This window comes from Pseudonocardia cypriaca (assembly GCF_006717045.1).
Lineage (GTDB): Bacteria > Actinomycetota > Actinomycetes > Mycobacteriales > Pseudonocardiaceae > Pseudonocardia > Pseudonocardia cypriaca.
Genome location: NZ_VFPH01000003.1, coordinates 851712 through 906774, shown reverse-complemented (window position 1 = coordinate 906774; position 55063 = coordinate 851712). Strand labels below are relative to the sequence as shown.

At 72.6% G+C, this 55063-nt stretch carries 61 protein-coding genes and 1 pseudogene (2 of these 62 only partly in view); 22 read left to right on the top strand and 40 right to left on the bottom strand.

What is annotated here, in order from left to right; genetic code table 11:
* Both FB388_RS36045 and FB388_RS36040 read right to left on the bottom strand, forming a co-directional pair.
* Positions 1-776: the 5' portion of a tetratricopeptide repeat protein gene (locus FB388_RS36045; protein ID WP_142107139.1), read on the bottom strand. 262 nt of this gene lie to the left of the window's left edge; only the first 776 of its 1038 coding nucleotides appear in the window; its start codon is at positions 774-776; its stop codon lies off the left edge, out of view.
* Positions 773-2002, bottom strand: coding sequence for an ATP-binding protein (locus tag FB388_RS36040; RefSeq protein WP_142107138.1), 1230 nt, complete (start codon positions 2000-2002; stop codon positions 773-775). Before FB388_RS36040 ends, FB388_RS36045 begins: the two co-directional genes overlap by 4 nt.
* A 248-nt stretch (positions 2003-2250) precedes the next feature.
* Here FB388_RS36040 and clpB point away from each other — a divergent pair, with 248 nt between their 5' ends.
* The 4 genes from clpB (at position 2251) to pyrE (ending at position 6977) form a co-directional block, all read left to right on the top strand.
* Positions 2251-4863 carry an ATP-dependent chaperone ClpB gene (clpB, locus tag FB388_RS36035; RefSeq protein WP_142107137.1) on the top strand — a complete coding sequence of 871 codons (2613 nt, stop codon included), beginning with the start codon at positions 2251-2253 and terminating at the stop codon, positions 4861-4863.
* A gap of 88 nt (positions 4864-4951) precedes the next feature.
* On the top strand, positions 4952-5608 hold the full coding sequence (locus FB388_RS36030) for a type III secretion system chaperone family protein (protein ID WP_142107136.1): 657 nt from the start codon (positions 4952-4954) through the stop codon (positions 5606-5608).
* 23 nt (positions 5609-5631) lie between these two features.
* Positions 5632-6408, top strand: a complete 777-nt coding sequence (locus FB388_RS36025; protein WP_142107135.1) for an SDR family NAD(P)-dependent oxidoreductase — start codon at positions 5632-5634, stop codon at positions 6406-6408.
* The gene (pyrE, locus tag FB388_RS36020) at positions 6405-6977 is read left to right on the top strand and encodes an orotate phosphoribosyltransferase (RefSeq protein ID WP_142107134.1); all 573 of its coding nucleotides are present in this window, start codon (positions 6405-6407) and stop codon (positions 6975-6977) included. Before FB388_RS36025 ends, pyrE begins: the two co-directional genes overlap by 4 nt.
* Before the next feature lie 10 nt (positions 6978-6987).
* On the opposite strand, the gene FB388_RS36015 is transcribed toward pyrE, so the two are convergent.
* The 4 genes from FB388_RS36015 to FB388_RS36000 form a co-directional block, all read right to left on the bottom strand.
* On the bottom strand, positions 6988-7983 hold the full coding sequence (locus FB388_RS36015; RefSeq protein ID WP_142107133.1) for an ICP22 family protein: 996 nt from the start codon (positions 7981-7983) through the stop codon (positions 6988-6990).
* 75 nt (positions 7984-8058) lie between these two features.
* A complete protein-coding gene (locus FB388_RS36010) occupies positions 8059-9009 on the bottom strand; it encodes a Pecanex-like protein 1 (RefSeq protein ID WP_142107132.1) in 951 nt (316 codons plus the stop codon).
* Between the two features lie 148 nt (positions 9010-9157).
* Positions 9158-10192, bottom strand: coding sequence for a DUF4142 domain-containing protein (locus FB388_RS36005; RefSeq protein WP_170225993.1), 1035 nt, complete (start codon positions 10190-10192; stop codon positions 9158-9160).
* A gap of 84 nt (positions 10193-10276) precedes the next feature.
* Complete coding sequence (locus FB388_RS36000; protein WP_142107130.1) at positions 10277-11602, bottom strand: ferredoxin reductase family protein; 1326 nt, start codon at positions 11600-11602, stop codon at positions 10277-10279.
* 472 nt (positions 11603-12074) lie between these two features.
* On the opposite strand from FB388_RS36000, the gene FB388_RS35995 reads away from it, so the two are divergent.
* On the top strand, positions 12075-12734 hold the full coding sequence (locus FB388_RS35995) for a TrmH family RNA methyltransferase (RefSeq protein WP_142107739.1): 660 nt from the start codon (positions 12075-12077) through the stop codon (positions 12732-12734).
* 94 nt (positions 12735-12828) lie between these two features.
* Here the strand turns inward: FB388_RS35995 and FB388_RS35990 are convergent, their stop codons facing one another.
* On the bottom strand, positions 12829-13236 hold the full coding sequence (locus FB388_RS35990; RefSeq protein WP_170225992.1) for a DUF4262 domain-containing protein: 408 nt from the start codon (positions 13234-13236) through the stop codon (positions 12829-12831).
* A gap of 70 nt (positions 13237-13306) precedes the next feature.
* On the opposite strand from FB388_RS35990, the gene FB388_RS35985 reads away from it, so the two are divergent.
* From FB388_RS35985 to FB388_RS35975, 3 genes are all read left to right on the top strand, one after another.
* Positions 13307-13999: an HAD family hydrolase gene (locus tag FB388_RS35985; RefSeq protein ID WP_142107128.1), complete on the top strand. Its 693-nt coding sequence runs from the start codon at positions 13307-13309 to the stop codon at positions 13997-13999.
* Positions 13999-14430: an NUDIX domain-containing protein gene (locus tag FB388_RS35980; RefSeq protein ID WP_142107127.1), complete on the top strand. Its 432-nt coding sequence runs from the start codon at positions 13999-14001 to the stop codon at positions 14428-14430. The genes FB388_RS35985 and FB388_RS35980 overlap by 1 nt, the downstream gene beginning before the upstream one ends.
* A gap of 74 nt (positions 14431-14504) precedes the next feature.
* Positions 14505-15569 carry a glycoside hydrolase family 76 protein gene (locus FB388_RS35975; RefSeq protein WP_142107126.1) on the top strand — a complete coding sequence of 355 codons (1065 nt, stop codon included), beginning with the start codon at positions 14505-14507 and terminating at the stop codon, positions 15567-15569.
* Between the two features lie 33 nt (positions 15570-15602).
* Here FB388_RS35975 and FB388_RS35970 read toward each other — a convergent pair whose 3' ends face one another.
* From FB388_RS35970 to FB388_RS35955, 4 genes are all read right to left on the bottom strand, one after another.
* A complete protein-coding gene (locus FB388_RS35970; RefSeq protein ID WP_246122707.1) occupies positions 15603-16292 on the bottom strand; it encodes a DedA family protein in 690 nt (229 codons plus the stop codon).
* Positions 16293-16344: 52 nt separating this feature from the next.
* Complete coding sequence (locus tag FB388_RS35965) at positions 16345-16986, bottom strand: DedA family protein (RefSeq protein WP_246122705.1); 642 nt, start codon at positions 16984-16986, stop codon at positions 16345-16347.
* Between the two features lie 17 nt (positions 16987-17003).
* Positions 17004-17231, bottom strand: a complete 228-nt coding sequence (locus FB388_RS35960; protein ID WP_142107124.1) for a hypothetical protein — start codon at positions 17229-17231, stop codon at positions 17004-17006.
* Positions 17232-17303: 72 nt separating this feature from the next.
* Positions 17304-17882 carry a SigE family RNA polymerase sigma factor gene (locus FB388_RS35955; RefSeq protein WP_142107123.1) on the bottom strand — a complete coding sequence of 193 codons (579 nt, stop codon included), beginning with the start codon at positions 17880-17882 and terminating at the stop codon, positions 17304-17306.
* 92 nt (positions 17883-17974) lie between these two features.
* Between FB388_RS35955 and fbaA the strand changes: the two genes are divergently transcribed.
* From fbaA to FB388_RS35935, 4 genes are all read left to right on the top strand, one after another.
* Entirely contained in the window at positions 17975-19006 is a 1032-nt protein-coding gene (fbaA, locus tag FB388_RS35950) for a class II fructose-bisphosphate aldolase (protein WP_142107122.1), read from the top strand.
* Entirely contained in the window at positions 19003-19416 is a 414-nt protein-coding gene (locus tag FB388_RS35945; protein WP_142107121.1) for a DUF3151 domain-containing protein, read from the top strand. Before fbaA ends, FB388_RS35945 begins: the two co-directional genes overlap by 4 nt.
* 4 nt (positions 19417-19420) lie before the next feature.
* Complete coding sequence (locus FB388_RS35940) at positions 19421-20512, top strand: FUSC family protein (protein WP_142107120.1); 1092 nt, start codon at positions 19421-19423, stop codon at positions 20510-20512.
* Positions 20513-20588: 76 nt separating this feature from the next.
* Positions 20589-21251 carry a lysophospholipid acyltransferase family protein gene (locus tag FB388_RS35935; RefSeq protein ID WP_142107119.1) on the top strand — a complete coding sequence of 221 codons (663 nt, stop codon included), beginning with the start codon at positions 20589-20591 and terminating at the stop codon, positions 21249-21251.
* Positions 21252-21302: 51 nt separating this feature from the next.
* On the opposite strand, the gene FB388_RS35930 is transcribed toward FB388_RS35935, so the two are convergent.
* The 9 genes from FB388_RS35930 to FB388_RS35890 form a co-directional block, all read right to left on the bottom strand.
* Complete coding sequence (locus tag FB388_RS35930; protein WP_142107118.1) at positions 21303-22742, bottom strand: NCS1 family nucleobase:cation symporter-1; 1440 nt, start codon at positions 22740-22742, stop codon at positions 21303-21305.
* 119 nt (positions 22743-22861) lie between these two features.
* Positions 22862-23608: an aspartate/glutamate racemase family protein gene (locus FB388_RS35925; protein ID WP_142107117.1), complete on the bottom strand. Its 747-nt coding sequence runs from the start codon at positions 23606-23608 to the stop codon at positions 22862-22864.
* A gap of 8 nt (positions 23609-23616) precedes the next feature.
* Positions 23617-24354 (bottom strand): GntR family transcriptional regulator, encoded by a 738-nt coding sequence (locus FB388_RS35920; RefSeq protein ID WP_142107116.1) that lies wholly within the window; start codon positions 24352-24354, stop codon positions 23617-23619.
* Positions 24355-24358: 4 nt separating this feature from the next.
* Positions 24359-25138: an urease accessory protein UreD gene (locus FB388_RS35915; RefSeq protein ID WP_142107115.1), complete on the bottom strand. Its 780-nt coding sequence runs from the start codon at positions 25136-25138 to the stop codon at positions 24359-24361.
* Positions 25138-25845: an urease accessory protein UreG gene (gene ureG, locus FB388_RS35910; protein ID WP_142107114.1), complete on the bottom strand. Its 708-nt coding sequence runs from the start codon at positions 25843-25845 to the stop codon at positions 25138-25140. The genes FB388_RS35915 and ureG overlap by 1 nt, the downstream gene beginning before the upstream one ends.
* Complete coding sequence (locus FB388_RS35905; protein ID WP_142107113.1) at positions 25835-26512, bottom strand: urease accessory protein UreF; 678 nt, start codon at positions 26510-26512, stop codon at positions 25835-25837. The genes ureG and FB388_RS35905 overlap by 11 nt, the downstream gene beginning before the upstream one ends.
* Positions 26512-28227, bottom strand: coding sequence for an urease subunit alpha (locus tag FB388_RS35900; RefSeq protein WP_142107112.1), 1716 nt, complete (start codon positions 28225-28227; stop codon positions 26512-26514). Before FB388_RS35900 ends, FB388_RS35905 begins: the two co-directional genes overlap by 1 nt.
* Positions 28228-28390: 163 nt before the next feature.
* Entirely contained in the window at positions 28391-28729 is a 339-nt protein-coding gene (locus FB388_RS35895) for an urease subunit beta (RefSeq protein ID WP_142107111.1), read from the bottom strand.
* On the bottom strand, positions 28729-29031 hold the full coding sequence (locus tag FB388_RS35890) for an urease subunit gamma (protein WP_142107110.1): 303 nt from the start codon (positions 29029-29031) through the stop codon (positions 28729-28731). The genes FB388_RS35895 and FB388_RS35890 overlap by 1 nt, the downstream gene beginning before the upstream one ends.
* A 239-nt stretch (positions 29032-29270) precedes the next feature.
* On the opposite strand from FB388_RS35890, the gene FB388_RS35885 reads away from it, so the two are divergent.
* Complete coding sequence (locus FB388_RS35885; RefSeq protein ID WP_142107109.1) at positions 29271-29864, top strand: hypothetical protein; 594 nt, start codon at positions 29271-29273, stop codon at positions 29862-29864.
* Here the strand turns inward: FB388_RS35885 and FB388_RS35880 are convergent.
* Complete coding sequence (locus FB388_RS35880; protein ID WP_142107108.1) at positions 29861-30484, bottom strand: TetR family transcriptional regulator; 624 nt, start codon at positions 30482-30484, stop codon at positions 29861-29863. The genes FB388_RS35885 and FB388_RS35880 overlap by 4 nt on opposite strands.
* An 87-nt stretch (positions 30485-30571) precedes the next feature.
* Between FB388_RS35880 and FB388_RS35875 the strand changes: the two genes are divergently transcribed.
* Positions 30572-31021 (top strand): nitroreductase/quinone reductase family protein, encoded by a 450-nt coding sequence (locus FB388_RS35875; protein ID WP_142107107.1) that lies wholly within the window; start codon positions 30572-30574, stop codon positions 31019-31021.
* Here the strand turns inward: FB388_RS35875 and urtE are convergent.
* The 6 genes from urtE to FB388_RS35845 form a co-directional block, all read right to left on the bottom strand.
* Entirely contained in the window at positions 31018-31701 is a 684-nt protein-coding gene (gene urtE / locus FB388_RS35870) for an urea ABC transporter ATP-binding subunit UrtE (RefSeq protein ID WP_246122700.1), read from the bottom strand. The two genes, FB388_RS35875 and urtE, sit on opposite strands and share 4 nt — an antisense overlap.
* Positions 31702-31874: 173 nt before the next feature.
* On the bottom strand, positions 31875-32648 hold the full coding sequence (gene urtD, locus FB388_RS35865; protein WP_142107105.1) for an urea ABC transporter ATP-binding protein UrtD: 774 nt from the start codon (positions 32646-32648) through the stop codon (positions 31875-31877).
* A complete protein-coding gene (gene urtC, locus FB388_RS35860) occupies positions 32648-33721 on the bottom strand; it encodes an urea ABC transporter permease subunit UrtC (RefSeq protein WP_142107104.1) in 1074 nt (357 codons plus the stop codon). The genes urtD and urtC overlap by 1 nt, the downstream gene beginning before the upstream one ends.
* The gene (gene urtB, locus FB388_RS35855) at positions 33718-34602 is read right to left on the bottom strand and encodes an urea ABC transporter permease subunit UrtB (protein WP_142107103.1); all 885 of its coding nucleotides are present in this window, start codon (positions 34600-34602) and stop codon (positions 33718-33720) included. The genes urtC and urtB overlap by 4 nt, the downstream gene beginning before the upstream one ends.
* A 1-nt stretch (position 34603) precedes the next feature.
* Positions 34604-35863, bottom strand: a complete 1260-nt coding sequence (gene urtA / locus FB388_RS35850) for an urea ABC transporter substrate-binding protein (protein ID WP_211362436.1) — start codon at positions 35861-35863, stop codon at positions 34604-34606.
* 138 nt (positions 35864-36001) lie between these two features.
* On the bottom strand, positions 36002-36613 hold the full coding sequence (locus tag FB388_RS35845) for a hypothetical protein (protein WP_170226031.1): 612 nt from the start codon (positions 36611-36613) through the stop codon (positions 36002-36004).
* A gap of 169 nt (positions 36614-36782) precedes the next feature.
* On the opposite strand from FB388_RS35845, the gene FB388_RS35840 reads away from it, so the two are divergent.
* Positions 36783-38063, top strand: a complete 1281-nt coding sequence (locus tag FB388_RS35840) for an adenylosuccinate synthase (protein WP_142107102.1) — start codon at positions 36783-36785, stop codon at positions 38061-38063.
* 404 nt (positions 38064-38467) lie between these two features.
* Here FB388_RS35840 and FB388_RS35835 read toward each other — a convergent pair whose 3' ends face one another.
* From FB388_RS35835 to nth, 8 genes are all read right to left on the bottom strand, one after another.
* Complete coding sequence (locus tag FB388_RS35835) at positions 38468-39685, bottom strand: epoxide hydrolase family protein (RefSeq protein WP_142107101.1); 1218 nt, start codon at positions 39683-39685, stop codon at positions 38468-38470.
* A gap of 141 nt (positions 39686-39826) precedes the next feature.
* Complete coding sequence (locus FB388_RS35830) at positions 39827-40111, bottom strand: DUF6510 family protein (RefSeq protein ID WP_142107100.1); 285 nt, start codon at positions 40109-40111, stop codon at positions 39827-39829.
* Positions 40062-40844 carry a ferredoxin reductase gene (locus FB388_RS35825; protein ID WP_142107099.1) on the bottom strand — a complete coding sequence of 261 codons (783 nt, stop codon included), beginning with the start codon at positions 40842-40844 and terminating at the stop codon, positions 40062-40064. The genes FB388_RS35830 and FB388_RS35825 overlap by 50 nt, the downstream gene beginning before the upstream one ends.
* Positions 40814-41422, bottom strand: a complete 609-nt coding sequence (locus FB388_RS35820) for a sulfite oxidase-like oxidoreductase (protein ID WP_142107098.1) — start codon at positions 41420-41422, stop codon at positions 40814-40816. The genes FB388_RS35825 and FB388_RS35820 overlap by 31 nt, the downstream gene beginning before the upstream one ends.
* A 453-nt stretch (positions 41423-41875) precedes the next feature.
* Complete coding sequence (locus FB388_RS35815) at positions 41876-43072, bottom strand: MarP family serine protease (protein ID WP_142107097.1); 1197 nt, start codon at positions 43070-43072, stop codon at positions 41876-41878.
* Between the two features lie 19 nt (positions 43073-43091).
* Entirely contained in the window at positions 43092-43787 is a 696-nt protein-coding gene (locus tag FB388_RS35810) for an NUDIX hydrolase (protein ID WP_142107096.1), read from the bottom strand.
* A complete protein-coding gene (locus FB388_RS35805; RefSeq protein ID WP_246122699.1) occupies positions 43784-44422 on the bottom strand; it encodes a TlpA family protein disulfide reductase in 639 nt (212 codons plus the stop codon). Before FB388_RS35805 ends, FB388_RS35810 begins: the two co-directional genes overlap by 4 nt.
* A complete protein-coding gene (nth, locus tag FB388_RS35800) occupies positions 44419-45264 on the bottom strand; it encodes an endonuclease III (RefSeq protein ID WP_425468618.1) in 846 nt (281 codons plus the stop codon). Before nth ends, FB388_RS35805 begins: the two co-directional genes overlap by 4 nt.
* A 171-nt stretch (positions 45265-45435) precedes the next feature.
* On the opposite strand from nth, the gene FB388_RS35795 reads away from it, so the two are divergent.
* From FB388_RS35795 to FB388_RS35775, 5 genes are all read left to right on the top strand, one after another.
* Positions 45436-45687, top strand: coding sequence for a hypothetical protein (locus tag FB388_RS35795; protein WP_142107095.1), 252 nt, complete (start codon positions 45436-45438; stop codon positions 45685-45687).
* Between the two features lie 147 nt (positions 45688-45834).
* The gene (locus FB388_RS35790) at positions 45835-46509 is read left to right on the top strand and encodes a Crp/Fnr family transcriptional regulator (protein ID WP_094922123.1); all 675 of its coding nucleotides are present in this window, start codon (positions 45835-45837) and stop codon (positions 46507-46509) included.
* A gap of 106 nt (positions 46510-46615) precedes the next feature.
* Positions 46616-47854, top strand: a complete 1239-nt coding sequence (locus FB388_RS35785; RefSeq protein ID WP_142107094.1) for an MFS transporter — start codon at positions 46616-46618, stop codon at positions 47852-47854.
* A gap of 220 nt (positions 47855-48074) precedes the next feature.
* Complete coding sequence (locus tag FB388_RS35780; protein WP_142107093.1) at positions 48075-48566, top strand: helix-turn-helix domain-containing protein; 492 nt, start codon at positions 48075-48077, stop codon at positions 48564-48566.
* A complete protein-coding gene (locus tag FB388_RS35775) occupies positions 48500-49225 on the top strand; it encodes an integrase core domain-containing protein (protein WP_170225991.1) in 726 nt (241 codons plus the stop codon). The genes FB388_RS35780 and FB388_RS35775 overlap by 67 nt, the downstream gene beginning before the upstream one ends.
* 585 nt (positions 49226-49810) lie before the next feature.
* Here FB388_RS35775 and FB388_RS35770 read toward each other — a convergent pair.
* The gene (locus FB388_RS35770) at positions 49811-50599 is read right to left on the bottom strand and encodes an MBL fold metallo-hydrolase (protein WP_142107091.1); all 789 of its coding nucleotides are present in this window, start codon (positions 50597-50599) and stop codon (positions 49811-49813) included.
* Positions 50596-51396 carry an NUDIX hydrolase gene (locus FB388_RS35765; protein WP_142107090.1) on the bottom strand — a complete coding sequence of 267 codons (801 nt, stop codon included), beginning with the start codon at positions 51394-51396 and terminating at the stop codon, positions 50596-50598. The genes FB388_RS35770 and FB388_RS35765 overlap by 4 nt, the downstream gene beginning before the upstream one ends.
* A 50-nt stretch (positions 51397-51446) precedes the next feature.
* Here FB388_RS35765 and FB388_RS35760 point away from each other — a divergent pair, with 50 nt between their 5' ends.
* A complete protein-coding gene (locus FB388_RS35760; RefSeq protein WP_142107089.1) occupies positions 51447-52337 on the top strand; it encodes a Gfo/Idh/MocA family protein in 891 nt (296 codons plus the stop codon).
* 15 nt (positions 52338-52352) lie between these two features.
* Here the strand turns inward: FB388_RS35760 and FB388_RS35755 are convergent, their stop codons facing one another.
* Together FB388_RS35755 and FB388_RS40705 are read right to left on the bottom strand one after the other, a co-directional pair.
* Positions 52353-52985: a LysR family substrate-binding domain-containing protein gene (locus tag FB388_RS35755; RefSeq protein ID WP_246122698.1), complete on the bottom strand. Its 633-nt coding sequence runs from the start codon at positions 52983-52985 to the stop codon at positions 52353-52355.
* Between the two features lie 158 nt (positions 52986-53143).
* Positions 53144-53248: pseudogene (locus FB388_RS40705) on the bottom strand (LysR family transcriptional regulator); the annotation flags it as partial.
* Between the two features lie 133 nt (positions 53249-53381).
* On the opposite strand from FB388_RS40705, the gene FB388_RS35750 reads away from it, so the two are divergent.
* Positions 53382-54281: an NAD(P)H-binding protein gene (locus tag FB388_RS35750; RefSeq protein WP_142107088.1), complete on the top strand. Its 900-nt coding sequence runs from the start codon at positions 53382-53384 to the stop codon at positions 54279-54281.
* 82 nt (positions 54282-54363) lie between these two features.
* Here the strand turns inward: FB388_RS35750 and FB388_RS35745 are convergent, their stop codons facing one another.
* Positions 54364-55063, bottom strand: the 3' portion of a protein-coding gene (locus FB388_RS35745) for a hypothetical protein (RefSeq protein ID WP_142107087.1). 1373 nt of this gene lie beyond the right edge of the window; 700 of the gene's 2073 nt are visible here — the last part of the coding sequence; the start codon falls outside the window, past its right edge — the gene reads right to left on this strand; its stop codon occupies positions 54364-54366.

Below are 55063 nucleotides of genomic sequence, written 5' to 3'. Positions count from 1 at the left end.
AACCCGGCGGCGGTGCGGGCCGACCAGGTCGGCTCGTCCGGCTGGGCACCCGAGGCCACCACGCACGCGATCGTCGCCGGGATGAAGAGCATCCTCAGCCGCCACGACAGCTTCCAGACCACGTGGGTGACCGTTCGCAGCACGATCGGCATCGTGGGGTCCAGCTCCCCGGCCTCGACGAGGCCGCGCAGCCCACGTGCCAGGTGACCGGTGTTGATGTCGAGCACGGCCAGGTCGTGGCGGGCCATGGCGTTCTGCGGGTCCAGCCGCAGCGCCTCCTCGTAGGCGCGGCGCGCGGTGACCCGGTCGCGGAGCTCGTCGGCGGCGTCGGCGACGAGGAGGTGCGAGAACGCGGACTCCGGCTCGAGCGCCACGGCCTGCCGCGCGGCCTCGTAGGCCTCGTGCTTCCGGCCGGCGCGGACGAGCACCCGCGCGCAGGTTCGGGCGATCTTGGGATCGTCCGGTCGCAGTGATCTCGCCGTGAACGCGGCCTGCACGGCATCGTGGTGCCGCTTCAGGTCGGAGAGCAGCGCGGCCCGGTACTGGTGGAAGTGGGCCTGCCCGGGCGCGAGGGCGATCGCCGCCTCCGCGGCGGGGAGTCCCTCCGCGGGCCGCTCGGCCAGGTACAGCACCCACGCCAGCTCGGCCAGCAGGTCGGGGTCCTCGGGTGAGGTCGCCAACGCCTCGCGCAGCGTCCGCTCCGCGTCGTCGAGCCGGTGGAGCAGGCGCAGGTGCACGGCGCGCTCCAGCGCCGATGCGCTCCCCGCTGCGCTCACAGCCTCTTGTTCTTCCGCAGGTACGCGGCCAGGTCGTCGTACTCGCCGTCGGTGTTGGCGAACGCCACCACGTTGCGGGCGGTGGCGAACCACGGCCCGGTGCTCGGCCGGATCTCCCTGATCGCCGACTCGAGGTCCTTCGTCGTGAGCGCGTGCAGCCGGCCGTCCCGCATCGAGAGCGCGAGCGCGCGCTCGGCCGCGGTGGTGCAGACGTGCGCGAGGTCGGCGCCCGAGAAGTGCTCCGTGAGCTTGACGACGCGGTCGAGGTTCACCTCCGCCACCGGGCGGTCCCGCAGGTGGTAGCGCAGGATCGCGGCACGCGCGGGCGCGTCGGGCGGGAGCACGAGCACCACGCGGTCGAACCGGCCGGGCCTGCGGAGCGCGCTGTCGATGTCCCACGGGTGGTTGGTGGCGCCGAGCACGAACACGCCGTCGTTGTCGGCGGCGACCGAGTCCATCTCGGCGAGCAGCTGGTTGACGGTGTTGCGCATGCTGCTGGAGTGCGCGAGGTGCGAGCGCTTCTGGCCGAGAGCGTCCAGCTCGTCGAAGAACAGCACGCAGGGGGCGCGACGGCGGGCCTCGGCGAAGATCCGGGCGAGGTTGCGCTCGCTCTGCCCGGTGTACATGTCGAGGACGTCGGAGATCCCGACGCTGAAGAAGCTCGCCCCGAGCTCACCCGCAACCGCCCGCGCGATGAACGTCTTGCCGCATCCCGGCGGGCCGTACAGCAGGAGGCCGCCGCTCAGGCTCTTGCCGAACGCCTTGGCGAGCTGCGGGTTGCGCATCGGGCCGAGGAAGGAGAGCTCGAGGCGCTCCTTGACCTGCTGCATGCCGCCGACGTCCGCCAGTCGGATGCCCGGCTGCTCGATGTCCTCGACCACCGGGCTCGGGGCGTCGTCCTCGGCGGGGACCGGCTCCGCGATGTCGGCGACCTCGTCCTCGGCCTGGGCCCAGTCGAACCCGTCCAGCCGTTGCGGCTCGGGCCGGGGAGTGGGCGGAGCGGTCGGGGTGGCCGGAGGGGCGATCGCGGTCGTGAGCCGTTGCAGCAGCGCGAGCGCATCGGCGTTGCCCGGGTCGCGGGCGATCGCCTGGCTGCAGTGCTGCAGTGCCTCGGCGGGCCGCCCGCGCTCGGCGAGGAGGCCGGCCACGTGCAGCCGCAGCGGGACGTCGTCGGGCGCGGCGTCGACCGCGGCGAGCAGGCTGGTGAGGAGTACGTCGTCAGGCATCGGGCCGAGTATCGCTCGCGGGCCGACGCCGTCTTGCGGGGGAGGCGCGCAGGGCGCGAGGGACGAGCGGCCGAGCACCGGAGGAGCAAGACGGGGTCACAGGGCCCGGGAGCCCGCCGGAGCGGAGCGGAGGCAATCAGGCACGGAAGAGTGGCCCTTGAGCGGAACACACTCAACTTTCCTCACGTTGTCACTTTCGACGGGCACGATGGTGCCCGGACGGACCACGTGCAGGAGGAACCGAGGGGATGGATTTCAACCCCACCACCAAGACGCAGCAGGCCATCTCGGCCGCGGCGCAGGCGGCGGCCCTCGCCGGCAACCCGGACGTGGGCCCGACGCACCTGCTCGGCGCGCTGCTGGCCCAGACCGACGGTATCGCCGCGCCGCTGCTCGCCGCGGTAGGCGCAGACGCGGCTGCCGTCCGCAGCGAGCTCACGCAGCTCGGCAACCGGCTGCCCTCGGCGTCGGGCTCCACGGTGAGGGCCCCCGAGCTCTCCCGCGAGGCGCTGGCCGCGATCAGGTCGGCCCAGCAGCTCGCCACCGAGATGGGCGACGAGTACGTCTCCACCGAGCACCTGCTGGTCGGACTGGCGTCGGCTCCCAGCCAGGTCGCCGACCTGCTGCGCCGCCACGGCGCCACTCCCGACGCCCTGCGGGAGGCCTTCTCCAAGGTCCGCGGGTCGAGCCGGGTCACCAGTCCCGACCCGGAGGGCACCTACCAGGCCCTGGAGAAGTACGGCGTCGACCTCACCGAGCGCGCGCGCAAGGGCGAGCTCGATCCGGTGATCGGGCGCGACACCGAGATCCGCCGCGTCGTGCAGGTGCTGTCGCGGCGCACCAAGAACAACCCCGTGCTGATCGGCGAGCCCGGCGTCGGCAAGACCGCCATCGTCGAGGGCCTCGCCCAGCGCATCGTGGCGGGCGACGTGCCCGAGTCGCTGCGCGGCAAGCGGGTCGTTGCGCTCGACCTGGGCGCGATGGTCGCGGGCGCGAAGTACCGCGGTGAGTTCGAGGAACGGCTGAAGGCCGTGCTCAAGGAGATCACCGACAGCGCCGGTGAGGTCGTCACGTTCATCGACGAGCTGCACACGATCGTCGGTGCCGGGGCCACCGGCGAGGGTGCGATGGACGCCGGCAACATGATCAAGCCGATGCTCGCCCGCGGCGAGCTGCGGATGGTCGGCGCCACCACGCTCGACGAGTACCGCCAGCGCATCGAGAAGGACCCGGCCCTCGAGCGGCGGTTCCAGCAGGTGCTGGTCGGCGAGCCCTCGGTGGAGGACACCGTCGGCATCCTGCGCGGCCTCAAGGAGCGCTACGAGGTGCACCACGGCGTCCGGATCACCGACGCCGCGCTCGTGGCGGCCGCCGCGCTGTCCGACCGCTACATAACGGCCCGGTTCCTGCCGGACAAGGCGATCGACCTCGTCGACGAGGCCGCGTCCCGGCTCCGGATGGAGATCGACTCCCGGCCCGTCGAGATCGACACGGTGGAGCGCGCCGTGCGCCGGCTGGAGATCGAGGAGATGGCGCTGGAGAAGGAATCGGATCCGGCGTCCGTCGACCGGCTGGCCTCACTGCGCGCGGAGCTGGCCGAGCAGCGCGAGGAGCTGTCCGCGCTCACCGCCCGGTGGCAGAACGAGAAGCACGCCATCGAGTCCGTGCGCGAGCTGAAGGAGCAGCTGGAAGGGCTGCGCGGCGAGTCGGAGCGCGCCGAACGCGACGGTGACCTGGGCAAGGCCGCCGAGCTGCGCTACGGCCGCATCCCGGCGCTGGAGAAGAAGCTGGCCGAGGCCACGGCCGTCACCGCCCCCGACGCCGACGTGATGCTCAAGGAGGAGGTCGGCCCGGACGACGTCGCCGACGTCGTGTCCGCATGGACCGGCATCCCGGCAGGTCGGCTGCTCGAGGGCGAGACCGCGAAGCTGCTGCGCATGGAGGACGAGCTCGGCAGGCGCGTGGTCGGCCAGGCGGAGGCCGTGCGTGCGGTGTCCGACGCGGTGCGGCGCGCCCGCGCCGGGATCTCCGACGAGAACCGGCCGACCGGGTCGTTCCTGTTCCTCGGTCCCACCGGTGTCGGCAAGACCGAGCTGGCCAAGGCCCTCGCCGAGTTCCTGTTCGACGACGAGCGGGCGATGATCCGCATCGACATGAGCGAGTACTCCGAGAAGCACTCGGTGGCCCGCCTCGTCGGTGCCCCGCCCGGCTACGTCGGCTACGACCAGGGCGGCCAGCTCACCGAGGCCGTGCGCAGGCGCCCGTACTCGGTGGTGCTGTTCGACGAGGTCGAGAAGGCGCACTCGGACGTGTTCGACACGCTGCTGCAGGTGCTCGACGACGGCAGGCTCACCGACGGGCAGGGGCGCACGGTCGACTTCCGCAACACGATCCTCGTGCTCACCTCGAACCTGGGCTCGCAGGCCATCGCCGACCCGGCGCTCGACGACCGGGGCCGCAACGACGCCGTGATGACGATCGTCCGGCAGCACTTCAAGCCCGAGTTCCTGAACCGGCTCGACGACGTCGTGGTGTTCCACGCGCTGTCCACCGAGGAGCTCACCGCGATCGTCGACATCCAGCTCGACCGGCTGCGCGAGCGGCTGGCGAAGCGCAGGCTCAGCCTGGAGGTCACCGACGCGGGGCGGGAGTGGCTCGCGCTCAACGGGTTCGACCCGGTCTACGGGGCGCGGCCGCTGCGCAGGCTGGTCCAGTCCGCGATCGGCGACCAGCTGGCCAGGGAGCTGCTGGCCGGGGAGGTCCGCGAGGGCGACACCGTGCGGGTCGACCTCGACCCCACCGCAGAGGGCGGCACCGGTGCGCTGATCGTCGGCAGGGGACTGCCCGTCACCATGGGCTGACCGTGATCGGGCCGGGCGTTCGAAGCCCGGCCCGATCATGCGTGGCGTTCCGGCTTGTCGGGCCCCTACCGGGCTACGCTGCTCGACCGTGGGTCTTTCGTCGACGGTGTGGTTCGTCATCGCCGTGATCGCGCTGTTGATCGGCGCCGCCTTGCTGCTGGCCGACAGCCGTCGCGGCTCGGGGGCGAAGGACCGGAAGCGGTGGGCCGCCCTGCGCGGCTGGGAGTTCCTCGACACCGATCCGGTGCTCCCCAGCCGCTGGCGCTACGGCACCATCCACCAGGGCGGACCCGGTGTGGCCCGCAACCTGATCAGCGGGGACGTGCCCACGCCGGACGGGCCCCGCATGGCGTACGTGTTCGACCACGAGCAGGCCGGGCGGCTCACGTCGATCCTGGTGGCGGTGCAGCTTCAGGAGCCGCTGCCGGCCGCGGTCGAGCTGCGCCTCCCGTCCGCCCCGCTGCCCGACGACGCCGGGCTCGACCTGCTCCAGCCGGTCGGCGAGCGGTACGCGTTCGTCTCGGACGCCGCCGCGGTGCGTCCGCTGCTGACGCCCCGGCTCGCCACCGCGGCCGACACGCTCGGCGACGACGTCGAGCTGCTCTGGGCCGAGGAGTCGTGGGTGCTCGCAACCGCGCCGCTGAGCTCGAGCGCCGAGCGGGTGCAGGACCTGCTCGCCGACCTCGCCGAGTTCGCCACCGCGCTCGAGCAGGGGCTGGGGGTCCGCCTCCGCAAGGAGTCGTGATCCCGGGTCAGTAGGGTCGGCACGTGCCCACCGCATTGATCACCGGCGCGACATCCGGGATCGGCGCCGCGTTCGCGGCGCGGCTCGCCCGGGACGGCCGCGACCTCGTTCTCGTCGCCCGCGACGGCGACCGGCTGGAAGCGGCCGCGGCCCGCCACCGCGAGCGCGGGGTGACCGCCGAGGTGCTGGTGGCCGACCTCAGCACCGTGGAGGGCCGGGAACGGGTCGCGGCGCGGCTGGCCGACCAGGACGCCCCGGTCGACCTGCTGGTCAACAACGCGGGCGCCGGGCAGCGGCAGCCCTTCCTGAAGGCCGACCCGGCCGCCATCCTCGGCCAGCACGACCTCAACGTCACCGCGGTGCTGCAGCTGACGAGGGCCGCCCTGCCCGGGATGGTCCAGCGGGGGCGCGGAGCCGTGGTGAACGTGGCGAGCATGCTCGGCCTGGTCACCGGCAGCGGCTCGACCTACACGGCGGAGAAGGCGTGGGTGACGGTCTTCACCGAGGGCCTCGCCGCCACGCTCGCCGGCACCGGCGTGCGGGCGATGGTGCTGTGCCCCGGGTTCGTGCGCACGGAGTTCCACGAGCGTGCCGGGATGGACATGGGCGCGCGCCGCGGCCTGCTGTGGCTGGAGGCGGAGCGCGTCGTGGAGGAGTGCCTCGCCGACCTGGCGAGGGGGAAGGTGGTGTCCGTGCCGAGCCCGCAGTACAAAGCGCTCGCCGTGCTCGTCGACCTGCTGCCGCGGCCGGTGCTGCGCCGCGTCATGGCGGCGGCCGAGCGGGGCAGGGGGCGGCGATGAGCACGGCGGACACGGAGCGCGAGCAGCTGGCCGCGCTCGTCCGCGAGCTGGGTGTCGTGCACGAGCGGGTCACGTTGTCCTCCGGCGCGGAGGCCGACTACTACGTGGACCTGCGCCGGGTCACGCTGGAACACCGGGCCGCCCCGCTCGTCGGGCGCCTCCTGCGGGTGCTCACCGCCGACTGGGAGTACTCCGCGGTCGGCGGCCTCACCCTCGGGGCCGACCCCGTGGCGGATGCCGTGCTGCACGCCGCGGCGGCCGAGCGGGCCGTCGCGCCCGAGACGCCGCCGGTGGACGCGTTCGTCGTCCGCAAGTCGACGAAGCAGCACGGGATGCAGCGGCTCATCGAGGGACCGGACGTCGCGGGCCGCCGGGTGCTCGTCGTTGAGGACACCTCTACGACCGGCGCCTCGGTGCTCACCGCCGTCCGCGCGGTGCGGGAGGCCGGGGCCGAGATCGCCGGCGTCGCGACCGTCGTGGATCGCGACACCGGAGCCCGTGAGGCGATCGAGGCCGAAGGTGTGCCCTACCGCGCACTGCTCGGCCTCGCCGACATCGGCCTGGCCTGACAGCAGGCTCCTACTCGACGGAGATGCGAACCACGTCGAAGGCCGGGGTCTGGTTCGCCCGCTGCATCATCGGGAGGCGGTGCGACCCGTCGCCGGCCCACACCGCGCACTGGGCGGTGCCGGCCGGTAGGCCGCTCACCGTGATGTTCACGGTGTCCGGGGCCTCGCCGCCGCCGTTGTCCTGGGTGGCCAGGAAGAACTCCGGGGCCGGTGCCGCGTCGGGCGCCTCATCGGTGCTCTCGAGCATGCGGCAGGCCGTGTGGAAGTGGCCGCGCTGGATGCCGTCGTCGTTGAGGAACGAGCTCTCCCGGTAGTAGCCGCCTGCGGCGGCGCCGAGGAAGCGGTCGCGGACGAGGTTGCGGGTGCTCACCGAGATCGTGAACTCCTGGTCGACGGCCACGGTCTGCGGGGCGTCCGTGATGAGCAGCGACGGGCTGTCATCCTCCGCCGGGACCTCGCCGAAGGAGGTCGAGACGCAGGCCGGTGCCACCTCGAACCCGGTGTGCGGTTCCAGCCTGCTGTTGGTGCAGTCCGTGCCGAGGACGTCGAGCTCGTCGTTGTCGTCGTCCCCGTTCTCCTCGTTCTCCTTGTTCTCCTCGTCGGCGGGAGGCGCCTTCCGCTCCTCGTCGCGGCCGTTCCCCGGGTCGTTCTCGTCGCGTGCGTCGTCCCCGTCGTTCTGCGCCGGGGACTCGTCCTCCGAGGCGTTTCCGTCCTCGGCGGGGTCATCGTCGCCATCGGAGCCGCCGGGCTGCTCCTCGTCGGCGCCGCCCCCCTCGTCGGCTCCGCCCTCCTCGTCGGCTCCGCCCTCCACGGCGGTGCCGTCCTCGTCGTCGACCGGCTCAGCAGCGTCGGCACCACCAACTTCCACCGTGGCCTGGGCGGAGTCGCCGCTGTCGGCGAGTGCGGTTCCGCACGCGGTGGGGAGGAGCGTCACCACGACGGCTGCAGCGCAGAGCGCGATCTTGCGAGCGCTCGAGGGACGCCGGGCGGTGCTGTACGGGGACATGGGTCCTCAGTTCGGGATACGGGGCGCGGCGGCCGGCGTGGAAGCACGGCCGCCGCGCTCCGATGCGTTCTTCTTCTACTGAACCGTGATGCGGACTGCGTCGAATGCCGGAGTCTGGTTCGCCCGCTGCATCATCGGGGTCCGGTGGGAACCGTCGCCGGCCCACGACGCGCACTGGACGGTGCCCGCGGTGTCTATGCCGGGCACGGTGATCTCCACCGTGTCCGGGGCCGCACCGCCGCCGTTGTCCTGCGTGGCGACGAAGAACTCCGGAGCCGGTTCCGCGTCGGGCGCCTCGGCAACGCTCTCGAGCACCCGGCACGCCGTGTGGAAGTGGCCGCGCTGGAGGCCGTCACCGTTCAGGAACGAGCTCTCCAGGTAGTAGCCACCCGCGGCAGCGCCGAGGAAGCGGTCGCGGACGAGGTTGCGGGTGCTCACCGCGATGGTGAAGTCCTCGCCGACGGCCACGGTCTGCGGGGCCTCCGTGATGAGCAGCGAGGGGCTGTTCTCCTCCGCCGCGACCTCACCGAAGGAGGTCGAGACGCAGGCCGGTGCAACCTCGAACCCGGTGTGCGGTTCCAGCTGGCTGTTGGTGCAGTCCGTGCCGAGGACGTCGAGCCCGTTGTTGCCCTCGTTGCCGCCTTCGTTGGGGGGCGGAGGCGGCTCCACGCCGCCGTCCGGCTTGCCGGGTCGACCGCCGGCCTGGCCGCCCTCCTGCCCGCGACCGTCGCCGATGTCTCGGCCGCCCCGGCCATCGCCCCGGCCGCCCCGGCCGTCGTTGTCCCGGCCGCGGTCTCGGCCGCGCAGCTGGGCCACCTCACCTTCCTCGGGCGGGGGTGCCTCGGCAACGGGGTCGGCCGGCTCGGCGCCTTCCTCAGCGGCGCCTTCCTCCGCGGCGGGGTCGTCCGCGGCGGCGTCGTCCTCGTCGGCCAGCGGCTCAGCTGCAGCCACGCCGCCGACCTCCACGACTTCGGGAGCCTCGTCGGCCGCGTAGGCGGAGCTGCACGCGGTGGGTAGCAGGGTCACAACGAGAGCGGCGGCGCAAAGACCGATCTTTCGCCGTGTCGAGAAATATCGAGCAGTACTGCTCGGGGACATGGGTCCTCCGTTCGGGGATCGGGGACAGGCACACCGGCGGACGAGCCGCCGGTGCTGCGGCGCGAAGAGCGGGGAGCTAGCGCCGCGTTGAGTGCCGTGCTCGACGGGAGCGCGGCATCCGGTGGGAACCGGACGTGGAGACGGATCGGTGCGAGTCCGAGTCGCTGACGGCGCGGTGGGAGCCGCTGTCGCTGACCGCGGTGGCGTTGCGGGTCTTCGTGAAGGTGGCGTGTGCGCCGGAGTCCGGGGACAGGCGGTAGGCGCCGCTGTCCGTGAGCGTGGCCACGGGGACGTCGCTGATCACGGAGATCGGGCCGGTGTCGTCGATGCTCATGCTCCGCGGTGCCGGGATCGCGGCCACCGCGGTGAGTTCGGGGAGACGCGCGGCGGGACGCGAGATCGAGGGCTCGGGGACGGTGACGCGCTGGCGGCGGCTGGGCGTCGACCGGCTGCGCAGGCCCCAGACCAGGGCGATGGCGGCGAGCAGCGCGGCGATGAACACGAGGAACGGCACGAGCAGGTCGCTCGTGTCCGTGCCCCCGCCGAGCAGGCCGGGGCCGTGGTGGGGCAGTGCGGAGTAGTCGACCAGCCCGGTGCTCTCCAGGTACTGGTGGTGGCGGGTGACGAACTCGTTGCCCGTCTCGGCGAACTGCCGGATGAGGTCGTTCTGCGTGCCGCTGCGCACCTCGGAGATGACCGGGAGGATCATCCCGTGCGCCTCGCGCACGATCTGGACGAACGTGCGGTCGTACTCCGAGCCGGTCTTCGACGTGATCTCGGACATCCAGCCCATCTGCTGGGCGTTCGGCCCGCTCGGCAGCGGAACACCGAGCTGGTCGGCGACCTTGCGCACCTCCTCGTCGAGCTGGGCGTGTTCCTCGGCGAGCTTGCGACCGACCTCACGCACCTCGGCGCTGGTGGCCATCTGCTCGGCCTGCTGCCCGGTCGGGCCTTCCCAGAGCCCGGCCAACCGGACCTTGATGAGCAGGTCGCGGTCGGCGGGCCCGAGTGGGCCCCACTGGGTCTGGGTCCAGCCACTCGTGCCGGGCGCCCCGGTTGCCCAGGACTGGTACACCGAGGCGGAGACGGCGAGCAGAACCGTGACGATCACGGCAGCACGGAGTATTCGGGGGATCCGGCGGAGCATGGGGGCCTTCCTCTTGGGGAGCGAGGGGGGAGCTGGGGGAGCGCTCGCTCAAGCCATGTCGAACTGTTCGGTGTGCACGTGGTCCGCAGGAGCGCCGAGGATGTCGAGGGCGCTGACGGCATCGCTGACGAGGGCGGGTGGGCCGCAGATGAAGTAGTCCACTTCAGTGGGGTGGTGGGCGCGGCCGACCACCATCGAGAGCAGCTCTGCGCTGACGTCGCCGGTGGGTCCCGACCAGCCCTCCACCGGCCGACGCAGCACCTCGGTGACCTCGAGGTCGAGTACGCCCCTCAGCTCGGCGAGCTCGGCCCGGAACAACAGGTCCTCCGGCTTGCTCGCGACGACGATGAGGCGGTAGGTCCGCGGATCGCGCCTGTGGGCGGCGGTGCGCAGCATGCTCATCATCGGGGTGATGCCGACACCGCCGGCGATCATGACGAAGCATGCTGACGTCTCGACGTCGTTGGTGAAGGCGCCGTGCGGACCGTCCACCCACACGGTGGCGCCGATGGGGAGGCGGCGCAGCGCGCGGGTGAAGTCACCGGTGTGGCGGATCGTGAACTCGGTGGCGTCCGAGTGGGCGCTCGACGCGATCGTGAACGGGTGCTCCTGGGCCATCACGGAGCGGTCCAGGCGGATCCAGGCGAACTGGCCGGGGGCGAACGCCCAGGACGTCGCCGGCCGGCCGTCACGGCTGCACGGGACGAGGACCAGCGTGCTCACCGTGTGGTTCTCGCGCCGGATGTCGCGGACGACGAACTCGGTGGACGGGTCGAACATCGGGCGCCACACCCAGCGGTGCCCGAACACGATCCCCAGCGCCAGTGCGATCAGCGTGAGCATCGGGCCGATCACGGCATCGCGCATGAGCTGGTCGAGCAGCCAGACGTGCAGGGCCGCGGCGACGAGCGCGGTGGCTGCGAGCGTGACGTGCGACCACTTCCACAGCTCGTACGACAACCGGGCCTGGTTCCGCAGCACGGTCAGCCCGGCCAGCGCGACGAGCGCGAGCGTCGAGATGGTGGCCGCCTTCGCCCGACCCGGAGCGGTGGTGAGGTCGAGCAGGGTGATGTTGGACGGGCTGGCGGCCACCACGCAGGCGAGGTGGGCGAACACCAGCGCCGCGGTGGTCACGCCGAAGAAGCGGTGCACGTCGATCACCGACTCGATGCCGAACGCGCGGTTCAGCGAGCGCAGTCGGGACGGCAGCACGGCCGCGCAGACGAGTGCCGAGAGCGCGAGCAGACCGGTGAGAACCGAGAGCCGGTGCCAGAACCCACCGGACGACGACAGCGCGAGGTAGGCGAGCGAGGGGGCGCTTATGATCACCCCGAGCCCGCCCAACCACGTTGCACGCAGTAGCCGCTGGTCCATGGCCGGTGACCGTAAGAGGGTGGTTGCGTTGTGGTTGCGAAGCTGAGAGTGCAGTGGGCCGGAAGCGGCTTCGGGCGCGACGAGCGGCGCCGGATTGCCCCGGATGCCCTAACGATTGGACCGAACGCGACGTAACGCCTTCAGGGAGTGACCGCTCCTCCTTGCAATGCGGAGGCATCGGGCCGCTCGTCGACGGCGCCGAACCGCAGGGGGCCGTCACCGCGCGCGAGCGGGCCCGATGACGCGCCGGGCGGTTCGCCGACCGGGCGAGCCGTGATCGCTTTGAGACGACACGCCGCCGCGACCGTTCGGCTCATTCCCAGGCCGGGAGCATGACGCACCCGCGGAGATCACGCTCGGGTCACGGCACTCGGGTCGAGCAGGGTCCGCACAGCGGCGGCCGCCACCCCCTCAGGTGCACCTCGGAGGCGCGGTGCGCGCGGGGCCGGGGCACGATCGTCGCGTGAGCGACGTGGAGGAGCTGGCCGGGCCGAGCGAGTGGGCCGCGCCGGGGCAGGTCGGGGTGGGGCCGTGGCCGGGTGGCCCGGCATCGTGGCCCCAGGACCCCCGGTACGACCCCGAGCTGCTCGAGCACGGCGACGCGCGCAACGTCGTGGACGCGTACCGGTACTGGCGCCGCGACGCGGTGGCCGCGGACCTGGTGCGTCGTGCACACCCCTTCCACGTCGCCATCGAGAACTTCGGCCACGACCACAACATCGGCACGGTGGTGCGCACGGCCAATGCGTTCGCCGCCGCGGGTGTCCACATCGTCGGACGCAGGCGGTGGAACCGGCGTGGCGCGATGGTGACCGACCGCTACCTGCGGGTTCATCATCACGAGGACGTGGAAGCCCTCGCGGATTTCGCGAACACCCACAACCTCGCCGTGGTGGCTGTGGACAACACCCCGGGAGCCGAGCGGATCGAGACCGCGCGACTGCCACGGGAATGCGTGCTGCTCTTCGGTCAGGAGGGCCCGGGCGTCACGGGCGAAGCCCGGGCCGCCGCCGCGCTGACCGTCTCGATCGCGCAGTTCGGCTCCACCCGGTCGATCAACGCGGGGGTGGCGGCGGGCATCGCCATGCACGCCTGGGTCCGGCAGCACGCCGACCTCGACGCCGCCTGGTGAACGGCGGCCGCCGCGCGCTCGCCGTGGTCTGCGCAGCGGCCGCGGCGGCTGTGAGGACCGCGATCGGCGCGCCGGCCTCCCGGGCGGGGGCCGGTCAGACCGGTGTCAGCTCGTCGGCCGGCACCACGAGCAGCGCCGGAACCGGCGGCGCCCCTGGCGCGCGGTACAGGTCGTTGGCCACGAAGAGCCAGTCGGCCGACTCGGGGAACGTGAGCAGGTGGACGTCGCCGTTGTGCAGGCGGACCCGCTCGCCCGGTGCGAGTCCGCGGCCCAGGCGGACCAGCTCGCCCAGGTCGTTGAGCACTCGTGCGGCAACGGCGGGAGGGGTGGCGAAGAGGATGAGCTCGGGGTGGCCGAAGCCGGACAGACCGATCGTGTAGACGTACGACGGGCCGTCCTCGTCGCCGGGCATGGGCTGCAGTGCCCAGCCGTGGCGACGGATCGTGTCGCGCTGCCAGGCGCCGTACTGGTCGGCCTGGTGGGTGGATGCGGTGTGCTCCATGTCTCGAACATACATTCGATCCCTGACAAAAACGATGAGGGTCATGCTCGCGGGTTTGTAGTCTCCGGTCGTGCCGACCGACCGACAGACGCTCGTCTTCGACGCCGACGACACCCTCTGGGAGAACAACGTCCTGTTCGAGCGGGTGATCGACGCCTACCTCGACTGGCTCGCCCACCCCACCCTCGACCGAGCCGCCACCCGGGCCGTGCTGGACGAGGTCGAGCGGGCGAACGTCGTCGTGCACGGGTACGGCACCGCGAGCTTCCTGCGCAGCCTGCACGACTGCTTCGAGCGGCTGAGCGAGCGTCCGGCCGGCCCGGCGGAGGCGCGGGAGATCGAGGAGCTCGCTGCGGCGCTCGTGTCGCACGAGGTGGAGCTCGTGCCCGGCGTCGCGGAGACGCTCACCGAGCTCGGCGGCCGCCACGACCTCATGATGCTCACGAAGGGCGACCCGGCCGAGCAGCAGCGCAAGATCGACGCCTCCGGTCTCGCCCACCACTTCGCGAGCGTGCACATCGTGGCCGAGAAGCACGCGGGCGCCTACCGCTCGCTCGTCGCGGAGCAGGGCCTCGTGCCGGACGCCACGTGGATGATCGGCAACTCGCCGCGATCGGACATCCTGCCGGCGCGCGCAGCCGGCCTGAACGCCGTCTTCATCCCCAACCAGCACACGTGGGTGCTGGAGCACGACGAGCTCGATCCCACCGACGAGGGCGTGCTGCACCTGGAGCACTTCCGCGCGCTGACGGAGCACTTCTGATGGCCGTCGACCCGCGCGTGGACCCGGCTGTGTCGGTCGTGTTCGTGTGTCACGACGGCCACGGGCGGGTGCTGCTGGCCCGGCGGGGTGCGGGCGCCCGCGACGAGCCCGGCACCTGGGACACCGGCGCCGGAGCCCTCGAACACGGCGAGTCGTTCGCCGACGCCGTCCGCCGGGAGGTGCGCGAGGAGTACACGGCCGATGCGCTCGACGTCGAGACGATCGACGTCCGCAACGTCCTGCGGGCCGGCTCGCACTGGGTGGCCGTCCTCAACGCCGTGCGCGTGGACCCGGAGGCCGCGGCGATCGGGGAGCCGCACAAGTTCGACGAGCTGGGCTGGTTCCCGCTCGACGCGCTGCCCTCTCCCCTGCACTCGCAGCTCCCGGCGACGATCGAGGCGTTCGCGAGGTGGGTTCGGAGCAACGGCTGAACGCCGTCGGACAGCGGGATCTCGGCGTCGGCGACGGGAGCTCCCCGGTCCCGGACATCGGGCAGACTGGCCGGATGGCTCCCGGGGGCGTCGACTGGAGGGCGCGGGCGGGCATCGCCGAGCGCGCTGTCGTCCGCCGGCACGTGCGCCGCGTCGGTGGCGTGCTTCCGGGCACCCGGATCGGGCGGGTCCGCTGGCCCCGCCGCCCGCCTGCCTCGCTCGTGCCGTGGCACTACTGGTGGCAGGCCCACCTGCTCGACTGCCTGCTCGACGCGCAGCTGCGGGCCCCGAGCCGGTCGCGGGCCACGGCCATCGCGGCGCTCGCCCGCAGCGTGCGGCTGCGCAACGGGTGGTCCTGGCTCAACCGCTACTACGACGACATCGCGTGGCTCGGCCTCGCCCTGCAGCGAGCGGGCACCCTGGTCGGGCGGTCCGGCCCGTCCGCGCTGCCCAGGATCATGCACCGGCTGCACGACGGGTGGAGCGAGAGCGGCGGCGGCGGGATCTGGTGGCGCCGCGACGACGACTTCAAGGCGGCCCCTGCCAACGGCCCGGCGGCCATCCTGCTGGCGCGCGACGGGCAGTGCGCGTTCGCCGCTGCCATCACCGACTGGATGGCCGAGACGCTCCTGGACCCCGCGTCCGGGCTGGTCCGCGACGGTGTGCGGATCGCGGCCGACGGCACCGTGCGCGCCGTCGAGCCGCACATCTACACCTACAACCAGGGCGTCTACCTCGGGGCGTGCGTGGAGCTCGCCGCCCGCGACGGCCACCAGCGCTGGACCGACCGGGCGCTCGCCGTCGTCGACGCCGTGCGGCAGCGGCTCGCCGGGCCCGGCGGCGTGCTGCCCGGGGCGGGCGGGGGCGACGGTGGCCTCTTCGCCGGCATCACGGCCCGCTACCTCGCCGACGCCGCCCTGCGCGTCCCCGAGCTGGCCGTCGCCGCGCGCGAGCTGGTGTTCGCCAACGCGGAGGCGGTCTGGAAGGGGCGGGCCGAGATCGGCGGCGGCCCGGTCTTCTCGGCCGAGTGGCGCGACCCGGCCCCCGAGCCGCGGGCCGGGCTGCCGGAGGCCGACCTGTCGGTGCAGCTGTCCGGCTGGATGCTCCTGGAGGCCGCCGCCCGCCTGCAGGAGGCCTGAGGCCGGCTGCGGGTCGCGGTGGGAGTGCGTGCCTCAGGCGGCGTCGCGCAGGTCGGGGCGGTCCTCCGGGTGCGGTGCGGTCTCGTCCACGGGCTTGCGCACGTCCTGCAGGTACCGGTAGAGGCCGTAGCCGCTGCCGACGACGAAGAACCCGACGGCGAGGATCGTGGCCGCCTCCTTGAGCCACGGGACGCTCTCGAGGAGGCCTGCGCCGTAGTAGCCGAGCATGATCAGCGTGGGCACCCACAGGAGCGCGCCGACGGCGTTGGCCAGGATGTAGCGGCGGTTGTCCATGCGGGCAGCGCCGGCGACCATCGGGGCGAGGGTGCGCACCCACGGCAGCCAGCGGGCCACCACGATGGCCCAGAAGCCCCAGCGGTCGAAGAACGCGGCGGCCCGGTCGAGGTTGGTGCGGTTGAGGATGCGGCCCTCCCGCCGGGCGAGCATGCGGGTGCCCGCGTAGCGGCCGACGAGGTAGCCCACCTGGTTGCCCGCCACGGCCACGGCCGCCGCCACGAACCCGAGCGTCCACGCGCTGGTCTCGTGGGCGCCGTTGGCGAGCACGACTCCGGCCGCCAGCAGGAGGGAGTCGCCGGGCAGGAACATCCCGACGATGAACGCGCACTCGAGGAAGACGAAGACGAGGACGACGGCCCACACCGTGATCGGGCCCGCCTGGTCGAGCGGGCCGGCGAGGGCGAGCTGCGGCAGCACGTCGGTCACGGGACTCCAGACTAGGCGGCTTCCCCGACGGTCGTCGGCGCTCGGCCGGGCGTTACGCCGCCTGCCTGCCCGGCTTGCGCCGCGCGCGCAGCAGTTCGACGAAGATCGGCAGCACCGAGAGCGCGACGATGAGGATCAGCATCAGCTCGATGTTCGCGCGCACGAACGCGAACTGGCCCAGCCAGAAGCCGAGGACGGTGACGCCCGCGGCCCACACGACGCCGCCGATCACGGAGTAGGTGAAGTAGCGGCGCGCGTCCATCCGGCCGACACCGGCCATGACCGTGATGAAGGTGCGCACGATCGGCACGAACCGCGCGAGCACGATGGCGCGGTTGCCGTACTTGTCGAAGAAGCCCTGTGTCTTCACGACGTGCTCGGGCTTGAACAAGCGGGACTGCGGCTTGTCGAAGATCGCCGGCCCCGCCTTGTACCCCACCCAGTAACCGGTGGCGTTGCCGATGACGGCGGCGGCCACCAGGATCGTGCACACCAGCCACAGCGGTGCGTCGATCGCGCCCTGCGCGACGAAGAGCCCCGCGGTGAACAGCAGCGAGTCACCGGGCAGGAAGAAGCCGAGCAGCAGGCCGCACTCCGCGAAGATGATCAGAGCGAGGCCCACGAGCGCCCACGGCCCGAGCCACGAGATGATCGTGTCGGGCTGCAGCCACTCCGGGCCGAGTGCGAGGGTCACGCCGACGACGGTACCGGTCACCCCAGCGGGAGCAGCACGCCCGGGGCGAGCAGGGACAGCAGTGCGAGCGCCGCGCCGAGTGCTGTGCCCCCGAGCAGGGCGAGCAGCAGGGCCGTGCCGGTGCTCGTGCCGGAACGCAGGGACACCGGGCGCCCGGGGCGCGTGGTGCCCCTGCCGCCCGTGCCCCTCGCTCTGGCCTGCAGCGCTTCGGCGAGCCGCCGCTCGGACTCGTCGGTCGCGGTCACGCAACCCATGGTGCCGTAAAAGGGCACGTGTGGTGGATCTGGGTCGATGGGCGGCGGGCCTGAGGCCTGGTTCTAAGCGCGCGAACCCATCACCCGCGCGACGGCGTCGAGGGCCCGGCTGGCCGTGGACTTGACCGTGCCGCGGCTGATCCCGGTGGCCTCGGCGATCTCGGCCTCGGACAGGCCGCCGTAGTAGCGCAGCACCAGGACCTCCCGCTGCCGGGGCGGCAGCGTGGAGAGCGCGTCGACCACGGCCTGGTGCTCGGCGGAGAGCAGCGCGAGCGACTCGGCCGAGCGGGCGTTGACCTGGTGCGGGGGCACGTAGTCGCGCGCGGTGCGCCTGCGCCGCAGCACCGAGCGCGAGCCGTTGACGACCGCGGTGCGCAGGTAGCCGACGGCCGCGGCCTCGTCGCGCAGTCCCGACCAGTGCCGGTGCAACCCGGCGAACGCCTCCTGCACGACGTCCTCCGCCGTGCTCGGGTCGTCGACGAGCAGGATGGCGAGGCGGACCATCCGCATGCGGTGGTCGCGGTAGAGGTCGGAGATCGTGAGGGGGGCGCCCGGTGCGTGGGCGTGCTCGGGCCGCGCGTCGAGGCGTCGCAGTCGCGACAGCGTGGCCTCGACGGCATTTCCCCCGCCATCCCGCAGCACCTCACCAAGACTAGTGGGCGCCGCCGACGGGGACGACGAGCGGGCCGTGCGGGATACTGCTGCCGAAAGCAGCGAGTCGAGGAGGGTCAGCCGTGCCGATCGCCACCCCCGAGATCTACAACGAGATGCTGGACAAGGCCAAGAGCGGTGAGTTCGCCTACCCGGCCATCAACGTCACGAGCTCGGAGACGCTGAACGCCGCGCTGCGGGGCTTCGCCGAGGCGGAGAGCGACGGCATCGTGCAGTTCTCCACCGGCGGGGCGGAGTTCGCCTCCGGCGGCAAGGTCAAGGACATGGTCACGGGTGCCGTGGCGCTGGCCGAGTTCGCCCACGTGGTCGCGAAGAAGTACCCGGTCAACATCGCGCTGCACACCGACCACTGCCCGAAGGACAAGCTCGACAGTTACGTCCGCCCGCTGATCGCCATCAGCCAGGAGCGGGTCGACCGGGGCGAGAACCCGCTGTTCCAGTCGCACATGTGGGACGGCTCGGCCACCGAGCTGCACGAGAACCTGCGGATCGCCGCCGAGCTGCTCGACAGCGCGGTCAAGGCGAAGATCATCCTCGAGGTCGAGATCGGGGTCGTCGGCGGTGAGGAGGACGGCGTCGCCAACGACATCAACGAGAAGCTCTACACCGCGCCCGGTGACTACGAGGACACGGTCGAGGCCCTCGGCGGCGGTGAGAAGGGCCGGTACCTGCTCGCGGCCACCTTCGGCAACGTGCACGGCGTCTACAAGCCGGGCAACGTCAAGCTCCGCCCGGAGATCCTGAAGCAGGGCCAGGAGGTCGCCACCGCCAAGCTGGGGCTGCCGGAGGGCTCGAAGCCGTTCGACCTGGTCTTCCACGGCGGGTCGGGTTCGCTGCTCGAGGAGATCCACGAGGCCGTGGGCTACGGCGTCGTCAAGATGAACATCGACACCGACACCCAGTACGCCTTCACCCGCCCCATCGCCGCGCACATGTTCACCAACTACGACGGCGTGCTGAAGGTCGACGGCGAGGTGGGCAACAAGAAGGTCTACGACCCGCGCTCGTACATGAAGGCCGCCGAGGCCGCCATGGCAGAGCGGGTGCGCCTCGCCTGCGAGAACCTCAAGTCGACGGGCACCACTCTCCGATGAGCCTGCAAGGGAACCTGTTGGGACCGGAGCCGACGCTGCTGCCCGTCGACCCGGCCGCCGCGGAGCTCGACCGGGGCACCGCCGCGGCCGACGTGGCCGCGGCGCACCCGACGTCGAGCCTCGCCTGGGCGGTGCTCGCCGAGGGCGCGCTCGACGGCGGGGAGACGATCGCGGGATACGCGTACGCGCGCACCGGCTACCACCGCGGGCTCGACCAGCTGCGCCGTTCGGGCTGGAAGGGGTTCGGCCCGGTGCCGTGGTCGCACGAGCCCAACCGGGGCTTCCTGCGGGCACTCGCCGCCCTCCACAAGGCCGCCGCGGCGATCGGGGAGGCGGACGAGGCGGAGCGTTGCCGCGTCTTCCTATCCGACTCCGACCCCGAGGCGGCCGCCGCGCTCGGCCTCGCCTGAGGCGATGCCAGCGGCCACCCGGCTACGCGCGCGGCTCGCCGCCGGCGGTCGCAGGCTCCAGGTGTCGGCGCTGCCGATCGCGCAGTGCGCCGTCGCCGCCGGCATCGCGTGGTTCGTCGCGAACAGCGTGGTGGGGCACGCCCGGCCGTTCTTCGCGCCGATCGCCGCCGTGATCGCGCTCGGCGTCTCGCTCGGCAGCCGGCTGCGCCGGGCTGCGGAGCTGGTCGTCGGTGTGAGCCTCGGCGTGCTCGTCGGGGACCTGCTGATCTCGCAGATCGGCAGCGGCGCGTGGCAGATCGTGCTCGTCGTCGCGCTCGCGATGGCCACAGCGGTATTCGTGGACGGGGCCGCGCTGCTCGTCGCCCAGGCCGGGTCGTCCGCGGTGCTGGTGGCCACGCTCCTCCCGCCGGGCGACGTCAGCGGGTTCGACCGCTGCATCGACGCCCTGATCGGTGGCGCCGTCGGGCTACTGGTGGCCGGGGTGTTGCCGTCGGACCCGGTCGGCCCGGTCCGCCGCGAGGCGCGTGTGCTGCTCGACGAGCTGGCCGCGGTGCTCGCCGAGACCGCGGAGGCGTTGCGGAAGCGCGACGCGGAGGCCGCGTCCGCGGCGCTCGCGCGGGCCCGGGCCAGCCAGCCGCTGATCGACGAGCTGCGCGGCGCGCTGCGGGGCGGCCACGAGGTCACCCGGGTCTCGCCGCTGCTGCGCCGTCGCCGCCGGGTGCTCGCCCGGTTCGCGGAGCTGGCCGAGCGGGCCGACTACGCCATGCGGAACGCCCGCGTGCTCGTGCGCCGCACCTACACCGCGGTGTGCGACGACGAGCCGGCCGCACCCGAGCTGGCCGACGTCCTGAACGAGCTGGCCGCCGCCGTCCGGACGCTGACCGGGCAGCTGGGCCGTGACGGGGACCGGGAGCTGGCCCGGGAACCGGCGGTCGACGTCGTGCACCACGCCAGGGCGCTCACGAGCAGGTTCGACCCCGGCCCGTCGGAGGTGGTGATCGTGGCGCAGGTGCGCTCGATCGCGCTGGACCTGCTGCAGGCCACGGGGATGTCCCGGGCGGAGGCGCTCGCCGCGATGCGCAACGGGGACGACTGACGCCGCCGTCCGGGTGGTCCTACCGCTGGACCTGCACGATCGGGAACCATTCCACCCTGATCGACGTTCCTCGCCCGTGCATCTGCTCGTGCGCTGGTTGCTCGCCCCACTCGCCCGGTTCATCTACCGCCCGGTGGTGCACGGTGCGGAGTTCGTGCCGCGGGAGGGTCCCGTGATCCTGGCATCCAACCACCGCGCCGCCGTCGACACCGCGGTGATCGCGTTGACGGCCGGGCGGCCGGTGTCGTTCCTGGGCAAGGCGGAGTACTTCGTCGGCAAGGGGCTGCGGGGGCGTGCGCTGGCGTCGTTCCTGTCGGCACTGGGGTACGTGCCCGTCGACCGCGCGAACGCGAAGGCCGGGCTGGCCGCCCTGCACGCGGCACGCGAGGTCCTCGACGCGGGCGGCGCGTTCGCGATCTACCCGGAGGGCACGCGCTCGCTGGACGGCCGGCTGCACCGCGGGCACACCGGCGTGGCCAGCCTGGCGCTCGCCACCGGCGCACCCGTCGTGCCGGTCGGGCTGATCGGCACCGAGCGGGTGCAGCCGGTGGGCAAGCGGTTGCCCCGGCTGCACCGGGTGGTCGTCCGGTTCGGGCAGCCGCTCGACTTCAGCCGGTACGAGGGCCTCGAGGGCTCCAGCGCGATCCGCCGCGCTGCCACCGACGAGGTGATGGACGCGATCGCGCGGCTGTCGCACCAGGAGTACGTCGACACCTACCACGAGCGCCCCGCCGCCTAGCCCGTCCAGGTGGTCGAGCGGGGCAGGCGCCCCGCTCGACCTGCGGGGGGTTCATCGCTTGCGGGAGAGCGCCAGGTGCCCGCCGAACGCGAGGCCCGCGCCGATGAACCAGCTGAACGCGGCCACGTCGGCCGAGCCGAGGAACACCACGAGCATGGCGACCGTCGCGCCGACCGCGGTGGCGACGATCGCCGCCGGGTTGTAGCCCTTGCGGTAGTGGTAGGCGCCGTCCGGGCGCATCGTGTACAGCTCGTCGACCACGACCTGGCGCTTCTTCACGAGGTAGTAGTCGGCGATGAGCACCCCGTAAAGCGGGCCGATGAAGGCGCCGAGCGTGTCGAGGGTGTAGTGGATGACCTCGGGGCTGGAGTAGAGGTTCCACGGCGTGATCAGCACGGAGCCGACCGCCGCGATCATCCCGCCCATCCGCCAGCTGATCTTCTGCGGTGCGACGTTGGAGAAGTCGAATGCGGGCGAGACGAAGTTGGCGACGATGTTGATGCCGATCGTCGCGATCATGAAGGTCAGCGCGCCCAGCACCACGGCGTAGGTGTTGTCCAGGCGCGCGACCGTCTCCACGGGGTCGGTGATCAGCTCACCGAAGACGGGCATGGTCGCCGCGGTGGTGACGACGGTGAGCAGGGCGAACGCCAGGAAGTTCACCGGGAGCCCGAGGAAGTTGCCCCGCTTGACGGCGGCGAACGAGCGGCCGTAGCGGGCGAAGTCGCCGTAGTTGAGCATCGGGCCGGAGAAGTAGCTCACCACGAGCGCGATGGCGGTGAGCATCACCGGGACCGAGGCCCAACCGGTGATCGTGACGTCGACCAGGTCCAGGTCGATCGCGCCCCAACCCGCCTCCATCACGAGGTAACCGGCGAGCAGGAACATCACCACGTAAACCGCAGGGCCGCAGAAGTCGATGAACTTGCGGATGGCCTCCATGCCGTTCCAGAACACCGCGGCCTGCAGCACCCACATCGCGAGGAACGCGCCCCAGCCGAGCAGGGAGAGGCCGGCGAACCCGTGCGTCGCGACGTCGGCGTACGGCGCGAGGCCCGGCCACAGCTTCAACGCGACGACCACGAGCGACGCCGACGCGAGGTAGGTCTGGATCCCGTACCACGCCACGGCGATGAGCCCACGGATGATCGCCGGGACGTTCGCGCCGAGCACGCCGAACGCCACCCGGGAGATCACGGGGTACGGGGTGCCGGTGGCCTGGCTCGGCCGCGCGACCAGGTTGCACAGCCAGTAGACGATCGTGATCCCGATCAGCAGCGCCACCAGCACCTGCCATGCGGCCAGGCCGAGTGCGAACAGGCTGCCCGCCGTGACGTACCCGCCGACGCTGTGCACGTCGGACATCCAGAACGCGAAGAAGTTGTAGGAGCCCCAGCGCTGCTCGCGAAGCGGTGCGAGATCCTCGTTGGTGAGCCGGTCGTCGTACGGAGGGCGCAGTTCCGCCTCGTCGTGGATGAGGGAATCGGTCATCGCGCCTCCCGCAGCAGTGGTCCGGATTCGATCCCGCTCGGGACGGTAAGCGACGTCCCGGCGCGTCAGTGGGCCTTGCGGAGATGATTCACGCCGTATTGCGCCGCAGGAAACAAATCTCAACTTATAATTGGCGAACCGACCTGGAAATCTCGCAGCAGGCCGGTGTAGGGCTTCGCGGGTGGCCGGGCGAACTCGCCGCGGTCGCCCGTGCGCAGCCCGAGCGCCACCAGCGTTTCCACCGTCCGCGTGGCGGCCGCCACCCCGTCCACCACGGGCACGCCGATCTCCGCACTGATCTCCTTGCAGAGCTCGGCCATGCCCGCGCAGCCCAGCACCACGGCGTCCGAGCCGTCCTCGACCACGGCCCGTCGACACTCGGCGAGCACGGTCTCCCGCGCGCCGGGCTCCTCGAGCGCGAGCACGCCGATGTCGCAGGCCCGCACGCGGCGGCAGAACCGCGCGAGGCCGTAGTGCGCGGCGAGGTCCTCGGCCCGGCCGCGCGTGCGGTTGAGCGTGGTGACCACGCTGAACCCGCGCCCGAGGTAGGCGGCGGTGCGCATCGCGGCCTCGGCGATGCCGACCACCGGGCCGCGCGCGAGCTCGCGCGCGGCGTCCAGCCCCGGGTCGCCGAAGCAGGCGATCACGTAGCCGTCGGCGGATCCCTCCGCCTCGGCGCGCGCGATCTCGGCCAGCAGGCCGGGCACGGCGAGCGCCTCGTCGTAGTGGCTCTCGATCGAGACCGGCCCCATCGCAGGCGTCACCGCGGTGACCTTCGTACCCGGGCTCGCCGAGGCCACCGCGCTGGCCTCGATGGTGGCGGTCATCGCCGCCGTGGTGTTGGGGTTGATCACGAGGATCCGCAAGCTCGCTCCTACGTCGACTCCGGGGCATGCGTGGAGATCGTCGCGCGCAGGTGCTCGTGATGGCGAGCGGCCTGCTCGCGCAGCGTCGCCGCATCGCGCTCGACGAACGCCTCCAGCATCCGCGCGTGCTCCTCGTGCAGGGCCCGGCGTACGTGCGGCGGCACCTGAGCCATCGGCTGGTACGGCTCGGTGAGGTTCCACGCCGACTCCAGCATCGCCTGCAACCGGTGCATGCCCGCCGGGGCGACCAGCGCGAGGTGGAACCGGCGGCTCTCGCGGTTGTAGCGCCGCGCGTCGCCGTCCTCGATGGCGGCGGCGAGCGCGTCGTGGGCCTCCCGGGCCCGGGCGTGGTCCTCGCCGTCCGCCTGTGCGACGGCCGCGGCCAGCGCGGCCTGTTCCAGTACGCCGCGCACCACGTACAGCTCGTCGAGCTCGGCCGGGGTCAGGCACGCCACCGTGTAGCCGCCGCGCCGCCGGTGCTCGACGAGACCCTCACCGACCAGGGTCTTGAGCGCCTCGCGGACCGGGATCACGCTGACCTCGAACAGCGCGGCCACCTCGTCGCAGGGGATCGCGAGGCCGGGAGGGGCGTCGCCGGCGAGGATCACGCGGCGCAGCTCGCCGAGCACCGCCTCCGGCGCGCCGGTGCGGCGGGAGCGGGCCAGCTCCGCCACGAACGCGGTGACGTCCGCCTCCGCTGCGCTCCGCCGGGCGGAGTCGTCCGGCAGCCGGCGTCGAACGCTCATCGCCTCACCGTACGGCCGCGGCAGCGCCGAGCACCGTCGCCGACCAGCCCGGGTGGGCGGCCACGGCGTCGGCCAGCGCGCGCTGCGCCGAGACCGCGTCGCTCCCGACGGCGGTGGCCAGGCAGCCCCGGCCGGGCAGCCGGTTGAGCGACCACCAGTCACCCGCCAGGCCGTCGGCGGGGTCCTCGTCCCAGACGAGGACCTCGGTGCCCAGCACCCGCCGTCCGGCCAGGTGCGCGGCCGAGGACTGGAGCTCAGGATCGCCCAGCTCCTGCTCCTGCACGAGCAGCGGCCGCGCCCCGTCCGTCACGCGAACGAGCCCGCGGAACCGCCCGGGCGGCTCCCCGCTGCGCCCCGCCACCAGCACCTCCCGGCAGCGCAGCCGCGCTCCTGCACCCAGCTCGACGTGCAGCTCGCCGTGGTGGTCGGCCCGCCGGGTGACCACGGTCGGCTCCGGGAGGAACTGCAGGCCGGCGCCGTCGGCCACCAGCAACCGGATCACGAGGCGGCTCGGCCTGCCCGCCTGCCCGGGCAGCGCCAGTGTTGCGGCCACCCCGGTGAGCACGAGGTCGGCACCCGGCCCGACCTCGACGTCGAGTGCGACGTCGTCGCCGCCGAGCGGGCTCGTGGCCGAACCGACCATGTGCACGGTGGTGGCCGGTGAGCGCGCGGACGCAGCGCCCCGCTGGGGCAGCAGCGCCAGCGGCGCCTGCGACCGCAGCTCGCGCACGACGCTGCGCCCGTCCGCGCCGCACTCGGCGACGACCCGCGCCCTCGCGCGCACTAGACGGGGGCGCGGACGGACGCGACCTGCGCGAGCACCCACTCGGCGACGTCGCTCGCGGCCGGGTCGTCCACCAGCGACTGCGCGATCACCGGCAGCTCGCCGCGCATCCGATGGGCGTCGGAGGTCATGACGCCCAGGTCGGCGCCGACGAGCGCGGCGAGGTCGATCTTGTTGATCACGAGCAGGTCGGCGGTGGTGACGCCCGGCCCACCCTTGCGCGGCACCTTGTCCCCGCCCGCCACGTCGACGACGAAGATCTGCCGGTCCACCAGCCCGCGGCTGAACACCGCGGTGAGGTTGTCGCCGCCGCTCTCCACGAGCACCAGGTCCAGGTCGCCGAACCGCTCCTCGAGCAGCTCGATCGCGTCCAGGTTGGCGGTGATGTCGTCGCGGATCGCGGTGTGCGGGCAGCAGCCGGTCTGCACGGCCTCGATCCGCTCGGGTGCGAGCACCGCGTTCCGGCGGAGGAAGTCGGCGTCCTCGGTGGTGTAGATGTCGTTGGTGACGACCGCGAGGTTCAGCCGCTCGCCCAGCGCGCGCGCCAGGGCCGCCACCAGCGCGGTCTTGCCGCTGCCGACGGGCCCGCCGATGCCGATCCGCACCGCGCGACCGCGCGGCTCAACCGGTTCGTGCAGGTCCGGCTCCGACTCGGCGGGGTCGAAGCTGATCAGGTGGTCGTGACCGTGGCCGTGACTAGCTGACAAAGAGACGCACCTGCTCTCGATGGTGACGGACGTGGGCCTGGGCCATGAGGTCGAGCACTGGCGCACCGGGTGCCGGCAGCCGGTCGGCCGGGCGCGGGCCTGCGGCCTCGGCGACCACCGCGTCGAGCACCGGGCGCAGCGCGACGACCGCGGCGTTGACCGCGAACGGGTCCAGGCCGAGCAGCCGCACGGCGGCCGACGCCGGCCCGCTCACCGCGAGGTAGGCGGCGCACTGCGCGGCCTCGGCCGGGCTGCCGCCGTCGATCCCGACCACGGCGCCGACCAGCAGGGGGTGGTGCGGGCGGGGGTTCGCCGCCACCAGCGCGTCCAGCACGGGCGACGGCCAGGCCACGCGCGCCGCGCGCAGGGCGGCCCGGCCCTGCGCCCGGGACGCGTCACGCTGAGCTGCGGCGGGCGTGCGGGCGTCCAGTTCGGCGTCGAGCACCGGCCAGGGAGCCCCGCGCCCGTTCGCCGACTCGACGGCGGCCGCGGCGAACGCGGCTGCCACGAGGCCCGCCGTCCGCAGCCGCCCGGCCAGGAACGACCCGAGGTCACCGACCCCGGTGACGAGCCCCCGGGCCACGGCCTCCTCCAGCCCACCCGAGTGCACGTGCCCGCCGCCGGGGAAACGGGCGTCGGCGAGGGTGAGAGCGGCCAGGGAACCCATCAGAACAGGAAGTAGCGCTGTGCCATCGGCAGCTCCGACACCGGGGCGGGTTCGACCAGCTCGCCGTCGATGCGCACCGCGAACGAGTCGGGGTCGACCTTTACCTCGGGCGTGGCGTCGTTGCCGACCATGTCCGCCTTCGACACCGAGCGGGTGTCGGCGACCGCGAGCGCGGGCTTGCTGAGCCGCAGGTGGTCCAGCCCGGCGTCGAGCGCGGCGGCGGCCACGAAGTTCCGGCTCGTCTCGGCCGCGACGAGCGGCGCGGCGCCGAACATCGGGCGCGGCAGCACCGGCTGCGGCGTCGGGATCGAGGCGTTGGCGTCGCCCATCTGCGCCCACGCGATGAAGCCGCCCTTGAGCACGAGCGCGGGGCGTACGCCGAAGAACTTGGGCTCCCACAGCACCAGGTCGGCCAGCTTGCCGGTCTCGACCGAGCCGATCTCGTCGGCCATGCCGTGCGCGAGCGCCGGGTTGATCGTGTACTTCGCGACGTAGCGCCGGGCCCGCACGTTGTCGGCGCGGCCGTCGCCGGGCAGCGCGCCGCGCGCGGCCTTCATGACGTGCGCGGTCTGCCAGGTCCGGATGATGACCTCGCCGATGCGGCCCATGGCCTGCGAGTCCGAGCTCATCATCGAGATGGCGCCCATGTCGTGCAGGAAGTCCTCGGCCGCGATCGTGCTGGGCCGGATGCGGCTCTCGGCGAACGCCAGGTCCTCCGGCACCCCGGGGTTGAGGTGGTGGCAGACCATCAGCATGTCGAGGTGCTCGTCGATGGTGTTGATCGTGTGCGGGCGCGTCGGGTTGGTCGACGACGGCAGCACGTTGGCCTGCCCGACCACCTCGATGATGTCCGGGGCGTGCCCGCCGCCCGCGCCCTCGGTGTGGAAGGCGTTGATCGAGCGGCCGCCGATCGCGGCCAGCGTCGACTGGAGGAAGCCCGCCTCGTTGAGCGTGTCGGTGTGGATCGCCACCTGCACGCCGGACTCGTCGGCCACGCGCAGGCAGGCGTCGATGGCGGCCGGGGTGGTGCCCCAGTCCTCGTGCAGCTTGAACCCGCCCGCCCCGGCCCGCAGCTGCTCCCAGAGGGCATCTGCGCTGGTGGTGTTGCCCTTCCCCATCAGCAGCACGTTGATCGGCTGCTGGTCGAGGGCCTGCAGCATCCGGCCGATCGCGCGGGGGCCGGGCGTCACCGTGGTGGCCTTGGTGCCCTCGGCCGGGCCGGTGCCACCGCCTGCGAGGGTGGTGAGACCCGCGGCGAGCGCGGTGTCGACCAGCCCCGGGGTGATGAAGTGGACGTGGCAGTCGATGCCGCCCGCCGTGAGGATCTTCCCGTTCCCGGCGATCACCTCGGTGGACGGGCCGATGACGAGCGCCTCGTCGACGCCGTCCATCGTGTCCGGGTTGCCGGCCTTGCCGATGCCGACGATCCGCCCGTCGCGGATGCCGACGTCCGCCTTGACGACGCCCCAGTGGTCGAGCACGACGGCGCCGGTGATCACGAGGTCCGGGGCGCCCTCCGCGCTGGTGCGCGTGGACTGGCCCATCGACTCGCGGATCACCTTGCCGCCGCCGAACAGCACCTCGTCACCGGACGCCGCACCGCGGCTGCGGTCCTCCGTGACCTCGATCAGCAGGTTCGTGTCGGCCAGCCGGATGCGGTCCCCGACCGTCGGGCCGAACAGGTCGATGTAGCGGGAGCGTTCGATGGACGTCACTAGTGCCCCCCACCGGGAGTCCGTTGCGTATATCGGCGGATCCAGCTTTCTGCTGGGTGTGCCGGCGGGCCGGCCTCGTATTGGACATACTCGGGCGGCCCGCCGGTGCGGCCAGCAGGAAGCTGGGCCGTCGAGATATGTGGCGGACTTCCGGTGGGGGGCACTAGGGGCCCCTCTCGTCGAGCGAACCGGCGTACTCGGAGCGCAGGCCGGGCACCCGGCGGGCACCGGCGAGCGGCACGAGCACGACCTCCCGCTCCACGCCGGGTTCGAAGCGCACGGACGTGCCGGCGGGGATGTCGAGGTGCCGGCCCCACGCGGCGGCCCGGTCGAACTCGAGACCGGGGTTCACCGCGGCGAAGTGGTAGTGCGAGCCGACCTGGACGGGCCGGTCGGCAGCGTTCGTGACGACGACGGTGACGCGGTCCCGGCCGGGGTTGAGGGGCACCGCCCCGTCGCCGGGGATGATCTCGCCGGGGCCGCCCGACGTTGCGCCCGCCATCAGACGATCGGGCTGTGGACGGTGACGAGCTTGGTGCCGTCCGGGAAGGTGGCCTCGACCTGCACCGAGTCGAGCATCTCGCCCACGCCGTCGAGCACCTCGTCCTTCGTGAGCACTTCTCGTCCGCTCGACATGAGCTCCCCGACGGTGCGCCCGTCGCGCGCGCCCTCCAGCACGTGGTCGGTGATCAGCGCGACCGCCTCGGGGTAGTTCATCCGCAGCCCGCGCGCCTTGCGGGCCCGTGCGACGTCGGCCGCGACGTGGACGAGCAGCTTGTCGCGCTCCTGGGGGCTCAGGTGCATGGCGCCATCCTCACCGCGGTTTGTTACTCGGATGCTTCGATCATGTTTCTGCAGCGGCCGCGGTGACCCGGCGGATGCACCTGCACCGCGCGCCGGTCACCCGATCGTGAGAGGGTCTGGTGATGAGCGAGCCAACGCAGTGGGGCCCGCCCCGTTTCGATGCTGCTCCCCAACCGACAGCTCCCTACCCGGCAGCTCCTTACCCGACTGCTCCGCACCCCGCGGCCCCGCCTCCGGCGATGCACGACAGGACGGCGTTCCTCCCCACCGCGCCGATACCGACCGTGCGCGCGGAGATCCCCCGAAGCCCCGTGGCGCGCCCCCGCCCCGCCGACGACTACGAGGACGACCACTCGTCCGGGCGGCCGCGCAGGCGCGGGCAGGTCTTCTCCGGCCTGGTGCTGCTACTGGCCCTGGCCGTGTCGGCGCTGACGTACTACCTGACCTACGAGACGCTCGCCTCCATCCGCATCACCTCCGGCGGTGCGCTCGGCGGCGCAGGCGGCCAGGTGCTGAGCCTGGGCGGGGTGCTGCTCGGCGCCCTCGTGGTGTTCCTGCTCGCCCTGATCGCCCTCGTGGTCGCCCGCCCCAAGGCCCTCGCCGGGCTCGGGCTCGCCGCGTCCCTGCTGCTGCCGGTCGCCGCGCTCGTGATGGGCCTCTGGTACGGCGGCTCGGTGCTGCGGCAGAACGTCGAGAGCGAGATCGCGCAGGCGGGTCCACAGGTCGCGGCGCAGGGTGCGGCCGCGGTGGCCGACGCCGTCGTCGATGAGCTGGAGAACCGCGGGATCGACGCAGGCCCGGTGCGCGATCTGATCAGGAGCTTCGTCGGTTAGGCCGTGGCAGACGGGTAGTCCAGACCCCCCGCCAGCAGGTCGAACGCCTCCTCGAGCAGGTTCGAGAGGGGCGCGTCCGGACGGTGGACCTGCCACTCGGCCACCGCTGCCTCGAGCGCGCACAGCACGATCGACGCCACCAGCTGCGGCCGTCCGTCGCGGACCGGGTCGACGCCCATCCGCACCGCGAGCAGGCGTGCCATCTCGCCGCTGCGCAGCGCTCCCCGGTGCAGCGACGCCGCCCGCACGGTGGGGCTGCTGAGCAGCAGTGCGCGGACGCTCCGGAGGCGGATCCCGCCGTCTCCCGACCCTGCGTCCTCGTGCGCGCGCACCGTCCCGACGACGGCCCGGCGCAACGCCGTGAGCACCGACTCCCCGGGTGGGCGTGCCTCCAGCGCGCGGATCACCTCGGTGAGCTGCTGGTCCAGCACCGAGACGGCGACGTCCTCCTTCGAGGGGAAGTAGCGGAAGAATGTCCGCGGCGAGACGTCGATGGCCGCGGCGATCTGCTCGACGGTGGTGCTCTCGACTCCCTGGCGCGCGAACAGCGTGCAGGCGGCGTCGGTCAGGGCCTCGCGCGTTCGCTGCTTCTTGCGTTCCCGAAGCCCGGAACCACTCACCGGGGCACCGTACGCCGAGCGCGATCCCGACACCAAGCGCCATGTGTCACTTGCTGCCAACTGTCACTTCATGACAGTATCCGGGTCATGCCCAAGGCCCCGTCTGCCTCGTCCCCGTTCTGGAAGCTGCACCGCCAAGGCGCCCGCCTGAACCGGGTCCTCTTCCGGTGGACCGGCGGCCGCGTCGGCGGGACCTTCCGCGGCGCACCCGTCCTGCTGCTCGACCACGTTGGCCGCAGGTCGGGCGTCGCGCGCACCAACCCCCTGATCTACCTGGACGACGCCCCGAACCTGGTCGTCGTGGGGTCGAAAGGGGGCACCGACACGCACCCGGCCTGGTTCCACAACCTCATGTCGATGCCCGTGACGGAGGTCGAACTGCCGGGCGGCGTGCGTCGCCGGGTGCGGCCGCGGGTGGCGGAAGGGGAGGAACGCGAGCGGCTGTGGGGCCGGCTCGTGCAGGTCTACCGGCCCTATGCGGCCTACGCGACCTACACCGACCGCGAGATCCCGGTCGTCGTCCTCGAACCCGCCTAGATCGCCATAGCCGACCGCACGTCGGTGACGGAGTCGGTGCCGCCGCGGCCCTCCGCCGTCACCCGGCCCGATGCGAGCACGTAGTAGTGGTTCGCGGCGTCGAGGGCGAAGCCCACGTGCTGCTCGACCAGCAGCACCGACAGGCCGCCGCGGCGGGTGAGCCCGAGGATCGCCTGCTCGATCTCCGCCACGACGGAGGGCTGGATGCCTTCGGTGGGCTCGTCGAGGATGAGCATCCGCGGCTGCGTGATCAGCGCACGGGCGATGGCGAGCTGCTGGCGCTGCCCGCCCGACAGCAGGCCCGCGCGGCGGCCGAGCAGATCCTTCAGGGCGGGGAACAGGTCGAGCGCCTCGTCGATCAGGCCCGTTCCCCGTGGCTTGGTGTCGGCGACGACCTGCAGGTTCTCCAGCGTCGTCAGCTGCCCGAACGACTGCTGCCCCTGCGGCACGTACGCCAGTCCGCGCCGAACCCGCTGGTGGGGCTGGGTGCCGGTGACGTCCTCGCCGTCCAGCGTGATCCGGCCGGACCGCGTCGGCAGCAGCCCGACGGCCGCGCGCAGCAGGGTGGTCTTGCCTGCGCCGTTGTGGCCCATCACTGCGACGACCCCGTCCGCGGGCACCTCGATGGTGACGCCGTGGATCACCGAGGTGCGGCCGTAGCCGACCTCGACGTCGGTCATGGTCAACATGAGTGTCCCCCGTCGGGTGTCCGTTGCGTATATCGGCGGATCCAGCTTTCCGCTGGGTGTGCCGGCGGATCGGCCTCGTATTGGACATACTCGGCCGGCTCGCCGGTGCGGCCAGCGGGAAGCTGGGCCGTCGAGATATGTGGCGGGCACCCGACGGGGGACACTTACACCTCTCCGAGGACCGTCTCGACCTCGGCCTGCGAGTGGTGGCCGGGTCCGAGGTAGACCTCCTGCACCCGTGGGTCGGCCTGCACCTCGCGGACGCTGCCCTCGGCGAGCACCTTCCCGGCGTGCAGCACCGTCACGGAGTTGGCGAAGGAGCGCATGAAGTCCATGTCGTGCTCCACCACCACGACGGTGCGGTCGGCGCCGATGCGCTGCAGCAGCCGGCCGGTCTCGTCCTTCTCCTCCGCGCTCATGCCCGCAACGGGCTCGTCGAGCATGAGCAGCCGGGCGTCCTGCACGAGGAGCATGCCGATCTCGAGCCACTGCTTCTGGCCGTGGGCGAGCACCCCGGCGGGGGCGTCGACCAGCTCCGCGAGCCCGACCGTCTCCAGGGCCCGTTCGACCTCCTCCGGGATGCCCTTGCGGCGCCGAACCAGCGTGAGCGGGCCGCGTCGGTGCCCGGCGGCGATGTCGAGGTTCTGCAGAACGGTGAGCTCCTCGAACACCGTGGCGGTCTGGAACGTCCGCCCCACGCCGAGCCGGGCGATCCGGTGCACCTTCCGGCCGGTGAGCTCGTGCCCGCCGTAGCGCACCGACCCCGTGGCAGGCACGAGCCCGGACACGGCGTCGATGAGCGTGGTCTTGCCCGCGCCGTTGGGCCCGATGAGGAACCGCAGGTCGCCGGGCAGCACCGAGAGGTTCACGCCGTCCACTGCGACGAACCCGTCGAAGCTGACGGTGAGCCCGGAGATCTCCAGGTAATCCTGCTGCATCAGCTGCCTCCCGAGGGGGCCGGAACCGGCTGCGCGGAGGGCGCGGGAGCGGTGGGCCGCACCCGCCGCCAGGCCAGCGACGCGAGGCCACCGGGCAGGAAGGCGATCACGAGCATGAACAGCAGGCCCTGGACGTAGGTCCAGCCCGACGGGAACTGCTCGGAGAGCGCGCTGCCCGCCCATGCCACGGCGATCGCGCCGAGCGCCGGCCCGAAGAGCGTGGAGCGGCCACCGATCGCGACGCCGATGAGCATCCCGATCGACGGCACGATGCCGACGTCGTTGGGCGAGACGATGCCGACGATCGGCACGAACAGCGCCCCGGCGATGCCCGCCATGAACGCCGCAACCACGAACGCGACTGTCTTGACGTTGGCCGGGTCGTAGCCGAGGAACCGCACCCGCTCCTCGGCGTCGCGGCAGGCCACCAGCAGCTCGCCGTAGCGGCTCACCATGAGCTGGCGGACGAGCGCGAGCATCAGCAGCAGCACGCCCGCGGCCGTGCAGAACAGCACGAGGCGGTTGGCCGGGTCCGACAGCGCGAACCCGAAGAAGCCGCGGAAGCCGGACAGGCCGGTGGACCCGCCGGTGCCGGTCGGGTTGCCGACCAGCAGGATCGCGAAGGCCGCGGCGAGTGCCTGGGACAGGATCGCGAAGTACGCCCCGCGGACCTTGCGCCGGAACGTCGCGAGCCCGAGCACGGCTGCCACGGCCGCGGGCAGCAGCAGGATCGCGAGCAGTGTGACGATCTCGGAGCGGAACGGCTCCCACCACCACGGCACGCCGTCCGACGAGATGAGCGCCATGAAGTCGGGCGTGCCGCCCGGCCCGGCGTCGGCGAGCTTCAGGTGCATCGCCATCAGGTAGGCGCCCATCCCGAAGAACACGCCCTGGCCGAGCGTCAACATCCCGCCGCGGCCCCAGGCCAGCCCGATCCCGACCGCGACGATCGCGAAGCAGAGGTAGCGGCCGAGCTGGTCGAGCCGGAACGGGCTGAGCGCGAGCGGGGCCACGACGAACAGCAGCACGGCCGCCACCGCGAACGCCGCCGGCAGGACCCAGCGCCGGTTCATGCAAGGCTCCGCGTGCGCACCGTGAAGATCCCCTGGGGTCGTACCTGCAGGAACGCGACGATCAGCGCGAACACCAGCACCTTCGCGATCGACGCCGTGGTCGAGTACTCGATCCAGCTCTGCGCCACTCCGAGCAGGAACGCGGCGATCACCGCGCCCCTGATCTGGCCGATCCCGCCGACGACGACCACGAGGAACGCGTCGACGATGTAGGACGTGCCGAGGTTGGGCGAGATCGAGCCCATCAGCGTGAGCGCCACCCCCGCGACGCCCGCGAGCCCCGACCCGATGAAGAAGGTCAGCCGGTCGGTGGCGCGGGTGGAGATCCCGGAGGTCTCCGCGAGCGGCCGGTTCTGCACGGTGGCGCGGATCCGCCGCCCCAGCGCGGTGTAGCGCAGCGCAGCGGCGAGCGCGAGGAACGCCGCCACGGCCAGCAGCAGGATGAACAGCCGGGTGCGCGGGAAGGAGAACCCGAGCACCTCGACCGGCCCGGAGAGCCAGGCGGGCGCCGGGACGTCGACGCCCGCCGTGCCGAAGACGTCCCGCGCGAGCTGCTGCAGCACCAGCGAGACGCCCCACGTGACGAGCAGCGTGTCCAGTGGCCGGTGGTACATCCGCCGCAGCAGAGTGGCCTCAAGCACCACCCCGAGGACGCCGCCCACCGCGAACGCGATCGGCAGCGACACCAGCAGCGACAGTCCGGCGGCGCCCAGCACGTTCTGCATGACGTACGCGGTGTAGGCGCCGGCCATGATGAACTCGCCGTGCGCCATGTTGATCACGCCCATCTGACCGAACGTCAGCGCGAGGCCGAGCGCGGCGAGGAGCAGGATCGAGCCGCCGGACAGGCCGTTGAAGACCTGGGTGACGAGGACGTCCACGTCAGCTCGCGAGCCCGGAGGCCCACGGGTAGGTCTTGAGGTAGGGGTCGGGCTCGATCGGCTGGCCGGAGGTCCACTCGGTGTGGATGAGGCCGTCCGCGCCGATCTTGCCGATGAGTGCGGTCTTGGCGATGTGGTGGTTCTCGCCGTTGACGGTGACCGTGCCCTCCGGGGCGTCGTAGCTGACACCGCCGGCTGCCGCCTGCACGGCGGCGACGTCGAACGAGCCGGCCTTCTCGACCATGCCCTTCCACAGGAACAGCGACGTGTACGCCGCCTCCATCGGGTCGGACGTCACGCGGTTCGCGCCGTACTCGGCCTTGAAGGCGTCGACGAACTGCTTGTTCGTGGGTGAGTCGATCGTCTGGTAGTAGTTCCAGGCCACCGGCTGGCCGACGATGTTGTCCACGCCGATGCCGCCGACCTCCTCCTCGGCGATCGACACGCTGATCACCGGCATGGTGGCGGGCGTCAGGCCGAGGTTCCGGTACTCCTTGAAGAACGCGACGTTCGAGTCGCCGTTGAGGGTGTTGAACACCGCGCCGGCGCCTGCGTCGCGGACCTTCGAGACGATCGTGGCGAAGTCGGTGTGCCCGAGCGGGGCGTACTCCTCGCCCTTGATCTCGATGCCGTTCGCGGCACCGTACGCCTTGATGATCTTGTTGGCGGTCTGCGGGAACACGTAGTCGCTGCCCACGAGGAACAGGCTCGTGACGCCCTGCTCCTTCAGGTAGTCCAGCGCCGGGATGATCTGCTGGTTCGTGGTGGCTCCGGTGTAGAAGATGTTCTTCGACGACTCCAGGCCCTCGTACTGCACGGGGTAGAAGAGCAGCGAGTTGTTGCTCTCGAACACCGGCAGCATCGCCTTGCGCGACGAGGAGGTCCAGCCGCCGAACACGGCGGCTACGCAGTCGCTGCGGATCAGCTTCTGCGCCTTCTCGGCGAAGATCGTGGGCTCCGACGCGCCGTCCTCCGCCACGATCTCCAGCTGCTTGCCCAGCACCCCGCCCGCGGCGTTGATCTGCTCGGCGGCGAGCGAGAGCGAGTCGTAGACGGTCTTCTCGCTGATCGCCATCGTGCCGGAGCGCGAGTTGAGGAACCCGACCTTGATCTCGTTGCCGGACGTGTCGACGCAGGACGGCGCGGCGGCAGGCGCGCCCGCTCCTGCGGCGTCGACGCGGGCCCCGCAGGCGGACAGCACCAGGCCGGCGGTCAGCAGGGCCGCGGCCCCGATGGCTCGGCGAGATCGAGAGGTGGTCACAGGTGTTCCTTCCGAGGGGTCACGGGGCCGCCGTGCTCCGGCCCTCGGCCGAACGTAGGAACGTGATGTTTCGCGCGTGATCAGCTCAGGTGAACACGGTGTGTCCTGGTCTCACTCGCTGTGACCTCGCTCGCCCGATCAGGGGCGGACGAGCAGCCAGTCGGCCGTGTGCCGATACCAGGTCCTCCGGGGAACCGGACGGGGGTGCGGTACGCCGTCCGCCACCACGATCGCCGGCTCGCAGCCCACCTGGACCGCCCGGCCCAGCGCGGACCCTGCGCCCTTGGGTGCGCGGGCGGGGACCGGTCGCATGCGCCCGTCCGGTGCCCGGCCACCCCACCCGGCCCGCACGGCGATCCCGTCCGGGCCCGGGGCGACGACGAGCCTGCGGGCCTGCCCCCGCAGCACGAGGGTCTCGTCGCAGTAGCACTCACCGCGTACGTCGCGGATCTCCCCGCGGCCCACGAGCACGCCGCCGGTGTCGTCGCGCACGAGCGGCACCGCGGATGCGGTCCCCGCCACGGCCAGCGCCGCCGCCGCCTTCCCCGTGGGCAGTCCCCATGCGGTGGTGGCGGGCGAGCGGTGCGCGGGCAGGTACGCGACCTCGACGTCCAGCCGCTCGGTGCGCAGCAGCCGCAGCAGCACGGCGGCGAGGTCGGCGTCGGTGCCGGCGACCACGACCCGGCGCGGGGTGTGCTCGGCGAGTACCGGGTCGAGGTCGCTGCGGCCGGGGCGAGCGGGCAAGACCACGGCGGTGAGGGCAGCGAGCGGACCACCAGGGCGACTACCGTGCACGGGGAGCCGCCGGGCCTGCCCCTCATCGGAGCAGTTCAGCAGCACCACGTCCGAATCGATCGGGCTCACTGATCGGTTACCCTTCCCCGCCGCGGTTGAGGTGCGGCCAGGACTGGAGTTTCACATGCCGGCGATCGTGCTGATCGGCGCCCAATGGGGCGACGAAGGCAAGGGCAAGGCCACCGACATCCTCGGTAGCCAGGTCCAGTGGGTGGTTCGTTACCAGGGTGGCAACAACGCGGGCCACACCGTGGTGCTGCCGAACGGTCAGGACTTCGCCCTGCACCTCATCCCGTCCGGGATCCTCACGCCGGGCGTCAAGAACGTGATCGGCAACGGCGTGGTGGTGGACCCGGGGGTGCTGCTCGACGAGCTCTCCGGCCTCGAGGCGCGCGGTGTGGACACGAGCAACCTTCTGATCAGCGCGGATGCGCACTTGATCATGCCGTACCACGTGGCGATCGACAAGGTCACCGAGCGGTTCCTGGGCAAGGCCAAGATCGGCACCACCGGCCGCGGCATCGGCCCGGCCTACCAGGACAAGGTGGCCCGCGTCGGGGTCCGCGTGGCGGACGTGCTCGACGAGAAGATCCTGCACCAGAAGGTCGAGGCCGCCCTCGACTTCAAGAACCAGGTGCTCGTCAAGGTCTACAACCGGCGCGCGCTGCAGGTCGACGAGGTCGTGGACACCGTGCTCGAGCACGGGCGCAAGTTCGCCGACCGGATCGCCGACACCCGCCTGCTGCTCAACAAGGCCCTGGAAACCGGGGAGACCGTGCTGCTGGAGGGGTCGCAGGGCACCCTGCTCGACGTCGACCACGGCACCTACCCGTTCGTCACCAGCTCGAACCCGACGGCGGGCGGCGCGGCCGTCGGCTCGGGGATCGGTCCCAACAAGATCACGCGGGTGATCGGGATCCTCAAGGCCTACACCACCCGCGTCGGCTCGGGCCCGTTCCCGACCGAGCTGCTCGACGCGATGGGCGAGCACCTGCGCAAGGTCGGCGGCGAGGTGGGGGTCACCACCGGACGCCCGCGCCGCTGCGGCTGGTTCGACGCCGTGATCGGCCGCTACGCGGCGCGCGTCAACGGCATCACCGACTTCTTCCTCACCAAGCTCGACGTGCTCTCCGGGCTGGAGACGGTGCCGATCTGCGTCGGCTACGAGGTCGACGGCCGTCGCGTCGACGACATGCCGATGACCCAGACCGACGTGCACCACGCGCAGCCGGTCTACGAGGAGCTACCCGGTTGGTTCGAGGACCTCTCGGCCTGCCGCACCTTCGACGACCTGCCGGCCACCGCGCGGGCCTACGTGGAGCGGATCGAAGAGCTCACCGGGGCGCCCGTCAGCGCGATCGGGGTCGGCCCCGGCCGCGAGCAGACGATCACCCGCGACGTCTGACGCCCTTCGTCGGCGGGCCAGCGCGGCCGGTGCGAAGACGAGCATCACCGCCACGAACGCCAGCGCCACCGCGGCCACCGCGCCCGCCTGACCGGGCAGCGGTGGCCGGTGCGGCCAGCCGAGCAGCATCACCCCGGCAGCGGCGGCCACGGCGCCGGCGAGCAGCGGAGCGATGATCCAAACGGCCGCGTCTGATCGATTCCTGGCGCGGTCCACGGAGGGACAATAGGGCCAACAGCCGCCGTTTTCGACCCGATCGGCGGTGCGTGACCGCGTGTGTGACCACGGTGACCAGGGCGAACGTGAAGCGATGTCCGCACCGCAGCCGCTCACACACCGAGCGCAACGACGCCGTTGCTGATCGCCGAACGGGGGCCGTGGTGCGGGGTCCGCTGCTCCGTCGCCTACAGCCGGCGAAGCGGCGCGAACGCCGCCCGGACCTCGGTCGCGAACAGCTCGGGCTCCTCCCACGCGGCGAAGTGGCCGCCCTTGCCGACCTCGTTGAAGTAGGCGGGGTCGGGGTAGACCGCCTCGACCCAGCTGCGCGGGGCAGCCCAGATCTCGCCCGGGAACGTCGTGAAGCCGACCGGAACCGAGACGGCCGGAGGCGCCTGGCCTGCCGCGTGGGCTGCGGCCACGAACCGGCCGAACTCCCAGTACCACCGGGCGGCCGAGGCGCCGGTGCCCGTCAGCCAGTACAGCGTGATGTTGTCGACGACGGACTCCCGGGTGAGACTGCCGACGGGCTCCCCGTCGACGAACGCGCGGGAGATCTTGTAGTAGCTGTCCGTGTCGTGGTCGAGCATCCAGACGGCGAGCCCGATGGGCGAGTCCAGCAGGGAGTAGCCGATCGTCTGCGGCCGGGTGGACTGCTCCAGGAAGTAGGCGAAGCCGTCCGTCGTGAACGTGTTGAGCCCGTCGAGCGCCGCGCGTTCCTCGGCGGACTCCGCCGGCAGTTGATCCTTGATGGCGAGCGCCCCCGCGAGCAGGTTGACGTGGATGCCGAGCAGCCCCTCGGGTCCTTGGCGGCCCATGGCGTCGGTCACGCTGGCGCCCACGTCGCCCCCCTGGGCGACGTAGTGCGTGTACCCGAGGCGGTCCATCAGCTCCGCCCACGCGCGCGCGACGCGGCCGGAGTCCCAGCCGAGCTCGGTCGGCTCGCCGGAGAAGCCGTAGCCGGGCAAGGACGGCAACACCAGGTGGAACGCGTCCTCCGGGGTGCCGCCGTGAGCGGTCGGGTCGGTCAGCGGGCCCACGGTCTCCAGCAGCTCGATCACCGAGCCGGGCCAGCCATGAGTCATGATCAGCGGCAACGCGTCCTGATGCGGCGACCGCACGTGGACGAAGTGGATGTCGACCCCGTCGATCTCCGTCTTGAACTGCGGCAGCGCGTTCAGCCTCGCCTCGCACGCACGCCAGTCGTACTCGGTCGCCCAGTAACGGGCGAGCTCATGGACCGTCGCCAGCTGCACGCCCTGCGAGCGATCCGTGACCAGCTCCCTGGAGGGCAAGCGCGTCGCGGCGATGCGGCGGCGGAGCTCGGCGAGCTGCTCCTCCGGGACGTGGACCTCGAACGGACGGACCGCGGTCCGGTCGGTCTTCGGGGCGGTGGTGCTCGTCATGATGACCTCCGATGGGAGAAGGGGTGCCTCGCCCGTCGCTGCGCGGGTGGTGGGCGGGGCTGAGGTTGTGATCGCGGTGCCACGCCCGCTGTCATGGGCGTGACCGGCTGTTCGCTGCGCGGCGGGAGGACCACGACGCCTTCAGGTGCTTATGTCGAGCGCGGCGACGCCGCTCATGTCCAGCCACGTGTGCCCCGGCGTCTGAGCGATCCGCATGACCATCGCCTCGCAGGTGGGGCAGCGGACCACCATGCCCGGGGCGTCGGCGTACACGTGGTACACCGCCAGCGGTGCTGTCATGCCGCAACCCGCGCACCGGGTCCGTGCGGCGGTCGCATCGAACACGAACACGTCGGACAGCCGACCTGCGGCGGCGTTACCGTCGAGTCGTCGGGACTCCGGAATCACGGCCCGCTCCTTCCACATCCCCGAATCGTTCGATCCTGATGGCGGCTGCTGGATGGCCTGCCTCGACGAGGCTGTCCGCCACTGCCTCGACGAACGTGGTGGCGCCGCAGACGAAGATGTTCGGCAGCTGGTCGACCGGCCAGACGTGCTCGCGGATGGTCTGCGGCGTGAGCCGCCCGCTCAGGCCTGCCCACCCCGGCGGCTGTTGGCGGGTCAGGGCGATCGTGACGCCGATGCCGCGTGCGCTGTGCTGCTCCAGGCGTGCGCGGCCGATCACGTCGTCGAGGGTTCGTGCCGAGTACAGGAGCCGGGCCGGCGCCCCGGACCCCGTTGCGGCGTGGTGATCCAGCATCGCCAGGAACGGTGCGATCCCAGATCCCCCGGCCACCAGCTGCAGCGGCGCGTCGAGCTCGGCATGCCACACGAAGTAGCCGCCGATCGGTCCGCGCAGTTCCAACCGGTCGCCCGCTCGGAGGCCGTCGGTGAGATACGGGGAGACCTCCCCGTCGTCGAGCCGCTGCACCACCAGGTCCACGGTCGGGCTCTCGGGTGCCGAGGCGATGGAGTAGCTGCGCTGTGCCTGGTACCCGTCCGGCGCGGTCAGACGGACGTCGACGTGCTGTCCCGGCAGGTGTCCGTCCCAGTCGTCGATCTGCAGCGACAACCGGTGGACGGCGCGGGCCTCGGAGGTGTTCGTGGCGACGGTCGCGAGCCGCCACCTCAGTCGCCTGCGTACCGCTGTTCGCGCCACGGGTCACCGTAGATGTGGTACCCCAGCGACTCCCAGAAGCCGGGTTCGTCGACGCTCGCCAGCTGAAGGCCACGCACCCACTTCGCCGACTTCCAGAAGTACAGGTGCGGCACGAGCAACCGGGCCGGGCCACCGTGGTGGGCCTCCAGCGGCTCACCGTCGTACCGGTCGACCATCCAGGCCCGGCCGTCGGTGACGTCCTCGATCGGGAGGTTCGTGGTGTAGCCGCCGTCGCAGAAGGCCAGCAGGTAGTCCGCCGAGGTCTCGACCCGATCGAGAAGGGTGTCGAGGGAGACGCCGCTCCAGGTCGTCCCGAACTTCGACCACTTCGTCACACAGTGGATGTCGACGGTGACCTCTTCGTGCGGCAGATCCTGGAACGCCTGCCACGTGAGCCGCTCGGGCTCATCGACCTCGCCGGTGATCGTGAAGTCCCAGTCCTCCAAGGACGTGCGTGGCGTCGGACCGGCGGACAGCACCGGGAAGCCGCCTCCGATGTCGTACTGCCCCGGAGGCAGCAGCCCCGTGCGCTCGCGGCCCTCCGGCCGACCGACGAACCCGCGCGAGACGAAACCCATGCTTCCCACCCTGCTTCGGTCGGCACCCCGTCATGGCGGCAAGTCGTGGCGGTACGGCGAGCGTCCGAGGCCAGACGGTGGGCCACCTCGCGACGGGCCAGTCTCCTCGTCAGGGCACTCGGCACAACCAACAGATGCTCAGGTGACGTGGGCGGGCTTCGCCCAGCTGCGCCGTTGCCGACGATCGGATGACACACGTCTGTGGCGCCGCCTCCGCCCGACGGCCCCGCCCCGGGTCGTCGTCTGCGCGCGACCGGCCCAGCTACCGCCATATGACGCGAGGGCACCCGCCTGCCCACCGCTCCGCCTGCGCTGGCCGGGTGTTCTTCGGTCCGGATGTCCGGGTGCGCGACGTGCACGGCACCTACATGGCGCAGAACGACCTGCGCCGTTGCCACTCACGGATGTGAGGTCGTCACACGAGCGTCGGGTGACGGCTGCGCGCCACCCGCGTCAGGCGGCGCAGTTGCCCGTGTCGACCTCGCGGCGCAGGTTGGACGCCGCCTGCACCGCGCCGGACACCTGCTCGACGGTGAGGACGAAACCGGTCTCCTGGTCGTCGAGCGCGGCGCCGAACACGACGCCGATCACCCGGCCGTCCGGCGCGATCATGGGGCCGCCGGAGTTGCCCGAGCGGACCACGGCCCGGACGGTGTAGACGTCGCGGGTGACCTCGCCGTCGTCGTAGATGTCCGGGCCCTTGAGGCGGATCATCGACCGCACCTTGGCGGCCGTGGCGGTGTAGGGACCGTCGAGCGGGTAGCCGACGATGATCGCGTCGTCGCCCGCGGAGGCGGCCTGGGCGTCGAACTGCAGGGGCTTGGCCGCGAGGTCGGGCACGCGGAGCACGGCGACGTCCACGGCGGGGTCGTAGAGCACCACTTCGGCGTCGAGCTCCTGCACCCGGCCACGCCTGCCGACCACTTCCACGCCGGTCTCGGCCGTGCCGGCGACCACGTGCGCGTTGGTCATCACCAGCTCCGGCCCGATCACGAACCCGGTGCCCTCGAGCTGGCGGGCGCACGACGGGGCGCGGCCGCGCACCTTGAGCACGCTGCTCGCGACGTCGGCGACGACGGGGCTCTGCGCGAGAGCGGGGTCGGGCGCACCGACCTCGGTGATGGGGGTCTCGGCGAACGGGCTCAGCACGTCCGGGAAGCCGGAGTTGTTGAGCAGCTGCCGCAGCTCCTCGGGGAGCGCCTTGGCCGCCTCCGGCATCACGTTGTCGACGGCGCGCAGCACCTCGGACCCGCGCACTCCTGCGGCGAGGCCGGGGAAGCTCGCCGATGCGAGCGGGAGAGCGACGAGCCACGCGGCCACCACGACCGTGATCGCCTGCAGCACCGAGCCGAGCGTGGAGTCGACCTGCAGCGACCGCTGGCCGGTGATCCGGTCGCGGATGCGCCTGCCGAAGAAGACACCGGTGGTCTCACCGAGCGCCACCAGCAGCACCACGACGACGATGCTGACGATCACGCGGGTGGTGGGCGCCTCGACGCCCGCCGCGAGCAGCGGCGCCAGCCGCACGCCGAGCACCGCGCCGGTGAGCACGCCGACGAACGACAGCAGCGCCACGGCCATGCCGTGACGCCACCCCGAAACGGCCGCGATCAGGGCGAGCAGGATGACGACGAGATCAACCCAGCTCACGTCGCCACTGCCCCCGCACTCACGATCCTGCGACCTCCTGCCGACGGGCCCGGGCCGCCGACCACGCTGCGTCGAGGTCCATCACCCGAGTGGTGTCCCACGGACGCGTCCATCCGCCCCGATCCAACAGCGCGGACAATAGGCCCCCCGTGAAACCCCACACGAGCAGACCCGCCGTGACGAATGCGGGACCGGTGAACCCGGACGGGTGACGCACCTGGATGCGGTGCTCCGGATCCGCGAGCGCGGCGATCGGCACCCGCACCACGCTGGCCGTTTCGCGCGGGTCGACCGCGTGCACCGCCACCGGGCGCGCCCAGTGGGCGAGCACGGGCGTGACGATGAAACCGGACGGCGGCACGAACAGGTCGGGGAGCACGGCGAGCGGCACCACGCCGTCGGGCTCGACACCGGCCTCCTCCTCCGCCTCCCGCAGGGCGGTGGCCACGGCGTCCGCGTCGCCGGCATCGGCGCCCCCGCCGGGGAAGGCGACCTGCCCTGCGTGCTCGCGCAGCGTGCTGGCGCGTTCGACGAGCAGCACGTCCGGGCCGTGGGGTGCGTCGTCGCCGAGGAGCACCAGCACGGAGGCGCGCCGCCCTTCGGCGGGTGGCAGCAGGCGATGGCGCACCAGCTCGGCGGCGTCGATCCCCTGGACGCCGGACAACAGCGGGCGCAGCCACGCGGGCGCCCGTTCGGGCTGCAGGGATCCCGTCACGAGAGCCGCTCCACGGCGGCGGCGACCTCGTCGGCGGTGCGGAACGGGGTGGGCGGGTCGACGCGGGCGACCGTGCCGTCGGCGCGCACGACGTACGACGCCGGCAGCGCGGGTGGCACGTCGAGCGCCGCGCGGAGGGAGCCGTCGGCGTCGACGACCGATGGCAGCCTGACCCCGAGCTCGGCGAGGAGCGAGAGCGCGGCGCGCGGGTCGTCGCGGATGTCGACGGTGACCACCGGGACCGCCCCCGGCCGCGCCGCGTACTCGGCGAGCGCCGGCAGCTCCTCCCGGCACGGCACGCACCAGGACGCCCACACGTTGAGCAGCGCCGGACGGCCCGCGAGCGCCGCTCCGACGTCGACGGCGCCAGGGGCGCCGAGGCACGTGGCCGTGATCCCCGCGAGCGGGCCTGCCGGCGTCGCGCCGGTTGGACCCGGACACGGGATCGGGCCCGCCGCGGCTCGGGCTGCTGCGAGGTCGGCGTCGGAGACCTGCACCTGCTCCATGCTCCCAGGAGCAGGCGCGGTGGTGCCGCGGTCGCGCGGCCACAGCGCGAACACCGCCACCGCCGCGAGCAACGCGACCACCACCGTGGTGACGATCTCCGAGCGGCGCACCCGGAGCTCGCGGCTCACGGGGCGTCGGCGTCCTCGCCGCCTGCGGCGGGAGGTGCCTCGTCGTCGGGGATGCCGACCATGGCGAGCAGGTGGGTGCGCGACGGGCCCTTCACGAGCGCGGCGGCCTGCACGGGGTCGGTGGGGCCCGCGCCGTAGGTCGGGCAGTCGGCGGCGAGCGTGCACGCGCCGCAGGCCGGCTTGCGGGCGTGGCAGACGCGCCTGCCGTGGAAGATCACGTAGTGGGACACCATCGTCCAGTCCCGCTTGGGCACGAGCGCGCCTATCGCGTGCTCGACCTTGACCGGGTCCTCTTCCTGCGTCCAGCCCCAGCGGCGCACCAGGCGCCCGAAGTGGGTGTCGACCGTGATGCCCGGGATGCCGAACGCGTTGCCGAGGATCACGTTGGCGGTCTTGCGGCCGATGCCGGGCAGAGCGACGAGCTCCTCGAGCGTGTGCGGCAGCACGCCGTCGTGCTTCTCGACGACCGCCTGGCCCATCCCGATCAAGGAGTTGGCCTTGTTCCGGAAGAAGCCGGTGCTGTGGATCATCTCCTCCAGCTCGGCGCGGTCGGCCTGCGCGTAGTCGAGCGCCGTGGGGTAGCGCCGGAAGAGCGCAGGTGTGACCGAGTTGACCATCTTGTCGGTGGACTGCGCCGACAGGATCGTCGCGACGGCGAGCTCGAGCGGAGTGGTGAAGTCGAGCTCGCAATGGGCGTCGGGGTGGGTGGCGGCCAGCGTGCGCAGCATGCGTCCGACGCGCCGCGACCGGCCGAGCGCGGGCTCTCCCTCGGCGACCCGCTTGGCGAGCCGGGCCGCGCTGCGTGCCGTCACGGATGCTGCCGGCTTGCTCCCGGAGGCGATGGTCACAGTGGAAGAGCCTACGGAAGGGCCCTGACAACACGAGATGCCGGCGGGAATCGTATACATCCCGTCACTCACAGTGTCCACCAAGTCACGAAGTCATAACGGGATGGGGACGCGTCGACCCCAGTGGCGAGTCGCCCGGCCGGGTGCGAGACGATCGGCGGCGACATGACTGCCTGGTTGTCCGTCCTCGTGCCGTTGCTGGTGATGTTCTTCGCCCTCGGAATGGAGCGCGTCGAGTCCCGGCTGCGGGAGGCGACCGTGCGCCCAGAAGAGGTCGAAGAGCTCCTCGAACGGCCCCGGCCGGACGAGGTGCGCGCCCTGTTCCGGCAGGGTTCCGGCCGAGCGCTGGAGCTCTTCCGCCTGCGCAGCCGCGGGTCCCGAGGGCGCAGGTCGCCCCGCCGCAGCAATGCGGCTTGACCGGCCACGAGGGCGATACCGGGTGAATGTCGCCCGGTCGTGCAGGGATTTCGACGGCTGCCGCGTCACACACCGTGCGCGCAACCCCTAGACTGACCGGCCGGTGATCCGGCCGCGGGGCAGCGGCCTGGGACGAGGAGCGACGCAGTGGACGAGGTACTGATCCGCGCAGGGATCTTCCAGGGTGTTGAGCCCCACGCGGCCGATGCGCTGGCCCAGGCGCTCGAGCCCGCGGAGTTCCCGCGTGGGCACGTGATCTTCGCAGAGGGTGAGCCGGGCGACAGGCTGTACATCGTGGGCAGCGGCAAGGTCAAGATCGGGCGGAAGTCGCCCGACGGCCGCGAGAACCTGCTCATGGTGGCCGGCCCCTCGGACATGTTCGGCGAGCTGTCCATCTTCGACCCCGGCCCGCGCACGTCGTCGGCCACCGCCGTCACCGAGGTCCGCACGTACACGATGGACCGGCCCGCGCTGCGGGAGTGGATCGGCAAGCGCCCCGAGATCGCCGAGCAGCTGCTTCGCGTGCTCGCGCGGCGCCTGCGGCGCACCAACAACGCGCTCGCCGACCTCATCTTCACCGACGTCCCCGGGCGCGTCGCGAAGGCGCTGCTGCAGCTCGCGCGCCAGTTCGGCTCCCAGGAGTCCGGCCTGCTGCGGGTCACGCACGACCTCACGCAGGAGGAGATCGCCCAGCTCGTCGGTGCGAGCCGGGAGACCGTCAACAAGGCGCTCGCCGACTTCGCCCACCGCGGCTGGCTGCGCCTCGAGGGCAAGAGCGTGCTGATCCTCGAGCCGGAGCGGCTCGCGCGCCGCGCCCGGTAGCCCCGAACCCGACCACACGAACGGCACTGCCTTCCGGGCGGTGCCGTTCGTCGTGTGCGGGCCAAACAACTGGTACGGCCGTACCAGAATGTGCGACCCTGGGGCCATGTCCTCCTCAGCGTCGCTCGCGGACTACCGCGCCGCCCTCACCGCCCCCGGCGCGGCCGTACCGGTCATCGCCTCCGCGGCGGGCCGGTTCCCGATCGCGATGCTCCCGCTGGCGACGCTGCTCTACGTCCAGCGGGAGACCGGGTCGTTCGCGGCGGCCGGGCTGGTCTCCGCCGGCCAGATGATCGGGGTGGCCGCGGGCTCGGTCGCCCAGGGCCGGGTCATCGACCGGCAGGGACCGAGCCGGCCGCTGCTGGTGGTCGTCGCGCTCTTCGTGCTGGCGGTCACGGCACTGGTCGCGGCCGTCGAGACCCACCAGCCGTTGCCGGTGGTGGTGGCGCTGGCCACCGTCGCGGGGATCTTCCGCCCGGCCCTCGAAGGGGCGTCCCGCTCGCTCTGGACCGTGCTCGTGCCGGCCGGGTCGGCCCGATCGGCCGCGCTGACCTACGAGGCCATCAGCCTGGAGGTCTTCTTCATCCTCGGCCCGGCGATCGCCGCGTTCCTCGTGGCCGCGCCGTGGCCGGGCCTCGGCCTCGTGGTGGCGGGCACCGCGATGACGCTCGGGGCGGGCGCGTTCGCGTTGAGCCGCCCGGCTCGCCGCGTCGGACGCACACCCGCTCACGACGGCGTCTCCCTGCTGGGCGCGCTCGCCCGGCCCGGGATGCGCACGGTGGCCCTGGCGGCCCTCGGGTTCGGGCTGGTCATCGGGTCGGTCGAGGTCGGCCTGCCCGCGGTCACCGCGGCGGCGGGCTCGCCCACCCTCGGCGGCGTGCTCCTGTCGGCCTGGTCGATCTCCTCGGTGCTCGCGGGCGTGCTCTACGGGATGCGGCCGTGGCCACGCCCACTGCACCTCCGGATGCCGGCGCTGCTCGGGGGGTTCGCGGTCCTGGTGGCGGCGATGGCACTCGTCGGGCCGTCCGGCTCGCTCGCGGTGCTCGTGATCACGATGGTCGTGTCCGGAGCGCTGATCACCCCGCAGGTCACCGCGCACTCCCTCGCCGTCGACATCGCGGCCCCACCCGGCGCGGCCGCCGAGGCGTTCGGATGGGTGGTCACCGCCGCAACGCTGGGTATCGCAACCGGCCAGTCCAGCGCCGGGATCGTCGTGGAGACGTTCGGACCGCACGCAGCCTTCGTTTCCGGCGGGGCGGCGGGTGTGGTGCTCGCGACGGTGCTGTGGCTGCGCCGGGCGACGCTGCTGCCACAGCCGGTGGAGGAGCAGGCCGCCGTCGCCTGATTTCGCCGGCACGGCCATCTGGACGCTGATCGCCAGAAGTGGTGTCAGGGCGACAGATCCGTCGTCCACGCACCACTTCTGGTGATCACCCCGAGCAAGATCGCCCGGAGTGGCCTGGCGGCGGCAGATCCGTCGCTCTCCTGTTCTGACTGGGGAGATACCTGACACGACATGCCGGGGACATACCTGACACCTGAGCGCGGCTCTGGCCTACTGCGCCATGCCGCTGAAGGTGATGGACCTGGTGGAACAACGTCTCGCGGTGCTGCAGGAACCCGGCTGGTCCGGCCGTTCGGTGGCCGAGGTATGCGCCCGGCACCGGATCAGCCGGGAAACCTTCTACCAGTGGCAACGCCGCTACGCCGCCGACGGGCTGGCCGGGCTGATGCCCCGATCACGCCGGCCACTGCGCAGCCCCGGCCAACTGGCCCCCGACCTGGAAGACCGCATCGTGCGGCTGCGCAAGCAGCACGGCTGGGGACCAGACAAGATCCGCGACGCGCTACGCCGTGAGGGACACAGCGCCCCGGCACCCTCCACCATCCAGCAGGTCCTGGCCCGCCGCGGCCTGACGGGAACCCGCGCCGCCGCCAGATCGAGACCACCCAGCCCCCGCAGCGGTTCGAACGCCCAACCTGCAACGAGTTGTGGCAGATCGACGGCGCCCACCACCAGCTGGCCGACCAGAGCGCCTACTGGTCAGTCGAACTGATCGATGACCACTCCCGCTACTGCCTGGCCATCCTCGTGGACACCACCCTGACCGGGCACCTGGCCTGGACCGCCACCCGCACCGCGGTCGCCGCCTACGGCCTGCCCGCCGCGCTGCTATCCGACAACGGACGCTGCTTCACCGGCCGCCTCGCCGGCCACACCGTCACCTTCGAACGCCGCGTCCGCGAGGCCGGGATCGGGTTCATCCACTCCAGCCCCTACCACCCCCAAACCTGCGGCAAGGTCGAACGACTCCACCGCACCCAACGCGAATGGCTGGCCCGACACGACCCACCCGCCACCCTCACCCAGGCCCAGCAGCTCATGAACCGCTTCCGCGCCCACTACAACCACCAACGCCCCCACCAGGCCCTCGACGGTCACACCCCCGCCGACCGCTACCAACCCGGCATCCCACTGCTGCTACCCACCGTCGACCTCGAACCCGCCGACCACACCCCACCCGGGGCGCTGCGACGCAAAACCAACCCCAGCGGCCGGTTCACCTACGCCAACCACAGCTTCGAACTCGGCGAACGCTTCGCCAGCATCACCGTCGGCATCCTCCGCGACCACGCCCGACTCCACGTCTACTACGGCTCCAGCCTGCTAGAAACCTTCCTCGTCGGAACCAACCTCCCGACACCCAAACGCTGACCCGCAGTGTCAGGCATGTCCCCGGCACGAACTGTCAGGTATGTCCCCGGTCAGAACACGGCGGCGGCAGATCCGTCGCTCTCGCACCACTCGCAGCGGTCAACACCTCATGATCGGTCCGAGATGAGGCGGATCGCCCTGGCCAGGGCGGAAGGCCGCACCTCGAACGATCACGGGCGGCTCGGCATGGTCATATCGACACCACAGGTGTTGGATCTTGCTCCAAGGCCCATCGTGTCGATCTGATGATGAAAGCTTCGGCTTGGCGCGCCGTCCCGACACCCCTGCCCCGGATGCCGTCGCGGACCGCTCCCGGCCTTGCCAGTAGTCCCCCTTGTTCGCGTCGACCCTTCGTGCGGGCGGGAGCTCGGGTTGGCAGAACTACCGAATTCCGTGGTTGCTCGGGCGGCCGTCCCCGACTGCAGGGCACGGCGGTTCACGACGAGACCGTCACTGCCTGGTACCTACGCAACTATCCTGTGGTCCCGACCCTCGATCCCATGGCGACAACCGGATAGTCGCCTTGCTTCCCCACCGGACGTGCTCGTGCCTGGTGCGGCAGGAGCGGCTTTTACTGCAACCGGCTCAGGGGCCGCGGAGGTGGTCCAGCTGCGCGCGCACCGAGAGTTCCGCCGCGGGCCAGAGCACCCGGTCGACGTCGGCGTAGACCACCTCCACCACCTGGCGCGGCGCTGCGTGCTCGCCGAGGACTCCCAGCGCCGCCCGCACCTGCTCCAGCCGCTCCTCCCGGTGGGCGAGGTACGCCGTGGCGACGGCGGGTGCGTCCGGGAGCTCGGGGCCGTGGCCGGGGAGCACGGCGGTGGCGGGTGCGAGGTCGGCGAGCCGGCGGAGCGAGTCGAGGTAGGGCCCCAGCGCGCCGTCGGGGTGGGCGATCACGGTGGTGCCGTGGCCGAGGATGGTGTCGCCGGTGAGTACGGCCTGGTCGGCGCCCGGCCCGTCGAGCAGGAAGGACAGCGAGTCGGACGTGTGGCCCGGCGTGGCGACCACCCGCAGTTCGACGCCCGCGGCCGGCACGACCTCGCCGTCGCCGAGCGCCTCCGACCCGAGCACGAGCGAGGGATCGAGCGCCCGCACCGGCGCGCCCGTGAGCTCGGCGAACCGGCGTGCGCCGCCTGCGTGGTCGTGGTGGCGGTGGGTGAGCAGCACCAGCGCGACCGGACCCTGCGCGGCCACCCGCCGCAGGTGCACCTCGTCCTCCTCACCTGGGTCGACCACGATGCACGACTCCTCACCCGGCGCTCGGAGCACCCAGGTGTTGGTGCCGTCGAGGGTCATCGGAGAGGGGTTCTCGGCGAGCAGCACCGACGCGAGCGGAGTGACCGGCCGCAGCACGCCGTAGGCGGGACCGGTCATGCGGGCTGTCCGGGCAAACCGGTCGACGGGAACGCCGTGTTGTCGGGCAGCACCGTGACCAACCGGTCGCCTTCCCTGCGCAGGGTCGGCACGATCGGGCGGATCTCCCGCTCCCGTGCCGCGGCGATCACGGCGGCGCTCTCGTCGAGCTCCGCGACCTCCTGCAGCGTGCGCACCGTCGGCGGCATCAGCAGCATCTCGCCGGCCTGCCAGCGTTCGAGGGCCTCGGCGGGATGCCACCAGAGGGCCCTGACGGCCTCCGTGGTGTGCGCGTCCGCCTCCTGCCCGTCCGGCACCTGCGCCACGAAGAACGCGGTGTCGTAGCGCCGGGCCGAGCCGGCGGGCGTGATCCAGCGCGCCCAGGCGTGCAGCAGGTCGGCGCGCAGCACCAGGCCGGCGGCCGCGAGCACCTCGGCGAAGGACCGGCGGCGCGCCACGACGTCGGCTCGCTGCCCGTGCAGGTCGGCGGGCACGTCCGGTCCGGCGAGCAGCACGCCGCACTCCTCGAACGTCTCCCGGACCGCCGCGTGCACGAGCGCGCCTGCCAGCTCGACGTCCACCCCGAGGCGCTCGGCCCACCAGCGCGGCTCCGGCCCCTCCCAGCGGTGCGGGTCGGGGCGGTCGGTGGCGTCCACCCCGCCGCCGGGGAACACGGTCATCCCGGCCGCGAACGCCATCTCCGTGACGCGTTGCTGGAGGAAGACCTGCACCGGGGAGCGGCCGGCCTGCGGGTGGGGGTGGTCCCGCACCAGCAGCACCGTCGCGGCCGGCCGCGGGATCACCGGTGCGGATGTCATGGTGGCGAGGCTAGTGGGCCATCGGGGCCCGCCGCGGGAGGATGTGCGCCATGGATCGCGTGCGGGTGGGACTGGTCGGCGGTGGGCCGTGGGCCCGGACCGTGCACGCGCCGGGCATCGCCTCCCACCCCGGCACGGAGCTGGCGGCGGTGTGGACGCGCAGGCCGGACGTCGCCGCCGAGCTCGCCGCCGAGTTCGGCGCGCGCTCCTACACCGACCTCGAGGTGCTGCTGGACGCGGTGGACGCGGTCGCCTTCGCCGTGCCGCCACAGGTGCAAGGCCGGCTCGCGCTCTTCGCGGCCGCCGCGGGCAAGCATCTGATCTGCGAGAAGCCGCTCGCGGGCACCGTCGACGACGCCCGCGCGGTGGTCGAGGCCGTCGAGCGGGCAGGCGTCCACTCGACGATGGTGCTGACGATGCGGCACGCGCCCGCGGTGCGGGACTGGCTCGCCGAGATGCCGCAGGAGCCGGCCGGGCCGGACACGGTGGCGTTCGCCCGCTGGGTCTCCGGCTCGCTGCTGGGCGGGCCGTACTGCACGTCGCCGTGGCGCGCGGAGGAGGGCGCCCTGTCCGACCTCGGACCGCACGTGATCGATCTCCTCGACGCCGCGGTCGGGCCGGTCGTCGAGGTGCCGTGGGCGCGCTACGAGGAGCCCGACCTCTGGCGGTTCGGCCTCCTGCACTCCGGTGGGGCGCAGAGCACCGTGACGCTGTCGATGCGCGTACCCGTCGACCCGTCGGAGATCGACTTCACCGTGCTCGGCGGTGCCGGGCGGCACCGGCTCGCCGGTCGCGGCGCCGACGCGCCGATCTGCTACGCCGCTCTGCTCGACGAGCTCGTCGCCGCCGTCGACGGCTCCGGCCCGCCACCGGCGCTCGACGTCACGCGCGGCCTGTGGCTGCAGGAACTGGTGGAGGCCGTGCGCGCCGCCGTGGGCTGAGACGCCGGAACCGATCTATGTGAGCGGCCCCCGCAGCACCGGTTCCGGATCGGTAGCGGCGCGGACCAGGGCGGCGACTGCGGTGGAACGGGAGTCCTGTGGCCAGGCGATGGTCAGGACGGCCGGTGGCGCGTCCGGGACGTCGAGGTAGGTCAGGCCGGGGCGCGGGTACCGGTCGGCGACGGACCGGGGCACGAGTGTGACGATCCGGCCGAGCTCGACGAGGGCGAGGAGCTGGGCCAGGTCGCGGACGCCGTGCCGTTCGACGAGGTGGGCCTGGTAGCGGCGGACGCCCGCCAGGTCGGACGAGTCGGTCACGGGCAGACCCAGATCGGCGAGCGTCGCGCGCCCGGCGGGGGCGAGCGGGTGCGTGGCCGGGACCGCGGCGACGGTTGGCTCGACGACGACGGGCTCGGCGTCCAGGCCCGTGCTGTCGAACGGCGAGTGCACCAGTGCGACGTCGGCCTCGCCCTGGCGCAGGAGGCGGGGCTGCTCGTCCCAACCGCACAGGCGGACGACGACCGGCAGGGCCGACTCCTGGCCGGCGTAGCGAGCCAGGATGGTGTCCAGCAACCCGGCGTCGCTGTCGGCCTTGACGGCCAGCACGACCTGGGGTGTGGCCGCCCCGGCACGCCGGGCGCGGCGCACTGCGGCCTGCAGGGCCTCCAGCGCGGTGCGTCCCTGTTCCAGGAGGACGGCGCCCGCCGGGGTGAGGGCGACCCCGTGGGTGTCGCGTTCCAGGAGGGTGTGGCGCCGATGTCGGCCTCCAGGGCGCGGATCGCCCGGGACAAGGGGGAGGCGGAGATCCCGAGCCGGTCGGCGGCGCGGGAGAAGTTGAGCTCCTCCGCGACCGCGACGAAGTAGCGCAACACCTTGGACTCGATCGTCGGATCGAGGCTCGGTCCGGTCATCCGAGGAGATCCTCCGCTCCCGGGGCGGTCCCCCCGTGCTCCGGTACGACCTTGGGGGCAACACCCCTGACCGCTGCGATCCTTCCGTACCGGCACCGGGCCGGGCACCGTCGTGGACCGGAGGAGGAACCAGATGATCATCGTTACCGGTGCCAACGGAAAGCTCGGCCGCGGCGTGGTCGAGCGCCTGCTGAACCGCGTTCCGGCGCACGACGTCGGCGTGTGCGTCCGCGATCCGCAGGTTGCCCGACCACTCGCCGACCGCGGCGTGCGCGTCCGCAAGGGCGACTTCACCGATCCCGGCTCCCTCGCCCACGCCTTCGAGGGGGCCGACCGGGTGCTCGTGGTGTCCGTCGACACGACCGGACCCGACGCCGTCGCCATGCACCGCACCGCCATCCGGGCTGCGCGCGACGCGGGCGCCGCCCGCATCGTCTACACCAGCCACGCGGGAGCGCGCCCCGGCTCGGCCTTCGCGCCGATGTCCGACCACGCGGCCGCGGAGGAGGACCTGCGCGGGGCCGGCATGCCGTTCACCTCCCTGCGCAACGGCTTCTACGCGTCGACGGCCGTCATGCTGCTGCAGAGCGCGCTCGCCACCGGCGAGCTCGCCGTGCCCGATGACGGCCCGGTCGCATGGACGACCCACAGCGACCTCGCGGAGGCGGCCGCGGTCGCGCTGCACGGCGACGTGCCGGGCGGCGGCGTGCTGGACGGACCGACGCCTGCGCTGACGGCTTGCGAGGCGCTCGACATGGCCGAGGTCGCCGCGCTGGCGTCCCACGTGACGGGCCGGACGATCCGCCACGTCGTCGTGCCACCGGACGACTACCGGGCCCGCCTGATCGCCCACGGGGCACCCGAACGCGCCGCCGCGCTCCTCGTCGGGATGTTCGCAGCCGCGCGCGAGGGCGACTTCGCGACTGTGGGCCCGACGCTGGCCGACCTGCTGGGCCGGGCACCGGGGACGCTGCGCGACGCCCTGGCGAGCGCGACCACCACGTCGTCGCACCCGTCCGGGCTCAGTGCGTGACGAGGAACAGCAGGCGCACGACGCCGACGCGCAGGAACCGCGACTCGCGCGCACCCGGAGCGCGACTCGCGGGATGGCGTGCTCAGTCGTCGTAGTCGGGTGGTGAGCCTCGGTGGCTGCTGCCGTTCGTGGGGGCGCCGTTCGTGATTCGGCGGGCGATCCGCTGCCGGCGTCCCTCCAGCAGCTCGGCCTGCAGACGGGCCAGCAGCTGGCGGTCGGCGTCGCTCAGCCGGGCGATCGACTCGGGGCGCAACCCGAGGTCCTCCCGGTCCTGGCCGTCCCGATCGGGCTCCTCGTCGCCCGGGTCCTCCGACCGGTAGTCGTCGGAGGACGAGCCGTTCTGTGGCGGGTCGTCCAGGAAACGGTGCCTCGCCGCGGCGCGGGGCACGGGGCGCGGCGCGGGACGGCCGGGTTCGGCGTCGTCGAGGGGCTCCGGTTCGGGTTCCGGATCCGGCTCGGGCGCCGGCTCGGGCTCCGCCCGCGTGGCGGCGGGCTCTTCGAGCGCCGACGGTGCCATCGCCCATGCGCCGGAGAGCCACTCCTGCGACCACTCGTCGTCGGTGGGGCGGGCGGCGGGCTCGGGACGCTTCTCGGGTACGGCGAAGAGGTCGTCCTCCGGCCTCGTGGGATCCAGCAGAGGCGCGAGCAGCGGCCGGTTCAGCGGCCCGTTCAGCGGGTCGCTCAGCGACTCGAAGGCAGGCGTGTCGCGCCGCGGCGGTGGCGGCTCCTCGGGAAGTTCGGGGCGCTCGTCGGCGGGTGGTTCGATGGCGTCGTCGTGATCG

Excerpts from the sequence above, each read along its gene's own strand:
- FB388_RS35930 (WP_142107118.1), bottom strand. The coding sequence starts at position 22,742 with ATGACCGATTCCCTCATCCACGACGAGGCGGAACTGCGCCCTCCGTAC.
- FB388_RS35890 (WP_142107110.1), bottom strand. The coding sequence starts at position 29,031 with ATGCACCTGAGCCCCCAGGAGCGCGACAAGCTGCTCGTCCACGTCGCG.
- FB388_RS35840 (WP_142107102.1), top strand. The coding sequence starts at position 36,783 with ATGCCGGCGATCGTGCTGATCGGCGCCCAATGGGGCGACGAAGGCAAG.
- FB388_RS35770 (WP_142107091.1), bottom strand. The coding sequence starts at position 50,599 with ATGACCGGTCCCGCCTACGGCGTGCTGCGGCCGGTCACTCCGCTCGCG.
- FB388_RS35765 (WP_142107090.1), bottom strand. The coding sequence starts at position 51,396 with ATGACATCCGCACCGGTGATCCCGCGGCCGGCCGCGACGGTGCTGCTG.
- FB388_RS36000 (WP_142107130.1), bottom strand. The coding sequence starts at position 11,602 with ATGGACCAGCGGCTACTGCGTGCAACGTGGTTGGGCGGGCTCGGGGTG.
- FB388_RS35885 (WP_142107109.1), top strand. The coding sequence starts at position 29,271 with ATGCACGACAGGACGGCGTTCCTCCCCACCGCGCCGATACCGACCGTG.
- FB388_RS35760 (WP_142107089.1), top strand. The coding sequence starts at position 51,447 with ATGGATCGCGTGCGGGTGGGACTGGTCGGCGGTGGGCCGTGGGCCCGG.
- FB388_RS36015 (WP_142107133.1), bottom strand. The coding sequence starts at position 7,983 with ATGTCCCCGTACAGCACCGCCCGGCGTCCCTCGAGCGCTCGCAAGATC.
- clpB (WP_142107137.1), top strand. The coding sequence starts at position 2,251 with ATGGATTTCAACCCCACCACCAAGACGCAGCAGGCCATCTCGGCCGCG.
- FB388_RS35835 (WP_142107101.1), bottom strand. The coding sequence starts at position 39,685 with ATGACGAGCACCACCGCCCCGAAGACCGACCGGACCGCGGTCCGTCCG.
- FB388_RS35940 (WP_142107120.1), top strand. The coding sequence starts at position 19,421 with ATGCCAGCGGCCACCCGGCTACGCGCGCGGCTCGCCGCCGGCGGTCGC.
- FB388_RS36040 (WP_142107138.1), bottom strand. The coding sequence starts at position 2,002 with ATGCCTGACGACGTACTCCTCACCAGCCTGCTCGCCGCGGTCGACGCC.
- FB388_RS35975 (WP_142107126.1), top strand. The coding sequence starts at position 14,505 with ATGGCTCCCGGGGGCGTCGACTGGAGGGCGCGGGCGGGCATCGCCGAG.
- FB388_RS35820 (WP_142107098.1), bottom strand. The coding sequence starts at position 41,422 with ATGGGTTTCGTCTCGCGCGGGTTCGTCGGTCGGCCGGAGGGCCGCGAG.
- FB388_RS35895 (WP_142107111.1), bottom strand. The coding sequence starts at position 28,729 with ATGGCGGGCGCAACGTCGGGCGGCCCCGGCGAGATCATCCCCGGCGAC.
- urtC (WP_142107104.1), bottom strand. The coding sequence starts at position 33,721 with ATGAACCGGCGCTGGGTCCTGCCGGCGGCGTTCGCGGTGGCGGCCGTG.
- FB388_RS35795 (WP_142107095.1), top strand. The coding sequence starts at position 45,436 with ATGACTGCCTGGTTGTCCGTCCTCGTGCCGTTGCTGGTGATGTTCTTC.
- FB388_RS35980 (WP_142107127.1), top strand. The coding sequence starts at position 13,999 with ATGGCCGTCGACCCGCGCGTGGACCCGGCTGTGTCGGTCGTGTTCGTG.
- FB388_RS35785 (WP_142107094.1), top strand. The coding sequence starts at position 46,616 with ATGTCCTCCTCAGCGTCGCTCGCGGACTACCGCGCCGCCCTCACCGCC.
- FB388_RS35780 (WP_142107093.1), top strand. The coding sequence starts at position 48,075 with ATGCCGCTGAAGGTGATGGACCTGGTGGAACAACGTCTCGCGGTGCTG.
- FB388_RS35990 (WP_170225992.1), bottom strand. The coding sequence starts at position 13,236 with ATGGAGCACACCGCATCCACCCACCAGGCCGACCAGTACGGCGCCTGG.
- urtE (WP_246122700.1), bottom strand. The coding sequence starts at position 31,701 with ATGACCGACGTCGAGGTCGGCTACGGCCGCACCTCGGTGATCCACGGC.
- pyrE (WP_142107134.1), top strand. The coding sequence starts at position 6,405 with ATGAGCACGGCGGACACGGAGCGCGAGCAGCTGGCCGCGCTCGTCCGC.
- FB388_RS35920 (WP_142107116.1), bottom strand. The coding sequence starts at position 24,354 with ATGAGCGTTCGACGCCGGCTGCCGGACGACTCCGCCCGGCGGAGCGCA.
- FB388_RS35875 (WP_142107107.1), top strand. The coding sequence starts at position 30,572 with ATGCCCAAGGCCCCGTCTGCCTCGTCCCCGTTCTGGAAGCTGCACCGC.
- FB388_RS35830 (WP_142107100.1), bottom strand. The coding sequence starts at position 40,111 with ATGTGGAAGGAGCGGGCCGTGATTCCGGAGTCCCGACGACTCGACGGT.
- FB388_RS35905 (WP_142107113.1), bottom strand. The coding sequence starts at position 26,512 with ATGGGTTCCCTGGCCGCTCTCACCCTCGCCGACGCCCGTTTCCCCGGC.
- FB388_RS35750 (WP_142107088.1), top strand. The coding sequence starts at position 53,382 with ATGATCATCGTTACCGGTGCCAACGGAAAGCTCGGCCGCGGCGTGGTC.
- urtD (WP_142107105.1), bottom strand. The coding sequence starts at position 32,648 with ATGCAGCAGGATTACCTGGAGATCTCCGGGCTCACCGTCAGCTTCGAC.
- FB388_RS35945 (WP_142107121.1), top strand. The coding sequence starts at position 19,003 with ATGAGCCTGCAAGGGAACCTGTTGGGACCGGAGCCGACGCTGCTGCCC.